51 protein-coding genes and 1 riboswitch are annotated in these 57,671 nt (G+C 33.7%); of the genes, 19 read left to right on the forward strand and 32 right to left on the reverse strand.

What is annotated here, in order from left to right; genetic code table 11:
- Window positions 1–109 precede the first annotated feature (109 nt).
- Window positions 110–1,045: a citrulline utilization hydrolase CtlX gene (gene ctlX / locus AC23MC_RS08950; protein ID WP_487568024.1), complete on the forward strand. Its 936-nt coding sequence runs from the start codon at window positions 110–112 to the stop codon at window positions 1,043–1,045.
- Window positions 1,046–1,111: 66 nt separating this feature from the next.
- Here the strand turns inward: ctlX and AC23MC_RS08955 are convergent, their stop codons facing one another.
- Window positions 1,112–1,288, reverse strand: coding sequence for a hypothetical protein (locus AC23MC_RS08955; RefSeq protein WP_487568025.1), 177 nt, complete (start codon window positions 1,286–1,288; stop codon window positions 1,112–1,114).
- 697 nt (window positions 1,289–1,985) lie between these two features.
- Between AC23MC_RS08955 and AC23MC_RS08960 the strand changes: the two genes are divergently transcribed.
- Window positions 1,986–2,420, forward strand: coding sequence for a DUF1801 domain-containing protein (locus tag AC23MC_RS08960; protein ID WP_487568026.1), 435 nt, complete (start codon window positions 1,986–1,988; stop codon window positions 2,418–2,420).
- Window positions 2,421–2,454: 34 nt separating this feature from the next.
- Here AC23MC_RS08960 and AC23MC_RS08965 read toward each other — a convergent pair whose 3' ends face one another.
- From AC23MC_RS08965 to AC23MC_RS08990, 6 genes are all read right to left on the reverse strand, one after another.
- Entirely contained in the window at window positions 2,455–2,763 is a 309-nt protein-coding gene (locus AC23MC_RS08965; protein ID WP_487568027.1) for a hypothetical protein, read from the reverse strand.
- 128 nt (window positions 2,764–2,891) lie between these two features.
- Entirely contained in the window at window positions 2,892–3,506 is a 615-nt protein-coding gene (locus AC23MC_RS08970; RefSeq protein ID WP_487568028.1) for a chromophore lyase CpcT/CpeT, read from the reverse strand.
- A 17-nt stretch (window positions 3,507–3,523) separates the two neighbouring features.
- The gene (locus tag AC23MC_RS08975) at window positions 3,524–3,757 is read right to left on the reverse strand and encodes a hypothetical protein (protein ID WP_487570642.1); all 234 of its coding nucleotides are present in this window, start codon (window positions 3,755–3,757) and stop codon (window positions 3,524–3,526) included.
- Complete coding sequence (locus tag AC23MC_RS08980) at window positions 3,754–5,175, reverse strand: SDR family oxidoreductase (RefSeq protein ID WP_487568029.1); 1,422 nt, start codon at window positions 5,173–5,175, stop codon at window positions 3,754–3,756. Before AC23MC_RS08980 ends, AC23MC_RS08975 begins: the two co-directional genes overlap by 4 nt.
- 47 nt (window positions 5,176–5,222) lie before the next feature.
- The gene (locus AC23MC_RS08985; protein ID WP_487568030.1) at window positions 5,223–5,846 is read right to left on the reverse strand and encodes a MarC family NAAT transporter; all 624 of its coding nucleotides are present in this window, start codon (window positions 5,844–5,846) and stop codon (window positions 5,223–5,225) included.
- A gap of 65 nt (window positions 5,847–5,911) precedes the next feature.
- Window positions 5,912–6,340, reverse strand: a complete 429-nt coding sequence (locus AC23MC_RS08990) for a hypothetical protein (protein WP_487568031.1) — start codon at window positions 6,338–6,340, stop codon at window positions 5,912–5,914.
- A gap of 174 nt (window positions 6,341–6,514) precedes the next feature.
- On the opposite strand from AC23MC_RS08990, the gene AC23MC_RS08995 reads away from it, so the two are divergent.
- On the forward strand, window positions 6,515–6,874 hold the full coding sequence (locus AC23MC_RS08995) for a CoA-binding protein (protein ID WP_487568032.1): 360 nt from the start codon (window positions 6,515–6,517) through the stop codon (window positions 6,872–6,874).
- Between the two features lie 69 nt (window positions 6,875–6,943).
- Here AC23MC_RS08995 and AC23MC_RS09000 read toward each other — a convergent pair whose 3' ends face one another.
- From AC23MC_RS09000 to AC23MC_RS09025, 6 genes are all read right to left on the reverse strand, one after another.
- Entirely contained in the window at window positions 6,944–8,383 is a 1,440-nt protein-coding gene (locus tag AC23MC_RS09000; protein ID WP_487568033.1) for a sodium:solute symporter, read from the reverse strand.
- Window positions 8,384–8,447: 64 nt separating this feature from the next.
- Window positions 8,448–8,975, reverse strand: a complete 528-nt coding sequence (locus tag AC23MC_RS09005; protein ID WP_487568034.1) for a DUF4252 domain-containing protein — start codon at window positions 8,973–8,975, stop codon at window positions 8,448–8,450.
- Between the two features lie 2 nt (window positions 8,976–8,977).
- Window positions 8,978–10,189 (reverse strand): carboxypeptidase-like regulatory domain-containing protein, encoded by a 1,212-nt coding sequence (locus AC23MC_RS09010; protein ID WP_487568035.1) that lies wholly within the window; start codon window positions 10,187–10,189, stop codon window positions 8,978–8,980.
- A gap of 110 nt (window positions 10,190–10,299) precedes the next feature.
- On the reverse strand, window positions 10,300–10,833 hold the full coding sequence (locus tag AC23MC_RS09015; RefSeq protein WP_487568036.1) for a DUF4252 domain-containing protein: 534 nt from the start codon (window positions 10,831–10,833) through the stop codon (window positions 10,300–10,302).
- Between the two features lie 4 nt (window positions 10,834–10,837).
- The gene (locus AC23MC_RS09020) at window positions 10,838–11,299 is read right to left on the reverse strand and encodes a hypothetical protein (protein ID WP_487568037.1); all 462 of its coding nucleotides are present in this window, start codon (window positions 11,297–11,299) and stop codon (window positions 10,838–10,840) included.
- Window positions 11,286–11,795 (reverse strand): RNA polymerase sigma factor, encoded by a 510-nt coding sequence (locus AC23MC_RS09025; protein WP_487568038.1) that lies wholly within the window; start codon window positions 11,793–11,795, stop codon window positions 11,286–11,288. The genes AC23MC_RS09020 and AC23MC_RS09025 overlap by 14 nt, the downstream gene beginning before the upstream one ends.
- 114 nt (window positions 11,796–11,909) lie before the next feature.
- On the opposite strand from AC23MC_RS09025, the gene AC23MC_RS09030 reads away from it, so the two are divergent.
- Entirely contained in the window at window positions 11,910–13,367 is a 1,458-nt protein-coding gene (locus AC23MC_RS09030; RefSeq protein WP_487568039.1) for a S41 family peptidase, read from the forward strand.
- A 30-nt stretch (window positions 13,368–13,397) separates the two neighbouring features.
- Here the strand turns inward: AC23MC_RS09030 and AC23MC_RS09035 are convergent, their stop codons facing one another.
- On the reverse strand, window positions 13,398–15,326 hold the full coding sequence (locus AC23MC_RS09035) for a TonB-dependent receptor plug domain-containing protein (RefSeq protein ID WP_487568040.1): 1,929 nt from the start codon (window positions 15,324–15,326) through the stop codon (window positions 13,398–13,400).
- A gap of 80 nt (window positions 15,327–15,406) precedes the next feature.
- A riboswitch (cobalamin riboswitch) is annotated at window positions 15,407–15,774 on the reverse strand.
- A gap of 406 nt (window positions 15,775–16,180) precedes the next feature.
- Here AC23MC_RS09035 and AC23MC_RS09040 point away from each other — a divergent pair.
- The 5 genes from AC23MC_RS09040 to AC23MC_RS09060 are packed head-to-tail and all read left to right on the forward strand — an operon-like array spanning window position 16,181 to window position 19,886.
- Window positions 16,181–17,311, forward strand: a complete 1,131-nt coding sequence (locus AC23MC_RS09040; RefSeq protein ID WP_487568041.1) for an ABC transporter substrate-binding protein — start codon at window positions 16,181–16,183, stop codon at window positions 17,309–17,311.
- 41 nt (window positions 17,312–17,352) lie between these two features.
- On the forward strand, window positions 17,353–17,646 hold the full coding sequence (locus AC23MC_RS09045) for a type II toxin-antitoxin system HigB family toxin (protein ID WP_487568042.1): 294 nt from the start codon (window positions 17,353–17,355) through the stop codon (window positions 17,644–17,646).
- A 2-nt stretch (window positions 17,647–17,648) separates the two neighbouring features.
- Window positions 17,649–18,005, forward strand: a complete 357-nt coding sequence (locus tag AC23MC_RS09050; RefSeq protein WP_487568043.1) for a helix-turn-helix domain-containing protein — start codon at window positions 17,649–17,651, stop codon at window positions 18,003–18,005.
- Between the two features lie 49 nt (window positions 18,006–18,054).
- The gene (locus AC23MC_RS09055; RefSeq protein WP_487568044.1) at window positions 18,055–19,068 is read left to right on the forward strand and encodes an iron chelate uptake ABC transporter family permease subunit; all 1,014 of its coding nucleotides are present in this window, start codon (window positions 18,055–18,057) and stop codon (window positions 19,066–19,068) included.
- A 47-nt stretch (window positions 19,069–19,115) separates the two neighbouring features.
- Window positions 19,116–19,886 (forward strand): ABC transporter ATP-binding protein, encoded by a 771-nt coding sequence (locus tag AC23MC_RS09060; RefSeq protein ID WP_487568045.1) that lies wholly within the window; start codon window positions 19,116–19,118, stop codon window positions 19,884–19,886.
- On the opposite strand, the gene AC23MC_RS09065 is transcribed toward AC23MC_RS09060, so the two are convergent.
- Window positions 19,883–21,493 (reverse strand): class I SAM-dependent methyltransferase, encoded by a 1,611-nt coding sequence (locus tag AC23MC_RS09065; protein ID WP_487568046.1) that lies wholly within the window; start codon window positions 21,491–21,493, stop codon window positions 19,883–19,885. The two genes, AC23MC_RS09060 and AC23MC_RS09065, sit on opposite strands and share 4 nt — an antisense overlap.
- A gap of 110 nt (window positions 21,494–21,603) precedes the next feature.
- On the opposite strand from AC23MC_RS09065, the gene AC23MC_RS09070 reads away from it, so the two are divergent.
- The 5 genes from AC23MC_RS09070 (at window position 21,604) to AC23MC_RS09090 (ending at window position 29,083) form a co-directional block, all read left to right on the forward strand.
- A complete protein-coding gene (locus AC23MC_RS09070) occupies window positions 21,604–22,971 on the forward strand; it encodes a DNA recombination protein RmuC (protein WP_487568047.1) in 1,368 nt (455 codons plus the stop codon).
- A gap of 199 nt (window positions 22,972–23,170) precedes the next feature.
- Window positions 23,171–24,589: an Ig-like domain-containing protein gene (locus AC23MC_RS09075; protein WP_487568048.1), complete on the forward strand. Its 1,419-nt coding sequence runs from the start codon at window positions 23,171–23,173 to the stop codon at window positions 24,587–24,589.
- A gap of 8 nt (window positions 24,590–24,597) precedes the next feature.
- Window positions 24,598–25,719 carry a hypothetical protein gene (locus AC23MC_RS09080; RefSeq protein WP_487568049.1) on the forward strand — a complete coding sequence of 374 codons (1,122 nt, stop codon included), beginning with the start codon at window positions 24,598–24,600 and terminating at the stop codon, window positions 25,717–25,719.
- A gap of 45 nt (window positions 25,720–25,764) precedes the next feature.
- Complete coding sequence (locus tag AC23MC_RS09085; protein WP_487568050.1) at window positions 25,765–27,819, forward strand: FG-GAP-like repeat-containing protein; 2,055 nt, start codon at window positions 25,765–25,767, stop codon at window positions 27,817–27,819.
- Window positions 27,820–27,907: 88 nt separating this feature from the next.
- Complete coding sequence (locus AC23MC_RS09090) at window positions 27,908–29,083, forward strand: GlmU family protein (RefSeq protein WP_487568051.1); 1,176 nt, start codon at window positions 27,908–27,910, stop codon at window positions 29,081–29,083.
- Between the two features lie 110 nt (window positions 29,084–29,193).
- On the opposite strand, the gene AC23MC_RS09095 is transcribed toward AC23MC_RS09090, so the two are convergent.
- From AC23MC_RS09095 to AC23MC_RS09105, 3 genes are all read right to left on the reverse strand, one after another.
- Window positions 29,194–29,496 (reverse strand): hypothetical protein, encoded by a 303-nt coding sequence (locus AC23MC_RS09095; protein WP_487568052.1) that lies wholly within the window; start codon window positions 29,494–29,496, stop codon window positions 29,194–29,196.
- Between the two features lies 1 nt (window position 29,497).
- Window positions 29,498–31,096 (reverse strand): ABC transporter substrate-binding protein, encoded by a 1,599-nt coding sequence (locus tag AC23MC_RS09100; protein WP_487568053.1) that lies wholly within the window; start codon window positions 31,094–31,096, stop codon window positions 29,498–29,500.
- Between the two features lie 97 nt (window positions 31,097–31,193).
- On the reverse strand, window positions 31,194–31,703 hold the full coding sequence (locus AC23MC_RS09105; RefSeq protein WP_487568054.1) for a pyridoxamine 5'-phosphate oxidase family protein: 510 nt from the start codon (window positions 31,701–31,703) through the stop codon (window positions 31,194–31,196).
- A gap of 207 nt (window positions 31,704–31,910) precedes the next feature.
- On the opposite strand from AC23MC_RS09105, the gene mtaB reads away from it, so the two are divergent.
- A complete protein-coding gene (mtaB, locus tag AC23MC_RS09110) occupies window positions 31,911–33,245 on the forward strand; it encodes a tRNA (N(6)-L-threonylcarbamoyladenosine(37)-C(2))-methylthiotransferase MtaB (protein ID WP_487568055.1) in 1,335 nt (444 codons plus the stop codon).
- A gap of 171 nt (window positions 33,246–33,416) precedes the next feature.
- Here the strand turns inward: mtaB and AC23MC_RS09115 are convergent, their stop codons facing one another.
- Both AC23MC_RS09115 and AC23MC_RS09120 read right to left on the reverse strand, forming a co-directional pair.
- The gene (locus AC23MC_RS09115) at window positions 33,417–34,043 is read right to left on the reverse strand and encodes a class I SAM-dependent methyltransferase (RefSeq protein ID WP_487568056.1); all 627 of its coding nucleotides are present in this window, start codon (window positions 34,041–34,043) and stop codon (window positions 33,417–33,419) included.
- Between the two features lie 2 nt (window positions 34,044–34,045).
- Window positions 34,046–34,327 carry a GNAT family N-acetyltransferase gene (locus AC23MC_RS09120; protein ID WP_487568057.1) on the reverse strand — a complete coding sequence of 94 codons (282 nt, stop codon included), beginning with the start codon at window positions 34,325–34,327 and terminating at the stop codon, window positions 34,046–34,048.
- Window positions 34,328–34,499: 172 nt separating this feature from the next.
- Between AC23MC_RS09120 and AC23MC_RS09125 the strand changes: the two genes are divergently transcribed.
- Genes AC23MC_RS09125 through AC23MC_RS09135 form a run of 3 tightly spaced genes read left to right on the forward strand, consistent with a single transcriptional unit; the run spans window position 34,500 to window position 36,480 of the window.
- The gene (locus tag AC23MC_RS09125) at window positions 34,500–35,162 is read left to right on the forward strand and encodes an alpha/beta fold hydrolase (protein WP_487568058.1); all 663 of its coding nucleotides are present in this window, start codon (window positions 34,500–34,502) and stop codon (window positions 35,160–35,162) included.
- A gap of 50 nt (window positions 35,163–35,212) precedes the next feature.
- Window positions 35,213–36,100 (forward strand): lytic transglycosylase domain-containing protein, encoded by an 888-nt coding sequence (locus tag AC23MC_RS09130; protein WP_487568059.1) that lies wholly within the window; start codon window positions 35,213–35,215, stop codon window positions 36,098–36,100.
- Window positions 36,101–36,114: 14 nt separating this feature from the next.
- Entirely contained in the window at window positions 36,115–36,480 is a 366-nt protein-coding gene (locus tag AC23MC_RS09135; protein WP_487568060.1) for a sulfite exporter TauE/SafE family protein, read from the forward strand.
- Here the strand turns inward: AC23MC_RS09135 and AC23MC_RS09140 are convergent, their stop codons facing one another.
- The 12 genes from AC23MC_RS09140 to AC23MC_RS09195 all read right to left on the reverse strand — a co-directional run bounded on the left by AC23MC_RS09140 (window position 36,481) and on the right by AC23MC_RS09195 (window position 57,261).
- Window positions 36,481–37,182 carry a TlpA family protein disulfide reductase gene (locus AC23MC_RS09140; RefSeq protein ID WP_487568061.1) on the reverse strand — a complete coding sequence of 234 codons (702 nt, stop codon included), beginning with the start codon at window positions 37,180–37,182 and terminating at the stop codon, window positions 36,481–36,483.
- A gap of 120 nt (window positions 37,183–37,302) precedes the next feature.
- Window positions 37,303–39,000 (reverse strand): family 16 glycosylhydrolase, encoded by a 1,698-nt coding sequence (locus AC23MC_RS09145; protein WP_487568062.1) that lies wholly within the window; start codon window positions 38,998–39,000, stop codon window positions 37,303–37,305.
- A 130-nt stretch (window positions 39,001–39,130) separates the two neighbouring features.
- On the reverse strand, window positions 39,131–40,066 hold the full coding sequence (locus tag AC23MC_RS09150) for a glycoside hydrolase family 17 protein (protein ID WP_487568063.1): 936 nt from the start codon (window positions 40,064–40,066) through the stop codon (window positions 39,131–39,133).
- Window positions 40,056–42,422, reverse strand: a complete 2,367-nt coding sequence (locus AC23MC_RS09155) for an MFS transporter (protein WP_487568064.1) — start codon at window positions 42,420–42,422, stop codon at window positions 40,056–40,058. The genes AC23MC_RS09150 and AC23MC_RS09155 overlap by 11 nt, the downstream gene beginning before the upstream one ends.
- Before the next feature lie 21 nt (window positions 42,423–42,443).
- A complete protein-coding gene (locus AC23MC_RS09160) occupies window positions 42,444–43,952 on the reverse strand; it encodes a glycoside hydrolase family 30 protein (RefSeq protein ID WP_487568065.1) in 1,509 nt (502 codons plus the stop codon).
- Between the two features lie 3 nt (window positions 43,953–43,955).
- Window positions 43,956–45,206 carry a glycoside hydrolase family 17 protein gene (locus AC23MC_RS09165; RefSeq protein WP_487568066.1) on the reverse strand — a complete coding sequence of 417 codons (1,251 nt, stop codon included), beginning with the start codon at window positions 45,204–45,206 and terminating at the stop codon, window positions 43,956–43,958.
- Window positions 45,206–48,679 (reverse strand): hypothetical protein, encoded by a 3,474-nt coding sequence (locus tag AC23MC_RS09170; protein WP_487568067.1) that lies wholly within the window; start codon window positions 48,677–48,679, stop codon window positions 45,206–45,208. The genes AC23MC_RS09165 and AC23MC_RS09170 overlap by 1 nt, the downstream gene beginning before the upstream one ends.
- 34 nt (window positions 48,680–48,713) lie before the next feature.
- Window positions 48,714–49,529 carry a glycoside hydrolase family 16 protein gene (locus AC23MC_RS09175; protein ID WP_487568068.1) on the reverse strand — a complete coding sequence of 272 codons (816 nt, stop codon included), beginning with the start codon at window positions 49,527–49,529 and terminating at the stop codon, window positions 48,714–48,716.
- A gap of 35 nt (window positions 49,530–49,564) precedes the next feature.
- Window positions 49,565–50,980 carry an Ig-like domain-containing protein gene (locus AC23MC_RS09180; protein ID WP_487568069.1) on the reverse strand — a complete coding sequence of 472 codons (1,416 nt, stop codon included), beginning with the start codon at window positions 50,978–50,980 and terminating at the stop codon, window positions 49,565–49,567.
- An 18-nt stretch (window positions 50,981–50,998) separates the two neighbouring features.
- The gene (locus tag AC23MC_RS09185; protein WP_487568070.1) at window positions 50,999–54,124 is read right to left on the reverse strand and encodes a glycoside hydrolase 5 family protein; all 3,126 of its coding nucleotides are present in this window, start codon (window positions 54,122–54,124) and stop codon (window positions 50,999–51,001) included.
- 873 nt (window positions 54,125–54,997) lie between these two features.
- Window positions 54,998–56,326, reverse strand: a complete 1,329-nt coding sequence (locus tag AC23MC_RS09190; protein ID WP_487568071.1) for a T9SS type A sorting domain-containing protein — start codon at window positions 56,324–56,326, stop codon at window positions 54,998–55,000.
- Between the two features lie 419 nt (window positions 56,327–56,745).
- Complete coding sequence (locus AC23MC_RS09195) at window positions 56,746–57,261, reverse strand: DUF2892 domain-containing protein (protein WP_487568072.1); 516 nt, start codon at window positions 57,259–57,261, stop codon at window positions 56,746–56,748.
- A gap of 159 nt (window positions 57,262–57,420) precedes the next feature.
- Here AC23MC_RS09195 and rpmH point away from each other — a divergent pair, with 159 nt between their 5' ends.
- Window positions 57,421–57,582 (forward strand): 50S ribosomal protein L34, encoded by a 162-nt coding sequence (gene rpmH / locus AC23MC_RS09200; protein ID WP_026710894.1) that lies wholly within the window; start codon window positions 57,421–57,423, stop codon window positions 57,580–57,582.
- Window positions 57,583–57,671 lie beyond the last annotated feature (89 nt).

Raw genomic sequence — 57,671 nt, forward strand, 5'->3', positions numbered from 1 at the left:
CAACCGACAACAAACAACAGACAACCGACAACAAACAACAGACAACAGATAACAAACAACAGACAACAGATAACAAACAACAGACAACCGACAACAGACAACAGAAAAAATGAACCAAACAACAAACACCATCCTCATGATCCGTCCCGTTGCCTTCCGAATGAATGAGCAAACGGCCGTAAATAATTATTATCAAAAAGTATTAGATAATACAACTCCCGCCACTGTAAATGCAAAAGCTCAACAAGAGTTTGATGCATTTGTAGAAAAATTGCAAAAAGTGGGCGTGAATGTAATTGTAGTAGATGATACCCTCGATCCCGACACGCCCGATAGTATTTTTCCAAACAACTGGATTTCCTTTCACGAAAACGGCGATGTAACCTTGTACCCAATGTTTGCCGAAAACCGTAGATTGGAGCGAAGAGAAGATATCCTCGACATCATCGAAGACCGCGGATTTGTGGTCAACGAAATTATGGATTATACCTCTGCCGAAGAAGACGGATTTTTCCTTGAAGGCACCGGAAGCATCCTTTTAGACCGTGACAATGCCAAAGCCTATTGTGCACTTTCGCCTCGTGCAGACGAAGAATTATTCATCGAATTTTGCGAAGATTTCGATTTAGCTCCTGTTATTTTTGAAGCGTATCAAACCGTGAATGGCGAGCGAAAACACATTTATCACACCAACGTAATGATGTGTCTGGCCGAAACCTTTGCCGTGATTTGTGCCGATTGCATCGACGATAAAAAAGAACGCAAAATGGTGCTCGATAACCTTCGTGCCGACGGAAAAGACATCATCCTCATCACCGAAGACCAAGTGAACAACTTCGCCGGAAATATGCTGCAAGTCAAAGGAAAAGACAACAAACGTTATTTGGTTATGAGCAATTCCGCTCACCAAAGCTTAACGAAAGCTCAAATCCACAAAATCGAAGAACACTGCGAAATCATCTCTTCCAGTCTCGATACCATCGAAGCCTGCGGCGGCGGAAGTGCTCGCTGCATGATGGCTGAGGTTTTTCTACCACAAGCATAAAAGAAATAGATTTTAATTCCACAAGCTTTGTCAAAACTCCAAACTTTGACAAAGCTTTTTTTTCTCTCAACTCCCATCTTCAATCTCCCATCTCCCATCTTCCATTTTTTTTGCAGAAGCTATTCCCGCTTTCCATTCCAAGCTTGTTTGTCTTGTTGTTTTTTTCTTGGCAAAAAAAGAGCTTCCTTTGGTCGCTTTTTTTTGCCAAGAAAAAATACAACAATCCATCACAAGGCTTTCCATTTCAATCGGGGCTAGGGGAGCAGTAGTCAGTTAGCAGTTTTCTGTCTCAGTCTCAGTCTCAGTCTCAGTTTTCACACAGTCTTGTTATTCTGACGAAGGAAGAATCTCATTCTGTGCTTTCCGTGATTTCTGTGAGAAAAAAGTTTTCAGTCTCAGTTTTCACACAATCTTGTCATTCTGACGAAGGAAGAATCTCATTCTGTGCTTTCCGTGATTTCTGTGAGAAAAAAATTTTCAGTCTCAGTTTTCACACAATCTTGTCATTTTGACAAAGGAAGAATCTCATTCTGTGCTTTCCGTGATTTCTGTGAGAAAAAAGTTTTCTAGTCGCAGTTTCCCTCAATCTTGTCATTCCGTAGGAATCCTTCCAATGTTCTCTATGATAAAAGAATTCCGTCCCAATTTTTACATCATCTTGTTATTCCAACGAAGGAGGAATCTTCACAAAGATTAATCAACATGAGTTCGATATAAAAAGCAAAAATTATCATGCTTAACGTGTTGAAAATAAGTAATAAACTAAACTTTTGTTTATGCCTTCGCAAGATAAAATTCACAAATTTTTTGTTCTATTGAAGAATTTTGTAAAGATTTTTTCCAAAATGGGAAAATAAAATGATTTCTCATTTAGACTTGGAATAATTTGACTATTTAATTTGTATTTTTGATTAATGAAACAGTATTTTTTTTGAATCTTATGGCAAAAAACAAAACAGCAGAAACAGAAGTAAAGGTGACAGATTTTATTCACTCTTTTGTAGATAACGATCAAAAGAAAGCCGATAGTTTTCGACTTATAGAATTGATGAAAAATTGGTCTGGTTTTGAACCCAAAATGTGGGGACCAAGCATTATTGGCTTTGGCAGTTATCATTACAAATATACCAGCGGTCACCAAGGAGATGCTCCAATGATTGCATTTTCGCCACGAAAAGCGGAATTTTCCTTGTATGTTTACTCGCCTAGAGAAGACAACAAACATTTACTGGATAATTTTGGTAAATTCAAAATGGGAAAAGCTTGTATTTATATCAAAAAACTTGCGGATATTGACATTTCTGTTTTAGAAAAAATGTGTTTGGATTCCATTGCTTATTTAGAAGTACATCATGAGTGTGCGTGTAGGAATTGAAAATTTGTGAATTTGACAAAGCGTCAATTTGAATCTAACTTCCTGCAAACGGAGTTCCAAAGATTCCCACTGCTAATTCCGCCCAAACTAAAAATAAAATTATAAGTATTACTCCGCAAAGAAGAATTCTGTTTTGGGTTGAACGAACATTGCGTAAAACTATTTCACATACTAAACCAGTGCCAAGTAAAAGCACAGCAGCAGTTATAAAATCGAAAACATCCCAGTTGACTTCTGTTGTAAACTGCATCGCTAGTAACGGAATAAGAAGCAACGTTGTTACGAATGCTACAATACCCATCAGTCTTTGATTGGGTGTGATTTTGAATGATTTGTTTTCCATAATTTTTGTTTTTTGATTATCTGCCAAAGCAGTGTGATGATTAATGAGAACAAAATTATTAAAAGAACTTTGAAATACAAAGTAAAAATGAAGTTTTTTTATAATATACTTTTTTTTAAAAATTTTAATTAATTGATTTTGTCAAACACATATCCGCCTTTTATGGCTCCCCAAACTTGTTTACCTTCCTTATCAAAACCTTGATCCCAAGAAAGAATTTGGGTAGGAGTAACGGTTACTTTTGAAGAAGCGTAAGAAGCTCCTCTCAATTCACTCGGACAAGTTTTCTCTCCGGTTTGACCAATGAAAGTTCCGTCAGGTTGTTTTTTTAATATCACTTCACAGCCGGGTTTTAGTTCGATATCCGATTCGGATAAACTAGCAAAAGCTTCGGGAGTTTTCCATTTTCCAATCCATTCTTTTTCATTTTTTAGCGTGTAAATTTCACTCACAAATTCATCGTTTCGTTGTGAAACTTTGTAAATACGAACTCGATACGGACTTTCCTGTTTCTCAAACATGGCTTGCTCTACATACAGATAATTTCCTTTTTCTTTCCAAATAGGAATCATCCGTAAAGAAATATTAAAGTATTCTTTATCTGTTATCGATTGTTTTTCAGACGAATAAGTCCCTTGCATTATTGCAACAAGATACTTTAAATCAGTTGTTTTATTTTCTTGTGCTGATTTAAATCCGAAAATAAGAAATAGAGAAAATACGGTGAAAATTTTATAGTTCATATTTTTTGTTTCAAGTTTCAAGTTTCAGGTTGCGTCTTGTTTAGAAGAAAATGTTCGCCGATAAATCCGTCCCGATAGCTATCGGGATCCATTGTAGCAAAGCTATCAAAATCGGTGAAAATCTGACTAATCCGTTCAATCCGTGTTCCATTTAAAATTTTAGATTTCAGGTTGATAGTTCGTTTTATTACTTTACAAATTTCTAAAAATTTTTCAAATCTGTGTTCCCAAAACATTTTATTTATAATCATTTACCAATATTCCTAATCATCCCACCAAAAATAAAATAGTGAAACGGAACTAAACTATACCAATATAATCTTCCCCAAAGTCCTCTTGGTCTAAAGGTTGCAATTTGATGCAAAACATTTTCTTCGTCAATTCTAAATTCTAGCCACGCTTCACCAGGCAAACGCATTTCGGCAAACAAAAGCAATCGTTTTTCTTCTTTGTTTGCTAACAAAACTCGCCAAAAATCTAATGAATCGCCGCTATCTAAATTGAACGGGTGTGTTCTTCCTCGTCGTAAACCAACGCCACCAAAGAGTTTATCCATGAAACCACGAGCTTGCCACATCCAGTTGCCGTAATACCACCCTTTTAATCCTCCAATTGTCCAGATGTTGTCTAATACTTTCTCTGGATTTTCAATTTTCATTTTCTTTTCATCCTTCAAACAGCCAAAAGTGGGAACCTGAATAAATTCCGACAAATTGTGCTGAAATCGTCCGCTCACTAAACTGTCTTTCCAACTTGAAATCACTAAGTTTTGTTCTATTTTAATGAATGCCAATTTGATTGCTTCGGTATAAGAAATCGGTCTGATTCCTAACATTTTTTGTAATCGATTATCGTTGCAAACTACTTCCATTTTCATACTATCTACCAAATTCATCGCCAATTTATACGAAGTTGAGGTTACAAAATACAACCAATACGAAGAAAGTTTCGGTGTCATTATCGGAACTGTAAAAATCCAATTGCGAAAGCCTCTTGTTTTGGCATACAATTGCATCATTTGTTTATATGTCAGCACATTCGGTCCGCCAATATCGAATGAATCGTTATAGCATTCTTCTTTTAATAAAACACCCATCAAATACTTAATTATATCGCGAATGGCAATGGGTTGTGTTTTTGTTAAGACCCATTTTGGCGTAATCATCACAGGTAATTTTTCACATAAATCGCGAATAATTTCAAAAGAAGAACTACCTGAACCCACAATAATTCCGGCACGAAGTACGGTTACATTGAAATTTCCTTTATATAAAATCTCCTCAACATTTTTACGAGATTGCAAGTGTTTGGAAAGTGTGTTGTTGTTCACAATTCCACTAAGATAAATCACTTGTTTCACGCCAATGTGATTCATATAGCGATTGAAATTCTCGGCCGCTTTTGATTCCATTGTATCAAAAACTTGGGTAGAAGATGACATAGAATGAATCAAATAATAAGCCACATCAATGTCTTTTGGTGTGTTTTCGAATGATACTTCTTCCAAAAAATCTACTTCCCAAATTGTTATGGCGTCAAGCGTCGTCTTATCTAAACCTAATCGATTTTTATCGCGAACGCAACAAATTATTTCGTGATTTTGCGATAAAAGTTCGGGTAATAAACGTCGGCCAACATAGCCATTTGCACCTGTTAGAAGGATTTTCATTTCTGCTATTTTTCTTAAAGGTACTAAGAAAAGTAGTTGAACAATCGTTAAATTGTTTTAAAGATATTTACAACAGAACTACTGATATATTGCACACCAATCGCAATAACAATAAAACCAATAATTCTAGAAATAGCCACAATGCCGGATGCTCCTAAAATCCTAGAAAGATAGTGAGCACTTTTTAAGACAAAATAAATTACTAAAGCAACACCTAAAATGGCCAAACAAGCAATTATTTTTTCACTGATTTTGGTGTAATCTTGATAGAAAGCAATCAATAAAGAAATCGAACCCGGACCTGCCAACATAGGTATTGCCAATGGTGTTAACGCAATTTGGTTTCTGGTTTGAGCATCATTTTCAACTTTTTTGTTCACTCCGCGAGTTTTACTAAATTTTCCGGTGAGTAAAGAAAATCCTGAACTCACAATGATTAAACCTCCGGCAATTCGAAGTGCATCAATACTAATTCCGAAAAATTTCAGCACATATTCACCAATAAAAAATGAGATGATTAAAATAATGAAAACATTCAATGCCGTTAATAATGAAACTCGCGAACGTTCTACTTTAGTGTAATCTTGAGTTAATCCCACAAAAATTGGGACAGCTCCCAACGGATTTAATACAGAAAACAAAGCCGCGAAAATGTAGATAAATAATTCCATTGTTTTTTTGCAAAATAACGACAACCTTATTTTTGTTAGGTTATCAAATCAATAAAACAAAGTTACTATAAATCGTCGATATATGTTGGAGAATTATCTGCTTTAAATTGATTTAATTTTTCGATGAAACTATTCACACTTTTGTTTTTTGGTGGTGCATCAATCGAAATAAAATGATGATCTATGTGAAAAGTAAACGAATTGGCAGGTTTAAAAATCACAAGTTTGTAGAACGGAATCACTAAAGAAAAAGTTTCTAACAACGATCGAAAACGTATGATTATTCCTTTCGGACGTAATTCTATATTACAGAAATTACGATTGTTGTCATACGAAAGAAGTGTGGCAATTTCTTCGCTGGTTTTGATGATGTCTAATCGTGGCGAACCAATTCCGTTTAATTTGATATTATCGATTAAACCGAATGGCTTGCCAACCAAATCATTGATTGATTCGTTGACTTTCTTTTCGTTGTAGGAAGTGTTTACGAGCATTTTTAATGGGTCAATTTGTCAATTCGTAAATTTGACAATTATTAGTTTCATTGGTAAAATTAATGAATTGAAAACCTAATTTTGAACTAATTAATATAGGTTTAAGAGTTGTTCTATTTTAAAAGTAGGATGAAGTTTATAAAAAGCATTATCTTTGTAACATAGAACAGTAAGATGAAAAAAACCTTAGTTATTGGTGCTTCCACAAATCCGGAACGCTATTCTTTTTTAGCAATTAATAGTTTAGTTGAAAAGCAACATTCAGTGGTTGCTATTGGGCAGCGTATTGGTGAAGTGGCAGGTGTGAAAATTCAAACTAAACAAATTCCGTTTAAAAATATTCATACCGTAACTTTATATTTGAATCCGAAAGGGCAGCGTGATTATTACAATTATATCGTTGGACTTCAACCTAAAAGAGTCATTTTTAATCCAGGAACAGCAAATCCGGAGTTTTATGCATTGTTGGGGATTAACAATATTAAAGTGGAAGAGGCTTGTACGTTGGTTTTACTTTCTACGAATCAGTATTAAAGGTTTTCGGTTGTTTGTTGTCTGTTTTCTGAAAACTGAGACTGCGACTGCGACTGAAAAACTTCCCACTTATTTTTTCCGTATCAACATTAATCCCACAAAAGTCAACAATCCGTTCACGATTAAGATTTCAAAACCAAAAGCAAATCCGAACCACGATTCGCTATACAAATTCAGAATTATCGACGATAAAACGGCTGTGATTGCTACAATTGGCACCCATTTGTCTTTCACGTTCCATTTTGTGAATAGTCCAAAACTGTAAAGTCCGAGTAAAGGTCCGTAGGTGAAACCGGCAAATTTCAATACTTTATCAATAATACTTACATCTTCCACAAAATATTTGAATCCTAAAATAACCAATACAGAAACTACGACAAACATTTTGTGAATCTGTTTTCGGATTACTACTTGTTTTACGGAATCGTATTTTTTTTCAATTTCTAAAATATCAATGCTAAATGAGGTTGTGAGCGATGTTAAAGCACTATCGGCACTCGAATAAGCTGCAGCAATTAATCCTAAAATAAAGAAAAATGCCACGCCAATTCCCAAGTATTCATTGGCTAAAATAGGGAAGAGCTGATCTTTGTGGGCATCGATGTTGTATTTTAAGGCATATTCTGTAAACAGTAATCCCATCACTAAGAAAAGAAAATTTACAAAAGTGAGCACAATCGTAAACCAAAACATGTTCTTTTGAGCATCTTTTAAACTGCGGCAAGTGAGATTTTTTTGCATCATATCTTGATCAAGTCCCGTCATTACAATAGCAATAAAAGCACCCGATAAAAACTGTTTCCAGAAATATTCAGGTGAACTTACATCTTCAAAAAAGAAGGTTTTAGAAAAATCACTTTCTGCAATAAAGCCAGATAAAGTTGAGATATTTAAGCCTAAATCCTGAGAAACGATTACGATGCAAAACACCACAGAAGCCAACATAAAAAAAGTTTGCAACGTATCAGTCCAAATTATGGTTTTGATACCTGATTTATTGGTATATACCCAAATTAATAAAATAGTGACACTTACGGTTATCCAATATGGCACATTCAATTTGTCAAAAACGAGTGTTTGCAATACATCAGCCACCAACATTAATCGTAAATTGGAGCCAACTGTTCTTGAAAGGATAAAAAACCATGCTCCGGTTTTATATGAATTTCTTCCAAATCGGTCACCTAAATAGGTATAAATTGAAGTAAGATTTAATCGATAATAAAGAGGTAGTAAAACGGTTCCAATAACAAAGTAACCAACAATGTAACCAAGAACCAGCTGAAAATAAACAAATTGAGAAGCCTCAACTTTTCCCGGAACAGAAATAAATGTAACACCGGAAAGCGATGCTCCAATCATTCCGAATGCGACTAAATACCAAGGAGAGTTTTTGTTGGCTTTAAAAAAGGCATCGTTTCCTTCGTCTTTTTTACTTATGAAGTGCGAAATTAAAATCAGTAATCCAAAATATCCCAGAATGAGTAGTAGAATAGAAATCGGTTCCATTTGTAATTTTTAATTGGTTTGCAAATTACAAAAAGGAACCGATTATCTTATTTAGAACTTATTTTTATTTAAAAATTCCTTCCAAAGGTTTGAGTTGCTCCATGTCGATGTCAGATTTTTGAAGAGCACTCAATAACGTCATGAAATCTTCAGGATTCATTTTGTCACCTAAAATTCGAACAACGGCAAAACCATTTTCATCTTTACTACCGTAGAGAACAAATTCTTCGATAGCATCATCTTTTCCAACAAAATAAACGGCTGCACCTTCTTTACCGGAACCAAATTTCATCAATTCTTGGTATTTTTCATCTTTTAAAATTTCTTTCACTTTGGTTCGTTCGCCATCAAATTTAGTTTTATTTTCTTCATTGATTTTGAATGCCAAAATATTCATTTTTTTGAATGTTTTCAAGGCTTCTTGTTGTTCAACAGATAATGCATCCGGTTTAATGTTTAAGATGCTTGGCGACATATCAACAGAAATAAAATCAGTAGATTCTGTTTTTTCCACAAAATATTTTTGCAGGCTGGGTTCTTTTTCACAAGCGATGAAACTCATCAGCAAAAGTGAAAACAGTATTTTTTTCATAATTATTTACTTTTTAAAGTTTGTAAAATTCGCTCTTCATTTTCAGAAAGTGGTAAGGCGTTGTTAGTTTCCCAGAAATTTTCTGTGAAATTCATTCCGTTGGTGTAAAGACTTCTTTCTTTAAAATATTTATCTTTAGAAGGCATAGTAGTTACGTTGTCGTCAAAATTAGTTACAACTAAATCGCTGATGCACATCATTCGATCATTCATTTGCTTACCAAATTTTATATGCAAGTCAATAATCGATTTTCTATAGCCGGGAATGTATTTCCCATTTGTGTATTTATAGGTTTGTTTAATTTGAATATCATGAATCGCAAATTTAAATAACAATGCGTTGATGGTTTCAACATGTTTTTTGTGCTTTTCAGACATTTTAACATCGATATCCAAGACTACTTTTTTGTTTGGGTCGTACGTGATTTTACCCGTTAATAAAGCTTTCTCAACATTTGATTTTGGCTTTATATAAATAACTTCAAGCGTGTTACCGTACTGATCTTTTTTAGAACGAAGTTCAAATTCGTAATTCTCGTTTGCTTTTTCCGATGAAAGTGTTTGAATATATTCATACGTAAAAAATCCATTTGCAGCCTTTTGAATGTCAAAAAATGAATCCATCTCTGATAAATCTGCTTTTCCTTTTTTCTCAATTTCATCAATACCAGCCAATTGAAAAGCACGACTTTGGTTTACAACAAGTTTACTTTCTACTTTTTCTTTCTTTTTGGGTTGAATGTAAAAATCAATTACTCCATATGCGAATTTTGAATATTTGTCATTGATTTTTACAAATTCACGATAGTAGGTTTCCAATTTTATGCTTTTGTCTAACTGATTTTTAGAATTAGAAAGAATTCCAGCCAGAATTTGATTGATGGGTTTGTTGGTCACAATTACTTCTTCCAACGCCATTTCATCTGCCTCTAGGTTAATTGTAATGGGCTCAGTTTTAATTTCCTTAACGGAAAAAATCTGCGTTTTATAACCAATATGACTTACTTCAATGTTTTCAGCATCTTTTGTAACATAAAATTTAAAAACACCATCTTCATTTGAAATGACTCCTTGCGTAGAATTTTGAACAATAATGTTGGCAAACGGAATACTTTCCTGTGTAATTTTATCTAAAATTTTGCCTTCAAAAACAAGAGATTGAGCATTTGACGACAATGCGATTAAAGCCAAAAGAAGCAAGTAAATTTTTTTCATGTGTTGAATTGGTTTTGATTTTTAAAGATGCCAAGGTAAGAATTTCCAACAAAAAAAACTTTGCCAAAATTGGCTTTTGACAAAGTTTTCATAATTTTTATTTGAAAAGATTACTTATTTCCTTTCGAAGCTTTTTTCAAATTATCTCCACCTGGTAGATTCATTTGTTCTGTTAACGCTGAAATTTCGTCTAAATTAAAGTTTCCGGTTAACGAAAATAAAACGGTTTCATTATCTTTTGCGTTTCCTTCAATGAACATAAATAATTCTTTTACAATTGAATCATTTGCTCCTGCACGCATGTAGATTTTTACATTTTTTCCGCCATCTGAAATTCGCATCAGCTCATCCATACCGGCAGTTTTTAAATATTTGTCGGCTGTAGAACGCATTTCTGCTGTTTGTTTTTGATTGGATGTGATGAAAACTTTTAGGTTATCCAACTTTTTAAGCAAATTCACATATTGTTGCGTTTCCTTATCGTTGGCTTTCACTTTGCTCATCATTTCAAACATTTTTTTGTTTACAATGATGGTTTTTACATCTTCGGGACCATCAAATTTGTCAAAGACAGATTGACCAAACATTACTTGAGAAATTAATAATGTTGCAAATACTAATAATGATGTTATAATTCTAGACATTTTTTTATTTTTTAAAGATTAAATTTTTTGAGTTTTCGTATTCGTTAATATAGTTTACACTTTCCATGCCAATATTTACTTTTTCAGACAAAAGAGCCAATGCTTTTTGAGTTTCTTCAAAGGCTTCTTCGGGTGTTTCAAAAGAACCTAATTCTGAATTAGCAACTTGTGGTTGGTGGTTGTTTGGCTGATAGTTTATAAAAGCAATTATACCTACTAAGAATACTACACTTGCGGCAATTGCTATCCTGGTAACGGGAAATCGTTTTTTAGTTTTTAAGGATAACGTTGGCGTAAATTTTTCTTCTTTTTCGGTGGCAAAATAACCAAAAAGCGGTTTGTAGTGCTCCAAATGAGCGGCTACTTGTTCGGTTGAAAAGTACTGTTTCAACTGAATTTCTTCTGCAATGGTGGTTTCTCCTTCGAAGTATTTTTCTAGTAATTGTTCTATTTTAGCTAATTCCATATTGATGGGTTTTAGTCATTTTTTCTCTAATTGTTTTTCGTGCTCGAGATAGATTTACTCGAACTGCCGTTTCATTCATGTCGAGTATTTTGGCAATTTCTTCAAATTCATATTGCTCGATATCACGCATTTGAATGATTAATTTTTGTTGTTCAGGCAATTCATTAATCATTTTTTCTACCCAATTCCAACTATCTTCATCTTCCACTTTTTTATCTAAAGAAGCTTCTTTGGATGTAAAATTGTTATGCACAATTTTCATATTTGATGCTCTTTTCGACTTTAATTGATCCAAACAATAATTTTTGGTCATTGTCATTGCAAATGCTTCTACACTTGCATAATTTTCTAAACCGTTTTTTTTATCCCATAATTTCACCAGAATATCCTGCGTAGCATCCTGAGCTTCTTCATTACTCACCAACAAACGCTTGGCAAGCCTGAAGACTTTATCCTTAAAAGGAGCTATCAGCGTTATAAACTCGTTTTGGTTCATTGGTTAGGTTTAAAACTTGGTTATATAGTCAAGACGAATGACAATCTTTTTTGTTACAAAGAAATTGAAAATAAAACTAAAGTTATTAAATTTACGTTCTTAAAAAGAAAAGCTATGAGATTATTTGTAAAATTATTTTTGTGTTCTGTCTTTACATTGTTGATTTTTCAATCGTGTGAAGATATGGATGATAAACCTGTTCCATCTGAATTAGAAGTTAAAGATTTTATTTGGAAAGGTTTAAATTTATATTATCTCTGGCAAGCTGATCAACCTAATTTAGCCGATGATTTATTTCCGTTGCAACGGGATTTGAATGTTTTTTTAGAAGGATATGAAACACCGGAAGATTTGTTTAATGATTTAAAAGTAGCTCCGTCAGTCGATCGATTTAGTGTCATGTTTAGCGATTATAGAGTGTTAGAAAATGCTTTGCAAGGCGGATTTAAAACGAACGGAATTGAATTTAGCTTGCGATACAAAGATGATACTGATACCGACATTTTTGGTTACGTGCGTTATGTTTTGCCAAATACAAGTGCATCAAATCAAGGTGTTACTCGTGGGATGATATTTTATTCCATTAATAACATTCCATTGTCAGTATCTAACGAATCATTATGGAGAGCTGCATTAGGACAAGATTCCTATTCTCTACAGTTTGCCGATTATGATGGTGGAAATATTACTCCTAACGGAATTTCTTTAAACCTCACCAAAGCTCAATACAACGAAAACCCTGTTTATTTAACCAATGTGATTGAAGTGGAAGATAAACGAATCGGTTATTTAATGTATAACGGATTTTTCTCTAATTATGAAATACAATTAAATCAAGCTTTTGGTCAATTAAAAGCAGCAAATGTTACGCATTTAGTACTTGATTTACGCTATAATTCAGGAGGTTCTGTGGATACAGCTACTCGTTTAGCAAGCATGATAACCGGTCAGTTCAATGGTCAGGTTTTTGCCAGACAAGTTTGGAATCAAAAAGTAATGGATTTTTTTAATCAACAAGATCCTGAACAACTGATTAATCGTTTTACTAATGAAATTGGAAATGGAAACACAATTAATAGTTTAAATTTGAATAAAGTATATGTTCTTACTACTGGTTTAACTGCTTCTGCAAGTGAATTAATTATCAATAGTTTGAAGCCATATATTGATGTTGTTCAAATTGGCACAATCACAGTTGGAAAAAATGACGGATCAATTACATTATATGATTCGCCAACGTTTGGCACAAATAACAGAAATCCAAATCACCGTTATGCCATGCAACCGTTAGTTTTAAAAATTGCTGATAAAAACGGTAATGGAGAATATCAAAATGGTTTAAATCCAACTATCGAACAATTTGAAAATGCTGAAAACCTTGGAATTTTAGGTGATCAAAGCGAACCCTACTTAAACACAGCCATAAATGATATTTTAGCCAATGGACGAGTTGGTAACCGATACATCGAGTCAAAAGATTTACATGTGGAAGACAGCAAATCAATGCGAAAACTAAGCAACGAAATGTATATCGAAAAAGTTCCGGAAGGATTATTTCAATTATTACAATAAAAAAAAGGCTCTTAATTGAGCCTTTTTTCATTAAAATAAAAATGTGAATCCGAGTTGTGCATTTCGACCACGCGTATTATATCCAACGGTTTCTACAAATTCTTCATTCAAAATATTATTCACAGAACCAAAAACGGTTACTCTGTTTTTCAATACATCATATTTTACTAATCCATTTACTAATTGGTAAGAACCTAAAGTGACATCCGTAGTAGCAAAAGTTCCACCATCAAAAAACGCATCTCTTCTTCCGTCAACATATTGATAGTTTATGCTTAATAATGTTCTATCATTAGCTCTATAATCTAAAGCCAAATTTCCTTTGTGCTTCGGAATCAATCGATTCAATTCTTGCGGAATATCCGTAAACGAATAATTTCCATTTAATCTAAATTTAGATGTAATGTTGTAACTCAACGTAGTTTCAACACCACGAACATTATTTTCTCCTTCCACATTTACATAATACGAATCAAACGTTTCCGGATCAAAAAAGAAACCAATGGAATTGGACTCTTCTCTATAAAAACCAACAGCACTAAACGTGATTTTTTTGTTGTATAAAGTGGTTTCAAAACCAACTTCAGCTGTTGCATTTTCTTCTGGTGTCAGTTCTAAATTCCCATAAGGTGAATACAATTGATACAAACTCGGAGTGATGTAAGCTGTACTATACGACGTAATAATTTTTAAAGGATAATTTTTAAAATGATACGACGGATTAACATTATAAACCAATTGATTATCATAAACCGAATGCATATTCATTCGTGCTCCTGCATTAATATTTAACCCAAAGCTAGAGTTGTAAACAGCCGTTACATAAGGATCGATTAAATTTAATTTGGCACTTTCACGATCAATCACATCAAAAGGCGTTTGCGTTTTCATATCGTGAAACTGAAATTGCGTCCCCACAATCAAAAAGAAATTTTTACTAAAGTTGTATTTATTCATCGCATCAACACTCACGCTTCTTGAAGTATAAACATATTGGTCAATCGTTCCCGAAAAAGAACTAAATTCATCATAACTTCTTTCCAATAAAGTAAAACCGGAATTAACAATAAATTCTCCTTTTCTATATTTATATTTCGGATTAAATCCAAATCTAAATTGCTCCGAAAGCGATACATTTTCCGCCACATCCGGACTACTGAAATTATCAAACGGACCATCATAATCCGTTTTCATTCTATCATAATTACTAAAGAAATCCAACTTTAATTTTGAGGTTGTCTGAAAACCAATTTTAGCCAATGCATTCACTCTCGAAAAACGATCTTCTTCAAAATTTTCACCTGCAGCCTGCGAAATCCCTTTGGTTTCGGTACTGTTCAACGAAGCATAATAATCAATTTTGTCAACCGTTCCGTTCAATCCAAAACCTTGATTAAAATCTTGCGGATTCGCTTTAAAACTTTCCGTCGTGTTTTGCGTACCAAAATTCATATACGCATTTCCCGAAATAGCTTTTTTGGCCGATTTTTTCAACGTAATGTTAATCACACCCGAAGCAGCACCGGTTCCGTACAACGTGCTCGCTGCACCTTTCATAATCTCAATACTTTCCACTTGTTCCGCCGGAAGCAATCGTAAATCATACTCAAAATTAATCCCCGAAGCATCCGTCATCGGAATACCGTCAATCACAATCAAAACCTGACGATTTCTCCCGCCACGAATAAAATAACTCAAGTTTTTTCCGTTCGCACTTTGGTTTCCATTCACTTCCAAACCAACAGCTTGACTCAAAATTGTAGCGACTGATTGTCCGGTATTTCGCTCCAAATCTTTCGCTGAAATTTTTTCAATAATTTTACCTGATTTTTCTTTGGACTGCTCAAATTTTGTGTCCGAAATAACGACTTCGCTCAACGAAATCGTGTCTTGTTGTGCAAAAGCACACGTTCCCCATAACGCCAAAATAGCGGTACAGCACCTGAATTTTTGATTCATTTTAATTAAAAAATAATTTTACTAAAAATGGGAGAAAAGTATAGAATTTACCCATACCCAAACCTTTTTTCCCGAAAGTTTGTTACTCGATGTATAAGGCAGGTCTCCTGGCTTGCGTCTTGTTGTTGGCCTTCCCGTTTTGAAGTTAGAATTTAGAGTTTAGAAATTAGAATTTAGAGTTTAGAATTTAGAAATTTTCTAAATTCTGATTTCTAATTTCTACCTTCTAATTTCTGCCTTCTACCTTTTCCACAGTGGCATGAAAGTGAACAACAAGCTAAATAGCTTACAGTTGCGGGTACAGCTCAGGATTTAAACAGCTCAAATTTATAAAGTTACAAACTCCAACTCGGAACTCGAAACCAATAAACTCGAAACCAATTTCACCTGATTCCCTTTTAATGCTTGGCCTAAAAACGGCTTTGCAACCAAAATACTTGGCAAAAGTAAACATTTTTAATTAAACAATTCATAAAATTTTCTAGAAGCTACTCCGGCTTTTCACTGCAAGTTTTTTTTCAAAACAAAAGTTTTGTAAGTCTTAGCAAGAGCTCCCAAGGTCGCTTTGCCAAGCCAACAAAACTAATTTGTTTTTTCAAAAAAAGCTTTTCGTTGCAATCCGGGCTAGAGGATAGTGCAACAATGAAAACTCATTTGTTAATTGTCTTTTTTCTTATTCATTTTAACCCACAACCAAATAAAACCAACTATAAAATGAAGTAGAATAATACCACCAACGATAAACATGAACGTATTTGAATCTCGCATTTTATTTTTTATGTAAAAGTAAAAAGACATTTTTTTTCAGAACATAACATTTGTTACAAACAGTTACCTTTGCAAAAAAGCACTTAATGAAAAACTACATTTTACTTTCCATATTTTCTTTTATTTTGATTTCATGTCAGCAAAAAGAGAAAAAAAACACAGAAACCCATTCTCCCGAAAATTATATTCGCTACGCCAGCGGACTTTCCATTCAAAAATATGCTGATTTTTCAATCGTAACCGTTTCCAATCCTTGGCCAACAGCCGATAAAAATTACACCTATATTTTACACAAACAATCAGCCAAAATTCCCGATAGTTTACATAAATATTCCGCCATTCAAGTTCCATTAAAATCAATTGTAGTCACATCAACCACACACATTCCTGCCTTAGAATTACTAGAAGTTGAAGACAAATTAGTCGGATTTCCAAACACCGATTACATTTCCTCAGAAAAAACCAGAACCTTAATCGAAACCGGAAAAGTCCGTGAAATAGGAACCAACCAAAGTTTAAACACTGAAGTTTTACTAGATATGCAACCCGACTTAATCATCGGATTTGGCGTAGATGGTGAAAAGAAAACCTATGATAATTTGCAACAAAACGGACTAAAAATTCTTTACAACGGCGATTGGACAGAACAACATCCGCTCGGTCGAGCCGAATGGATTCAACTGTTTGGCGTTTTATTCGGCTTGGAAGAAAAGGCAGATCAAGTTTTCAAAACCATCGAAAAAGACTATTTGGAAGCCATTGAATTAGCCAAAAAAGCCACTTCAAAGCCAACAATTTTGAGCGGAGCCATTTACCAAGATCAATGGTATTTGCCACAAGGAAAAAGTTGGGCTGCTCAGTTTCTGGATAATGCAAACGGCAATTATCTTTGGAATGATTCTGAAGGAACCGGTAGTTTATCCTTATCGTTTGAAACCGTTCTTGAAAAAGCCCAAGATGCCGATTTTTGGATTGGTCCCGGACAATTTACGTCCTTCGAAGAACTTGAAAAAGCTAATCCAAACTACAAGCATTTTAAAGCAGTTCAAAACAAAAATGTTTATTCATTCAGTTCCAAAAAAGGTAAAACCGGAGGCGTAATTTATTATGAATTAGCGTCCAATCGTCCTGATTTAGTGCTAAAAGATTTAATCAAAATTCTTCATCCTGAATTATTACCTGAGTATGAATTGTATTTTTTTGAGAAATTGAAGTAAAAAGTTACCAATTTGGGAAATAATCGTTAATTTTGTACGCCATGCGAATTATATCTAGAAAAACATTACGTGAATTTTGGGAAATTCATGCCGATTCAGAACAAGCCTTAAAAACATGGTTTCAGGAGGTAGAAAATGCAAACTGGGAAAATTTGAATGAGTTAAAAAAGGATTATCCAAATGCCAGCATTTTATTAGACAATCGAATAGTCTTCAATATTAAAGGTAATAAATATAGATTGATTGTGAAGTTTAATCTTCATTATCAAATGGCTTGGATTCGATTTGTAGGAACACATGCCGATTATGATAAAATTGACGCAACAAAAATATAACGATGAACATAAAACCAATAAAAACAGAACAGGATTATCAAATGGCTTTACAGCGATTAGAAGAAATTTTTGATGCAAAACCAAATTCAAAAGAAGGAGATGAACTGGAAATTCTATCAATCTTAATAGAAAAATATGAGTCAAAAAATTTCCCAATTGATATGCCGGATCCAATTGAAGCCATTAAATTTAGAATGGATCAACTCGGTATGAAGCAAAAAGATTTGGCTGAAGCTGTTGGTTTCAATAGTCGAGTGAGTGAGATTTTGAATAAAAAAAGAAAATTAACGATTGAAATGGTTAGAAATCTGAGTGAAAAATTGCGAATTCCAACCGAGGTTTTAATTCAAAAATATTGATTTATACAGTTCTTGATTTCTGCACTTAATCCATAAATGTTTTAAAAAATTGCCAACTCAAAAACATAAAATACTTTTCATTTTTTTAAGTTTCGCTTTAATCGGAACATTTCTACTTAACCTCAGTTTAGGTTCAGTTTCCATTCCAACAACCGAAATTTTTAATTCGATTATCGGAAACGAAATCAAAACTTCTTGGGAAATCATTTTATGGAATTTTCGCCTTCCAAAAGCCATCACAGCCATTTTAGTCGGAATGGGCTTATCGATTTCCGGATTGTTAATGCAAACATTATTTAGAAATCCGCTTGCCGGACCATATGTGTTGGGATTGAGTTCCGGTTCGAGTCTCGGTGTTGCCTTTGTCATAATGGGAGCGGGTTTTTTACCTTCTTTTTTAGTTTCCGATTACGGAATTGTTTTGGCTTCATCCATCGGAAGTTTTCTGGTTTTATTAGCCGTTTTAGTGGTTTCGCAAAAATTGCGTGACACAATGGCGATTTTAATTGTAGGTTTAATGTTTGGAAGTTTCACCAGTGCCATTGTAAGTGTGTTGAGTTATTTTAGCACCGCTCAAGAATTACAAAAATTCACCTTTTGGTCGATGGGAAGTTTGGCTAATTTACCTTGGAATTCCATCCTAATTTTAGCCATTTGCTGCGGTTTGGGATTAGTGTTGAGTATTTTCAGCATCAAACCATTGAACGCATTATTATTAGGAGAAAATTATGCCAAAAGTTTAGGTTTGAATTTCAAAAAAACACGTTTAATAATCATTTTTGCCACTAGTATTTTAGCCGGAAGTATCACTGCTTTTGCCGGACCAATCGCCTTTGTGGGATTGGCTGTTCCGCATTTAGCTAAATTACTTTTTCAAACGAGTAATCATTTCATTCTTTTTTGGAGTACTTTATTAATCGGAGCCATTTTGATGTTAGTTTGCGATAGTATCGCCCAACTTCCCGGTAGCGATTATACATTACCAATTAATGCCATAACTTCTATGGTTGGAGCACCTGTGGTGGTCTGGCTATTAGTTAGAAAACGAAAAATAATGATTTAATAAAACCCAGCAACTCAGTATCTCAGCAACTCACCAACTCAAAAAAAATGATTCTCCAAACCAAAAATCTCTCCATCGGCTACACTTCCAAAGCAACTACCAAAACGTTAGCTTCAGACGTTGCAATTAGTTTGGAGCCAGGAAAATTAATCGGTTTAGTAGGAGCAAACGGAATTGGAAAATCAACGTTGTTGCGAACGTTAACCGGCATTCAAAAACCACTTTCAGGAACCGTTTTATTAAACGAAAAATCAATCGAATCGTTTGAACCTTTAGCTTTAGCCCAACAAATCAGTGTTGTGTTAACCGAAAAATTACCACCAAGCAATTTAACGGTTTACGAATTAATTGCGTTGGGAAGACAACCTTATACCAATTGGCTCGGAAAATTAACTGATGATGATAAAAGTAAAATTGAAAAAGCAATCGATTTGACAGAAATCAATCATCTAATTCATCAAAAGCATTTCGAAATCAGTGATGGTCAATTACAAAAGGTTTTAATAGCCAGAGCATTAGCACAAGACACACCTTTGATTGTTTTGGATGAACCTGCAACGCATTTGGATTTACTTCACAAAGTTTCACTCTTTAAACTTCTGAAAAAATTAACCGCTGAAACACAAAAATGTATTTTATTTTCCACCCACGATATTGATTTAGCAATTCAATTGAGTGATCAAATGATTGTGATGACCAATCAAAACGTGGTGCAAGATGATCCGTGTAATTTAATTTCAAAAGGTGTTTTTTCTTCTCTTTTCCAAAATGAACACATTCAATTTGATGTTTTAAAAGGAAAATTTGTAATCATTTAGTTCTTTCCTTTCAACAAATTAATACTCACCGTTGCATAATCCGTGTTTGGAAATTTATGAAATAATTTTTCATCAGGTTGTAATCCGGCTTCGGCAGCAATTTTATGTAAAACATCAATTTCAACAATGTACTGATCTGAAAATCCGTGCGTAGCATCATAAGCTGTAGCAGCTGTTTTGCCTAAATTTTGTGCTGTAAGTTCAGGAGAAATAGTATGTAATTCAATTAAAAGTAAACCGTATTTAGCCACATAAGGAGACCATTTTTTCAAATGTTCCAATAAATTATCTTCTACATCATTATTGGTAATTCGTTCACCTCTAAATGCAAAAGCTCCGGTAGATTTACTCAATCGATTTGGTGTTTTAGTTTTCGGATTTTCCCATATTCGGTTGTGGTCTAAAAACGTTCTAACATTCAATAAATCATTTAATTGAATACCGTAATTTTCGTTTAAATCATTCGCTAATACATCGGGCTGACCAATATCTCCCCAAATCACTTTTGCCCAAATATCGGCATTAATCAAATTGGCTCGTGTGACTTTCAACGCCGCTTGATTATAATCGGCTCCGACCAAAAATAGGGGATAATCATCCAACATTCTTCCACGTAACGTTTGCCTGTCGATGACTTCAAAAATATGCTGAATAAAGGCTCCATTTCCGCATCCCATATCCAAAATTCCTTTTGGTTGTTCTTCAATCGGGCGGTTAAAAAGTTCAATGATAATTTCATCAATTACCTTAAAATAAGTAGCGTGAGCACCGCCACTTCCCCAAACGTTCATTTCGCGGTCCACGTGCAATTCGTCTTCGCCTAAACCTACATTTCGCAAGATATTTGGATTGCCAAAAATCAATTCATCTACTTTTCGAAACATTGGTAAATAGGAAACCGTAACGCCATAAGCCGCTACTTTCTTTGCAAAAAATAATCCGTTTTCTGTGAATTGATAGAATCCGTTTTTTTCGGTGAACCATCCTAAATGAACAAAAAAGTTAAGAATTTGCGTAAAATGTTCCGGTTGTTTGTGAAATTCTTCGGGTTTAAAACTCGTTTCCATAAAATACTTATGAAACATGCCATTCATTCCCAATCGTACTAAGGTTGAACCCACCAAATTCCCTTCAATATGTCGTAAAACTTGTTTTTGAATGGAAAGTGTTGTTTCATCATCCGAAAAAGTGATTCCAAAATTGTTTTTATATTTTTCAAACAACGGTTTTAAACGTAAAAAAGGTTCTTCCTGAAAAACCCGATTATGAAAATTTCCGGCAAATTTGGATAATTCCACTACATCTTTATACAACGGAAATAAATCAAAAGCAATTTTACTTTTATCATTAATTGAATAAGTCACTTCATTGGTATGATTATCCACATTAAATTCAATAAAACCTTGTGAAGCCAAAACCCGCATCGCCACATTGAGATACCCTTCGTTGGATTTGAATTTAATTACCAACTCTTTTAATGAAACTGATTTTTCGGATAGTAAAAAATCTAACACGCCTTTTTCCCATAATACATAAGCCACGGGAGCGGTTACTAATCCGTCTAAATGTTGAAAAAGCTGACTTCGGAGTAAAGATTTGTCTTGCATAGTGAACCTATTTTCGTTAAAGATAAAAATTTTTTCATTTAAATTGAAAGAGTTCTTTGGATATGCATTTTTCTTTTGCGTATTTTTACTTTTCAAAAAATCATCGCCAAATGTCAGACGTTATTCTTTTTACCATTGTATTTATTCTTGCTTTAGTCATCGGAATTTATATTGGAAAACTCCTTTTTACAGCTCAATCCAAATCAGAAAAATCAAGTTTGGAAGAACGAGTGAATGGTCTTTTGGCTCAAATTAATCAATTAAAAATTTCTTTTTTAGAGGAAAAAAATCAATTTGAAAAAAATTTAGAATTAGAAAGAAAAGATAAAGAAGAAATTCGTCGAGAAAAAGATTCCTTATCGATGCAATTGACTAAAAAAGAAGCCGATTTTGAAAATCTTTGGCAACGCAATAAAGAACAAAAGCAAGAAGTGGAAGAATTGCAGGAAAAATTCACCAAAGAATTTGAAAATTTAGCTAATAAAATTCTCGAAGAAAAAACAGTAAAATTTACAGAACAAAACAAAGAGAATCTAAAAAATATTTTGTCGCCATTACAGGAAAAAATTCAGCATTTTGAAAAGAAAGTCGAAGATACGCACAAAGAAAGCATCGATTATCACGCCGCTCTTCGTCAGCAAATTGTTGGTTTGAAAGAAATGAATGAGCAAATGAGTAAAGAAACGCTTAATTTGACCAAAGCACTAAAAGGAGACAGTAAAATGCAAGGAAATTGGGGCGAATTAATATTGGAACGCGTTCTCGAAAAATCCGGTTTAGAAAAAGGTCGTGAGTACCACGTGCAACAAAGTTTTCAGACAGAAGAAGGTAGCCGTGTTTTTCCGGATGTAGTGATTAGTTTGCCTGATGGAAAGAAAATGATTGTTGATTCAAAAGTTTCGTTGACAGCTTATGAACGTTATGCAAATGAAGAAGACGACATGCAAAAAGCAGTGTTTCTAAAAGAACATATCAATTCCATCAAACGCCATGTGGAACAATTGAGTGATAAAAATTACCACGATTTATATCAAATGGAAAGTCCTGATTTTGTGTTGCTTTTTATACCGATTGAATCCGCTTTTGCAATTGCTTTAAATGATGATAATTCATTGTATAACAAAGCGTTTGAGCGAAATATCATCATCGTTACACCAACGACTTTATTAGCCACATTGCGTACCATCGACAGTATGTGGACCAATCAAAAGCAACAAGAAAATGCACTTGAAATTGCTCGTCAAGCCGGAGCTTTATATGATAAATTTGAAGGTTTTGTTTCCGATTTAATCAAAATTGGTAAAAAAATGGACGAGGCCAAAATTGAATATGGAAATGCGATGGGCAAATTGGTAGAAGGCAAAGGAAATCTTGTGGGTAGTGTTGAACGTTTACGAAAAATGGGAGCTAAGGCTAAAAAAGCATTACCTGAAGCCATTTTAAAAAGAGCAGGAGAAGAAGAAGGCGGAGAATTGTAAGAACCGAGTAGTCAGGTTTATATGTCTATTTTGCGATAAAGTCTCTTCAAATAGGCTTTTTTTCTTAATTTTAAAAATTTAAATTGATATAACTTTATTGATTTTCCTTTTTTCCTTGTATATTATTAAAAGTATTTCAGTTTATTTATCAATCTTATTGATTTTTTATTATTTTTGGATGCAAATTCCAAAAACAAAAATGAAAAAGAATTACGCATACTTTTTATTATTACTATTTACTTCAAGCTTTACTTTTTTAATCATATCTTGTTCAGATGATGATGATTATACACCCCTTGAAGATGTTTTACCTATTGCCACAGATGATTTTGCAACCTATCCTTTGGCAGAATCAGTTGAAGTTCCAGTTTTACAGAACGATACAACCGGAGATGAAGTTATTCCAACCACAGTAAGTATTATTGGTGGAGTTGATACAGATTCAAACGGAACATTAGATAAATTAGACGTTACCAACGAAGGAATTTGGACTGTGAATGCTCTAAATGGCAACATTACATTTACTCCATCTACTACTTTTATTGGAAATCCAACAGTTATTAAATATACTGTTGAAGATGCAGAAGGAAATGTTTCCAATCAAGCTAATGTAACAATTACGGCTGTATCAATTGCAGTTGTTGATTTAACACAAGTTCCATATCCAAAATTATCTGATTACAAATTTTTTGTTGGCGATATAAAAAATCAAAATCCATCTTATGGAGTTTTACCATATAAACCGGCAAGTTCACTTTTTACAGACTATGCAAAAAAAGCAAGATTTGTTTGGATGCCCGATGGAACAACAGCAACCTACAATGGTGATGAAAATAATTTAGAATTGCCTGTTGGAGCTGTTTTAATAAAGAATTTTTACTATAATAATGTACAACCATCTAACACTACCCGAATTATTGAAACTCGTTTAATGATTAAAAAAAGTGGAGGTTGGATATTTGCCGAATATGTATGGAATGATGAGCAAACAGAAGCTTTTTTGCAAATGGGAGGAGATACAACTAGTGTAACTTGGTTGAATGAAAATGGAGTTTCTCAAACCGTTTCAAATTATAGAATTCCTTCGGAAGTTGAGTGTTTAACTTGTCATAAACAAGAATCAACTCCTATTCCAATCGGAATAAAACCTCAGAATTTGAATACGATTTATAATTATCAAACCGGAATGCAAAATCAATTGGCTAAATGGGTTGATATGGGTTATCTTTCGGGTAATTTGCCAAATACAATTGCATCTGTTGTAGATTATAATGACACATCTCAATCATTGGATTTGAGAGTTCGTTCTTACTTAGATGTAAACTGTGCTCACTGTCACAGCGATTTGGGTCAATGTAATTACAGAGATCTTCGTTTGAGTTTTGTAGATACTACAGTTCCGGATAATTTGGGAATTTGTTTACCAACTATTCAACCTATTGATGGTGTAACCGGAATTGTAGTTCCCGGAAATCATGAAAGATCGGCAATGTATTCGATGCTTAATAACACAGATGGAGGCACTCTAACGATGCCTTTATTAGGTAGAACGATTATTCATCAGGAAGGAATAGCGTTAATTCAGCAATGGATTAATTCGCTTGAACCTTGTGATTAAACTTTAATATGAAAAAAAATATACTTTTAGTTGTTATTTTATCAGTTGCTTTTGCATTAACTTTCTCTTGTTCCCAAGATGATAAAATAACAGACTACGAGCCTATTTCGCCTGTTGTGGTAGATTTAACAACTGTACCTTATCCAAAGTTATCCGATTATAAATTCTTTGATGGAGAAATGAAAAATCAGACTCCAGCTTTGGATGTCATTCCTTATGAACCAATTTCATCATTGTTTTCAGATTATGCACATAAAAAAAGATTTGTTTGGGTTCCTAAAGGCCAAAATGCAAGTTATGATGGTGATAACAAAATTGTTCTATTACCTACAGGTTCTGTAATTATCAAAACGTTTTATTATGATAATGTTATCCCAACAAACGAAACAAAGATAATTGAAACCCGACTTATGATTCGTAAAGAAGGTGAATGGATTTTTGCTAATTATGTATGGAATGAAGAGCAAACAGAAGCTTTTTTAGATATGAATGGAAGCACAAAAGATATTTCGTGGACCGATGAAAATAATGTTGTGCAAAATGTAGAATATAGAATTCCAAATCAAGCACAATGTATTGTTTGCCATAAATCTAAAGGCTATGTGGATGGAGTTTATAGACAAGTAAATATTCCGATTGGTTTGAAACCTCAAAACCTTAATAAATCTTATAATTACGGATCTGAAACTAAAAATCAACTCACAAAGTGGATTGAATTAGGAATTTTGGAAAACTTTTCATTGCCAACAGAGGAAAATACGACAGTAAATTATAATGACGAAAGTAAAACGTTAGATCAACGTGTTCGTTCCTATTTTGATGTTAATTGTGCTCATTGTCATAGTACTACAGGACATTGTGATTATAGACCTATGCGTTTCCCTTTTTCTGAAACTAATAATAATTTAGTTAATATGGGAGTTTGTGTTGAAACACAAGATATGCAAGATTTTGAGCCAAGACTCTCAAAACTTGTAACTCCAGGCAACATAGAACGGTCTATGCTTTATTTTAGGTTAAATACTAATGATGAAACCTATCGAATGCCTCTTCACGGAAGAGCGATGATTCATCAAGAAGGTGTAGAACTTGTAGAAGAATGGATCAATTCATTAACAACATGTGATTAAAAAAATATAAAACAATTAATATAAAATGACTAATAACCAAATAATATGAAAAAAACTACTTTATTAATTTTATGTTCTTTAATTTTTGCTGTAACAGCAAATGCTCAAGAAACATGTGCAACAGCGACTGTTCTTTCCACGTTTGGACTTTATAATGTTGAAGCTGTAAATGGAACTGAAGTGCCAAATCCGGTTTGTACTTCAAATGGTCCTGTAACAAATCCAAATCCAGCAGGAATTTGGTATGTGTATACACCAACTGAAAATTATACTGTCACTATATCTACAGATATACCTGAAAATACTCCGCGAAAAGATACGCGTGTACATGTTTATGTTGGAAACTGTGATTCATTAACTTGTCATGCCGGTAATGATGATCTTGATGCACCAAGTGGAGTTTATTCTTCTGTAGTTACTTTTAATGTAACAGCAGGAACAACTTACTATATTGCTTGGGATAATAGATGGAGTAGTTCAGGTTTTAACTTTGATTTTAGTGAAGGTGAAGTGGTTACTCCAGAGTCGCCAATCACATACACAAATCAATCCATCTCAACAATCAATAGTCAATACAATATTTGTGTTGTAGATATGAATGGGGATTTTTTAGATGATATTGTTGGAATTGGTTCTACCAATATGAGAGTACATTATCAAACTGAAACACAAGGAGTTTTCACAATAGCAGATTTTCCATTGGCAGGAACTGTTAGGTTACCTAATTGGAGTTTAGCCGCAGGAGATTATAATAGAGACGGTTTAAATGATATCGTTTTAGGTAATGGAAATGGAGCAACTATCTTAACTTCAGAAGACAATGGAGCCGGCTATTCGGTTTATACACCAGGAGAATATATTTTTTCACAAAGAACAAACTTTTCAGATTTAAATAACGATGGAAATTTAGACATTTTTCTTTGTCACGATATTGCTCCAAGTTGTTATTATTTGAACGACGGAGAAGGTAATCTAACGTTTTATCAAGCAACAGTAACTTCTGGTTCTATGCACATTGCAACAACAACAGGAAACTATGCCACTTTATTTACCGATTTTGATAATGATGGTGATTCAGATGTATTTGTTTCAAAATGTTCAGGTCCGCCATGCGAATTATATCGTAATGATGGAGACGGAATCTATACAAACATATCTGCATTAGCTGGTATTAACGTTACACCAATTCAAACATGGTCTTCTGCAATTGCCGATTTTGATAATGATGGCGATATGGATGTTATTATTACTGCAAGCTCTGGCAGTCATCGGTTTTTTAGAAACAATTTAGACGGATCTACAGAAATTGATGAAGCTTTTACTAACATAACCGCAGGTTCTGGATGGGACACAAATTCTTCTACTAACCGCGACAATATAGCTTATGATTTTGATAACGATGGAAAAGTGGATGTGTTAGGAGGAGCAGGGAAAATTATGTTCAATCAGGGAGATAATGTTTTTATTCCAGTATCTATTCCTGGTTTAAGCGTTTCTGCTGTTGGTGATTTAAATAATGACGGATTCTTAGATTTTCAATCAGGTCAAACAATTAAATTTGCTATCCCAAATGATAACAATTGGGTAAAAGTTAATTTAACAGGAATACAAAGTAATAGCAACGGAATTGGTGCAAGAGTTGAGATTTATGGTGCTTGGGGAAAACAAATTAGAGATATTAGAAGTGGAGAAGGTTTCGAATTTATGAGTACATTAAATGCTCATTTTGGAATCGGTCAAGCTGCAGAAATAGATCAAATTATCATTAGATGGCCATCTGGTTTAGTTGATACTATTGATAATCCATCCATCAATGAAACATTACAGGTTGTAGAAGGTGAAACATTAAGTGTAAACAACAACAGTTTTACAAACTTTAAAGTGTTTCCAAATCCTTCAAAAGATATCGTAACATTACAATCTTCAAATAATTCCGAAGTCGTTTCAGCTGAAATTTTTGACCTTAACGGAAGAAAAGTTTTTGAAACTCCTGTTGTAAACGAAACAATTTCAATTCAATCTTTGGCGGTAGGAACGTATATTCTTTTAGCAAAAGACAGCGAAGGAACACTTTCAACACACAAGTTGATTAAACAATAAAAATACCTAACCAAACTAAATTTTGAAAAAGCCCTCCTTTGTGAGGGCTTTTTTATAACTTTGAATTTCAAAAAATAATACAAACAAAATGAACTACATACTTTTTGACGGACCGGTTCGAAATGCACTTTTACCCTTTACATTCACCCGTCCGGTAGCAGACATACGTATCGGAATTTTAACCATTCGTGAAAAATGGGAGAAATATTTAGGCTACACAACCACCACCATCACCGAAGAATATTTATCAGAAAAATATCCAATGGTGGAAATGGAAGAGAATATTTTGATTAATGCCTCTTTTCTTCCAAATGAAGTTTTGGTGGAAATGATTAAAAGTTTAGAAAAAAATCAAGCCATTTTTAAGGGTGAAGAAGTGGTCGCTTTTTATACGAACGATACGCAAGAAGAAGTAGATTTTGATACGTATGAAATCATCGATTATAACGAAGAAGGTTTACGCATTGAACATACATGGGATATTTTTGCCAAAAATGATACTGCCATCCGTGAAGATTTTGAACTCTTAACCGAAGGAAGAACATCACAACCTATTCCAAAAAGCGTGAACGTCATTAATCCTGAAAATATTTTTATTGAAAAAGGAGCAAAGCTAGAATTTGTAACGTTAAACGCATCAACAGGCCCAATCTATATCGGCTACAATTCCGAAATCATGGAAGGTTCTGTCATTCGCGGACCATTTGCATTATGCGAAGAAGCACAAGTGAAATTAGCTACCAAAGTTTACGGAGCAACCACTGTTGGACCCCATTGCCGAATTGGTGGAGAAGTCAATAACTCGGTTCTTTTTGGGTATTCCAACAAAGGACACGATGGCTTTTTAGGGAATGCCGTTTTAGGCGAATGGTGCAATATTGGTGCCGATTCAAACAATTCCAACTTAAAAAACAACTACGAAGAAGTAAAATTGTGGAGCTACGAAACCGAAGGTTTTGAAAAAACCGGCTTACAGTTTTGCGGACTCATGATGGGCGATCACAGTAAATGCGGCATCAACACTATGTTTAACACCGGAACTGTCGTAGGAGTTTCAACCAACATTTTCGGTAGCGGATTTCCAAGAAATTTTGTGCCGAGTTTCAGTTGGGGTGGAGCAGCAGGGTTTTCTACTTACATCACTAAAAAAGCCTTTGAAACAGCTCGAATCGTCATGTCTCGCCGTCATGTGGAATTCACCGAACAAGATGCGAGGATTTTAGAACATGTGTTTGAGGAAACGAAGAAGTGGAGGAAGGAATAAATTTTAAACTTAACCGCAAAGTTCGCTAAGGTTACGCAAAGTTCGCAAAGGATTTATCAAACTTTTTTAGCGTTCTTAGCGTAACCTTAGCGAACTTTGCGGTTAAATCATCATTTTACCTTATAAAAAAATCCCTCAATCCATTTCCAATTATAATTGAAAATATAAAGTATACTAAAAAGCAAAATCAAAAAAATAATGGTTTTAATAATTAATTTTGTTCGTTCAACTTTTCGTTCCGCTTGCATTTTTACTCGAATGGATTCCAATAATTCTGGTGTCGCCTGAATTGGATCAATAAATTCAGAAGTTTTGTTGGACGTGTTTTCCAAACGTTTTAGTTTGTCAATTCGATTACGTTTATTATTCCTCGAACTGATTAAAGCATGTAACATTGAACCTTCTCCTGGCATTCTATTTCTTTTTTACTTTCTTTAAAGATAACAAATTCAACGGATTAATCCCTAAACCTTCCACATTTTTCCTCGTAAACCGAGCCACTTTATCATAAAAAAGCGAAATAACCGGAGCTTCTTCAATGATGATTTTATCCATTTGCTGATACAATTCAAATCGCTTAGCATCATCGGTTTCTAAAAAGGCTTTTTCATATAACGAATCAAATTTGGCATTTGAGAAATGCGTGTAATTTGGTCCGTTTGGAGCAAAGTTTTTACTGTAAAAAAGTGATAAATAATTCTCCGCATCGGGATAATCAGCAATCCAACTCGCTCTAAAAAATGTCACTTTTCCGGTCGCAATCGCTTGGCGTAATGTCGATGGCGGATTCACATCAATTTCAACATCTAAACCGATTTTTTGCCATTCGCGTTGCAAAAATTCACCAATATCAATGTAAGTTGCATTCGTACTTAAAACAATTTTTGGTTTTTTAATGCCTGTTTCTTTGATATAATCAGCTACCAACGATTTGGCTTTTTCAGGTTCGAAGTTATACCCTTTTTGATTGTTAAAACTTGGCATTCCGCTGGGAATTATTCCACTTGTAGCCGGAATTCCCATATTGTTTCGAAGATACGTAATCATTTTAGCTCTATCAAAACCATAATTCAATGCTTGACGTATGCGTTTGTCCAAAATCGTTTTATCAGAACCATCCATTCGGAAACCTAAATATTCGGTGTTGAGGTACGAACCGCTAATCAAATTAACATCATTTGAATATTTTGGTTGTAATTCTCCTTTTTGCGTCAGAATTTCATCTTTATACGATGGATCCAAACCGGAAACAAAATCAATTTTTCCTTGAATAAATTCTAAAAAACCGCTTTGTTTGTCGGGTAAAAAAGTAATGGCAACGGCTTCTAAATAAGGTAATTGCTTTCCGTTTTCATCTTTTTCAAAATAAATCGGATTTCTTCGTAACACTAATTTTACGTTTTCTTCCCAAAATTTAAATTGAAAAGGGCCGGTTCCAATGGGTTTTGTTCTGAAATCGTAATTCGGACTTTCAATTATTTCCTTCGGAACAACAGAAGCATATTTCATCGATAATAATCCTAAAAAAGCTGGGAAAGATTTGGCTAATTTTATTTCAAAAATGGTATCGTTTATCGCTTGAAAATTTTCCACATTTTGCAAAATCCATCCGCCGGGCGAAGCGATTTTTTCATCTTTTAAACGTTTCAAACTGTATTCAAAATCACTAGCTTTAACTGTTCGGGTGGAATCTTTCCCAAACAAATGATTCTTGTGAAAATACACATCGTTACGAAGTACAAACTGATATGTTTTTCCATCTTCCGAAATCGTCCAATTCTTAGCAATGTCAGGTTGAATTTTTAAACTATCATCCAACTGAACCAAGCCGTTAAATAGCTGATTACAAGCCCAAATGATGTTTTGTGATTTCGAAAATGCAGGATCTAAAGTGGCAATGTTCGCACTTTCATTATACCTAAAAACATCTTTTACATTTTTATTCTTCTCGGAATCTGTGCATCCAAAAGTTAATAGTAGTAACAAAAAAAGGATAAATCTTGTAATCTTCATCTTGTGATTATAATCTCGATTACAAATATAAAGATTAGAAAGTCGATTACTTTAGGAATGACAAACAAAAATAAAAACTTACAGGATTTCTTTTTCGTTACACAGTTATTTTTCCTTCTACTCCATCTGAGTTATCAGATTTTTTACCGCTAACAATCGCTCCAAAAAAGTGTAGCATTGAAATAAATTTTCCGGATTTTGTATCCCAATAATAGACTTCAGAAGGTTGTACTCTGATTATGCTAACGTTTGGATCCTCTTTTCCATCAAACCACGCATTTGCAAAAACTGACCATTTTTCGTCAATCATCGCTTTATTGTCATAAATATGTGCATTTCCTAAAATAGATAAGTACTCATAATCCCCATTGTTCATAAAATAGAGTTGAACCTGATTATCTTGTAGAATTTCCATATTTTTATTACTTTCCTTACTACTAATAAACCATAAATTTCCTTCTTCATCACATTCTTGCAAACTCATTGGTCTTGCGTTAAATGGTAAACTGGTTTTCAAATTGGTAATAAACATACAATTTCGGGCTTTTTCAGCTATTTCTTTAAGCTTAGCAATTCCTTCTTCATTAAATAAATTTTCTTTAGACATAATATAGATTTTTAAACGATTTTGTAATTTTTGTTACTTTCAAAATTCCATCATTTTTGTACATTTTGCATTACATTATTTTGAGAAATTGTTATATAATTAATAATTGCGACTAAATCGGTTTTGAAAAAACGAATGTATTTTAAAATTGTTTGTAAATTTGCCACGTTCATTCTCTGACAACGATTTCATTAATGGACGCTAGCTATGAAAAATAATAAAAAAGTCGCTTTTTACACGCTTGGCTGTAAACTGAATTTTTCAGAAACATCTACTATTGCTCGAAATTTTCAACAAGAAGGTTTTGAACGAGTTGATTTTGAAGAAGTTGCTGATATTTATGTGATTAACACTTGTTCGGTAACAGAAAATGCTGATAAACAATTCAAACAAATTGTAAAAAAAGCATTGAAAAATAATGATAAAGCTTTTATTGCTGCAGTAGGATGTTATGCTCAGTTAAAACCCGAAGAATTGGCTGCTGTTGATGGTGTAGATTTGGTTTTGGGTGCGACAGAAAAATTCAAAATCACTGATTATCTCAATGACTTGAGTAAAAATGACATGGGCGAAATTCATTCGTGTGAGATTGAAGAAGCCAATTTTTATGTGGGAAGTTACTCCATTGGAGATAGAACGCGTGCGTTTTTGAAAGTTCAAGACGGTTGCGATTACAAATGTACGTATTGCACCATTCCGCTTGCTCGTGGAATTTCACGAAGTGATGAATTGCAAAATGTGTTGAATAATGCAAAGGAAATTTCACAACAAGGCATCAAAGAAATTGTGTTAACCGGTGTAAATATTGGTGATTACGGTAAAGGCGAATTTGGTAATAAAAAACACGAACATACTTTTTTAGAATTGGTTCAGGCTTTGGATCAAGTAGATGGCATTGAGCGATTGCGAATTTCTTCCATCGAACCGAATTTATTGAAAAATGAAACGATTAATTTTGTTTCAAAAAGCCGAACGTTTGTGCCACATTTTCACATTCCGTTGCAATCGGGAAGTAATGACATTTTAAAGAAAATGAAACGTCGTTATTTACGTGAGTTGTATGTGGATCGAGTGAATAAAATTCGCGAAGTAATGCCTGATGCTTGCATTGGTGTAGATGTCATTGTAGGTTTTCCAGGTGAAACCGACGAACATTTTTTAGAAACCTATCATTTTTTGAATGATTTAAATATTTCCTATTTGCACGTTTTTACGTATTCTGAACGAGATAATACTGAAGCAGCTGAAATGGAAAATGTGATTCCGGCAAATGTTCGCTCCAAAAGAAGTAAAATGCTTCGCGGATTATCCGTTAAGAAAAGAAGAGCATTCTACGAAAGTCAACTCGGAACTACCCGTACAGTTTTGTTTGAAGCCGAAAATAAAGAAGGTTATATTCACGGTTTTACTGAAAATTACGTAAAAGTAAAAACACCTTGGAATCCGGAATTGGTGAATACATTACACGAAATTAAATTGACAAAAATTGATGAAGATGGTTCGGTTAGGATGGAGTTTGTGAGGAATGTTGTTTCGGTTTAAAAAAAATAGAATTTTCTCATTTGTGTCATTTCGACCAGCGGGAGAAATCACATAAAGTTTTTAAATTATTATCATTCTAGTGTAATGAGATTCCTCCTGCGTCGGAATGACACAACTGGGCGGGAAAACTGCTTCTGTGGTCGGGCTGAAAACTGGGAGTGTGACTGAAAACTACCTCTCAAAAACCGTCATTCTCCCATCAATATAAAATTTAGAAAACCCCATGTTTTTACTAATCCATTCCATTGTTTTTGGGTGATAAAAGAAAACATGTGTAGGATCATTTTTATAATACCACGAATCAAAATTCTTGGTTTCCGAAAAGAAATCGGTTTTGCAATATAATTTTCCGCCGGGTAAAAGCAAATCATATAACTTTTTGAATTCTTTGTACGGATGATGAAAGTGCTCAATCACTTCGCAACAAGCAATAAAATCATATTTTTCGGTTAAAACTTGCGGATTATTTGCAAAAAATGGGTCATATTCCACAATAGAAAAACCTTCATCGCGAAGCATTTTTGTAATAACCGGACCGGTTCCTGAGCCAAAATCTAATCCTTTATGTTTTGGAGAAAAGTCTTTTTTGATAGCATCAACAATAGGAGAAACAAATTGCTGATAACCAGGATCGTTTACATCATTATTGTGAAGTTCATAATGTTTTTGTTCTTCAGTTTTAGAGATGTAATTTCTATCATCCAAAAAGACAGAAAAACAAGTGGTACAGAAATAAAATTCTCTCGAATTATGACTGTAAAAATGGTTGGATGGCGAAGAACAAAGCGGACATTTCATAGTTACAATTTTATTCCGGGTGGTAATAATTCTTTGTAAACCGGGTTTTTTCTGAAGAAATGAGTCACTTTTGGGTGCGTAGGAACAACTTTAAACTTTCTTTCCTCAGCAATTGCAAGTACTGCTTTTATGAAATCATTGATGTAATCCAATTCTAACTCTTCGGAATGATGAAGTTTTGTTAAAAATAGCTTTCGTTCTTGTATGGCATATTCCATTACCAATAAACCGGAGTCGGTTTGGGTTTCAAATTGTCTTAATAATTGATTGTCTTTGATTTCCATACTTTTGTTGGGTTAGGAAAAATGAAATTTGTTTACACAAAGGTACGGCTTTTTAAAAATTTTATTTCAAAAAGAATGTTAATGTCTGCTATTACTAAAATTATCAGTAAATTAACTACCAATTCAATTCAATTTCATCGTAAAGCTTTAATTTTGAATTTAAATAATTGTTATGGAAAAAATTCCAGTTTATTTGATGCCTGGTTTAGCCGCAAGTACGTCGATTTTTGAACGTATCGAATTGCCAAAGGATCAATTTGAAGTATTTTTGTTAGAATGGATACTTCCAAATCCAAAAGAATCAGTAGCCGATTATTGCATCCGACTTTCAAAAAATATAAAACACAAAAACCCGGTTTTAATTGGCGTTTCGTTTGGTGGTGTAATTGTGCAGGAAATGGCGAAAGTGATTCCGGTAAAAAAGACAATTATTATTTCAAGTGTAAAATCGAATAAGGAATATCCCAGACGATTAAAAATTGCAAAATCAACCAAAGTTTACAAATTATTGCCAACAGGCTTGGTTCAAAATGTGGAAACATTGTCAAAATTTGCCTACGGTGATACGGTCAAGCAACGATTAAAATTATATGATCGCTATCTTTGTGTACGAGATAAATGCTATTTAGATTGGGCGATTGAAACAATTATCCTTTGGGATAGAACCGATCCGGATCAATCAGTAATTCATATTCACGGAGATGCAGATGATGTTTTTCCAATAAAATATATAAAGGATTGTACCGTTGTAAAAGGTGGAACCCACATCATGATTTTAAATAAATTCAAATGGTTGAATGAAAATTTGCCAAAAATTATTTTAAATAATAGCTGAGTTGGACTGATTTTTGTAGTTTTACAATTAACAAATAAATATTGATAGGTATGAAAAGGATAAGAAATGTAGCAATAGCAGCAGTTTTAATTGGTTTAAGCGGACTATTTGTTTACTCAACATCAAAGAAAATTGTTGTAGCAGAAAAAAGAGAAGTAGTAGCACTTCCTTTGGAAATTGATTTTGCAGGTGAAAAAACGCCTTTACACATTGCCGATGTTCGTGAGCGATTGGATAGAGAAATGGTTATTAACACCAATTTGCATTCTACCACAACATTAATTCTTAAAAGAGCAAATCGTGCGTTTCCGGTAATTGAACCGATATTGAAAAAACATGGAATTCCGGATGATTTTAAATATTTAGCTGTTATTGAAAGTGGTTTAGCCAACGTGGTTTCTCCCGCAGGAGCTCGTGGTGTTTGGCAATTTATGCCTGAAACTGCTAAAGAGCACGGAATGGAAGTGAATGATTTTGTAGACGAACGTTATCATCTTGAAAAATCAACTGAGGCAGCATGTCGTTATCTTTTAGCTGCAAAAAATAAGTTCGGAAATTGGACTTTAGCTGCAGCTGCTTACAATGGTGGTTCGGGCGGTGTGAATAAACAAATTACCAATCAACAAGTAACGGATTATTATGATTTGTTGCTAACGGAAGAAACTTCACGTTATGTTTTTAGAATTTTAGCTTTGAAAGAAATCATGAAAAATTCTGCCAAATACGGTTTTGAAATTCCGAGCGAGCAATTGTATCATCCAATCGAAGTGAAGAAAATTGAAATTGATTCTACAATTACTGACTTGGCTGTTTTTGCTAAAAATCAAGGAATTAACTATAAGATTTTAAAAATTCATAATCCGTGGTTACGTGATAAGAAATTAGAAAATAAAACTAAGAAGACATATACAATTGAAATTCCAACAGAAGGATATTAAATAAACCAATGAGAATGACTATTTCAACTTTAATCGTTTTATTGTTTATCGGACTGATGGCCGGAATTTTGAGTGGATTAATTGGCATTGGAGGAGGAATTATTATGGTGCCTTTACTTTTGCTTTTGGGGATGACACAGCACCAATCACAAGGAACGAGTTTGGCGGTTCTATCTGTTCCTGTAACAGCTTTGGCGGCATTTAACTACTACAAAGAAGGCTATGTGGATTGGAAATATGCGGCCGTTATTGCTGTGTTTTTTGTTATAGGTGGCTACATCGGAAGTAAATTTGCTGTTCAAATTGATGAAAAAATACTCAAAAAAATCTTTGGGGTTATTTTATTGCTTGTAGCAGGAAAACTTATTTTAGGGAAATAATTAATTGGTAACCAGCAATTCTTTTTTGTCTTCTTTGAATTTTATTAGCTCCGAAATGCGATCTTTAAAAACCGTATAATTCATTTCTACCGCTTTTTTTGTTGGTGTTTTAAATGGAGTAGGAGCAGAACCTCTTTTGATATTTACAACTTGCAAATGTTCATCAATCATATAACAGGTAGGAAAGCCTAATGTTTCACGCATGCTTTCTACGATTTCATTGTCGTTTTTATAATTTTTGTGAGCGTAACAGATTTCGATATTACTGCTGAATTTTTTTGCAAATTTTTTAACCTCTTGTTTTTTGCCCCAAACAATTACAATAAATTCAATGTCTTTATTTTCTTTTGCCAATTTGTTTAGTGCGGGAATTTCTCCTTTTCCGGGAATGCACCAAGCGGCATAAGTTATCAGAAAAATTGGTTTTTTAATTTTACTCATTTTGAGTTTTCGGTTAGAAACTCTTTTTAAAGAATAATCATTAAACTTGGAACCAATGAGTTGATTTTGAACTAAACTATCAAATAAAAATTGACCTCGTTCAAAATCGCCAACACGATATGCTTCGTTGCTTTGCGATCTATATTTGAGAAAGTTTGTTCGAACAGCCTCCGTGAATAGTTTTGGAGAATCCTGAACGGTTTGACCTAGTAAGTCTAAGTTTGTGGCAACAAATACTAATATGAGAATAATTTTTTTCATATTTAGAGTAATTTGATTCAAACAAAGCTATTTAATTTTATTAACAAAACCAAAAAATATTGGTTAATAACCTGTTAATAAGATAAATAGTAAAAAATAAGCCACAAAAACAAATCAGGTTTATTTTACAATCATTTTTTTGACACTTTTTTTATTTTCTTGATAAACACTTACTAAATACATTCCTTTTGATAAATTTTTGATGTTTATTGAATCATTTGGTGTAGATGAAACTAAAACCAACTTACCCTGTAAATTGTGAATTTCTACTTTATCAATTGAAACATTCGGATTTAAATACATATAATCCGATACAGGATTAACAAAAGTAAATAAATCGAGGTCTTGTGAAGAATCAACTGTCAGTGAACAATCATCTCCCACAACATATGAAAAATAGCGGGTAACAGATAACCCTCCTGCATAAGCAAATTTAACAGCATAACTTATTGTTGAACCAATGGTTTGTCCGGTAATTGTGTATGTGTAAACATTTCCTGAAACATTTGTCATTTGATATTCTGTAAATGGAGTTTGTCGCCATAAGAAAGCAACGACACCCACTTTATCGGTATCTAATAATTCAAACGTAATTTTCACATCGTTTCCAATTGTTTCAAAAGCATAATTATATCCAATGGAGAAATTACCTTGTTGTGCTTCTGTATCGGTTCCTGAACAACCAGTTACTGCAGTTGTTGTTGCACTTAAAAGAATTGGGTTGTTGATATATTCATTTCCGGTAACATCACTTGCTGAAACAGAAAAATTGTATGTTGTAGAAGGCATCAAATTTGGAATGATAACTGATTTTTCTTCTCCGGAAGGGTTTGCCGTAGTTATATTTTGACCATCATAATCGATTGAATAAACTACATTCTCCGAATTGTCCTCTGCATTTAATAGCAATTCAATCGTAGAGCTCGTTACTTCTCCAACAGAAGCCGTAAAATTAGTAGGAGCTTCCGAATCAACTAAAGTATTTTGGTAAACTCTAACGTAATCAATTTCCATTGTTGCTTGTGTGAAATTAGAAGGAATATTTCCGGCAACTCCACCCATAGCGATGTTTAACAAAAGGTATTGTTCTGCATCAAACGGCCATGTATTCGCATTTTTAACTGCCGGATTATAGGTGTAAAATGCTACTCCATCCAAAAGAAAAGTAATTTGAAACGGAGACCAATTCATTGAATAAACATGAAAGTCATTTCCTAAATTTGAAGCAATTGTACCTCCATGATTAACGGTATTTCCAAATGATGAAGGCGTATGAATGGCACTTTGTACGTAACCTGCAGGTTGCGATTGCGTGATTCCGTGTTCCATGATATCAATTTCGCCACAAGCAGGCCAACCCGTATTTCCAAACTGATTATCAAAAAAACCACCATCTTCGTTTACGTTTTTACCTAACATCCATAAAGCAGGCCACGTACCTTGATTGGTTGGTATTTTTGCTCGAATATCAACACGACCATATAGAAATGCAAATTTTGAATTTAATCGGGCAGAAGTATATTGTTTCGTTACGCCTTGATTGGTATAGTTTTCTTTTTTTGCCACAATGTTCAAAACACCATTGTTTATAAATGAATTTGAAATGAGGTTAGTATAATGTTGTACTTCACCGTTAAACCAACTTCCACCATTTGGCAATTGCGTTTGATGATGCCATTTGGTTGAATTTACGGCACCATTAGAATCAAATTCGTCAGACCATACAAGATCGTTGTATACTACATCAACTTGAGCATTACTAGATTGTGAGGTCATAAATAAGGATAAAAAGAGAGCAAAAAAGATTGATTTTTTCATAATAATAGGGCAGATTAACATAGCGTTTTTAAGTTAAAAGGATAACCTTTAACTGTATTTTTCCTTTTTTTAACCAGCATATAAGTTTAGATAACTGATATGTTTGATATTTTTAAGAAGGTTTATTTTTTTATTTATCAGTTTGGTATTTTAATTTTTCATTTTTATCCCATAATCCCCAATACGCACCAACTTCACCTTCGGGGCCAACTTTCCAACCTTCATCAAAAGAGGAAAAGTAGAATATTTCAATATCATTTTGTTTGGACCAATTTTGGGTATCGATAAAATATTTCATGGCATTTTCATGAGATGCAACTGCACCTTTGAGCGACCCACCTTGACTTGGCCAACCGGTTTCGGTGATGATTACACGTTTTCCGTTTCCGGCATGCTTAGCCGATTCGAACATACTTTTCATATGATTAAAGGCGTGTTCAATTGGGCAACCTTCCCAATAGGGATAACAATTGGTTAAAATAACATCGCAAATTTCTGTAATTCTCGGACGATGTGAAAACTCGTAATATGCATCAACATAGCCAACAGGAATATTTGGAAGAGCTTCTTTTACACGACCAATGTATTCTAGTAATTGCTCTTCGGTTAAATCGTTTCGGTACATAACTTCATTTCCAACAGCGGCAATATCTACGCAACCTTCTTTGGCTAAAGTAATAAGACCTTCGATTTCTTTTTCATTAAGTTCTAAATCATCACTCAACCAAGCACCAACTAAGGTTTTCATTCCGTTTTCATGAGCAATTCTTGGAATGTGTTCATTGCCTTCGATACATGAAAATGACCGAACCCATTTGGCATAAGGTTTAAGAATTTGAATACGTCTGTTTACTTGTTCACCATAAATGATATCACCAGGTTTCTGATCGTTTTCATACATGCTAAAACAAATGCCATGCATACCATTTTTTAGCGTTTTTAGCCATAATTTGGATAATTCTTCTGAGGTATATTCAGCGATTTGAATTTCCTGAGGAACATTTTTGCTATCCGTATAACTTTTATTTTCATCGAATGAAAAATAATGACCTTCTCTAAATGACATACGTATCTGTTTTTAATTCAAATTTTAATTTTTCGTTTTTATCCCAAATTCCCCAAGCAGTTCCAACAGTTCCTTCTTGTTTCACTTTCCAGGATTCATCAAAAGAGGAGAAGTGAAATAACTCAATGTTGTTAATTTTTGCCCATTCTTGAGATACAACAAAATATTTCATGGCATTAACTTCTGATGGAACTGCTTCGTCAACACTTTCTCCTTTACTTGGCCAACCAGTTTCTGAGATAATTATTTTCTTTCCTTTTGCTACTGATTGTGTAACTTCCAACATGTTTTGCAGATAGGAAATAGCATAATCATTATGAGCTCCTTCCCAAAATGGATAAAAGTTTACCAAAAGCACGTCACAATTTGAAATTAGATTTGGTTTATCTAAAAATTGATAATACGCATCTACATAAGATACAGGAATAGTTGGTAATGCTTCTTTGACTCTTTTGATGTAGTCAATAAGTTCTTCTTCTGAAATTTCGTTACGATGTAAAACTTCATTTCCAACGGCGGCAATATCAACTAAACCGGCTTTGGCTAATCTTATAAGTGTTTGAATTTCTTTTTCATTTCTCACCTTATCATTACTTATCCATGCTCCAACAACTGTTTTTAATCCTTTTTGATGAGCAATTTCAGGTATTAATTCATTTCCTTCGGTACATGAAAACGAACGAATCCATTTGGTGTGTGGAGCAATTATATCTAATCGTCTTTTTATTTGATTAGAAGATAAAATATCTCCAGCTTGTTGACCTTCAACATAGGGACTAAAACAAAGACCGTGAATGCCATTATTTAATATTTCTGAATAAATCGATTTTATTTCAGATGTATTTTTGATATTGAAGGAGGAACCATTACTAGTGTTTATGTTGTTGTTTTTTATCAATGATTTTAATTTTCCTGGTAAATAGGAAGAAGATTGAGTGTTTTTAAGTGCTTTTCTTTTAGCTAATTCTGCACTTATTTCTAACGTACGTTCTTCTGTTACATCATAATCTCGCATGACCCAAATTGCAATCAAAGTACCCAGAATTGGTAAACCTGAGAAAAATATTCGCAACCCAAACATTGATTCATAGGTTTGTGTTGGTGCTCCTGATTTAAAATCTACAAGAGTTAAAATTAAACCGCTTAATAAACCAGCAATTGCTAATCCAAATTTTACCATCCACCAGTAAATGGCTCCAAAAATTCCTTCTCTGCGTTTGCCTGTATTTAGTTCATCAATATCAATTACATCAGACGTCATAGACATCATTAATGTAAATAAACTTCCAATTCCGAATGAGAAAAAGGGTAGGGCAAAAAGAAATAAATAGGGTTTTCCTGGTACAAAAAGAAACCACAATAGAATGTAACCAATGATTGAAATACTTTGCGACCAAATAAATGCCTTCTTTTTACCAACTATTTTAGACATTTTGGATACAATTGGAATAACTACTAAGGTTGTTACAATTGCCCCAACACTACCAAATAGAGTAGGCCAAAAACCAATTTGATCCGGATTTTCACTAAATAGATAATATTTTATAATGAAGTAAGAAAAGCCTGCTATGGTATTGAAAGCATTAAATATTAGAAAAGTTGCGATACATAACTTTTTAAATGGAACGATTTTTAAAGCGTCTTTAAAACCCTCAATGATTAGATCAAAACTGCTTCCAATACTTTTTATGGTTAAAGGCTCATATTTCTCATTTAAGGATGACTTACTACTGATAAAGATTGCTGGTATTGCAGCTAAAATAGTACAACCAATGGCTACATAAATGGCTAATGTTCTTGTTGCAATTTCACCGGATTCAAACATTGACTTATCTGCCATAATTACCCAAAACCAAGGAGCAATTACCCACGCTAATTGACCAATAAATTGAGCTATAGCCATTATGTCTGTGCGTTCATGAAAATCATCACTCATTTCATAACCCATCGCTACGTAGGGAACACTAAAAATAGTTAAACCAAGATAAAAGGCTAATGACCATATTAAAAAATAGGTGAAATTATAATTCACACTATCGCCGGAATACAATTGCCACATGAAGGCAAATGATAATCCCATAACGATTGCTCCAATAAATACATATTGTCTTCTTCGTCCCCATTTTGATTTTGTATTATCGGTGATAAACCCCATAATTGGATCAGTAACAGCGTCAAAAAGTTTAGGTACAAAATAGATTACGCCCAACATCCAACCCGGAAAGCCCAGATTTTCAACCAGAACAACAATAAAAATACCCAGTGCCGCAGGGAACATTTGATTTGCTAACATTCCTAGGCCAAATGCTATTTTTTGACCCATTGGGACTTTAGCTTTTAAAGTATTATTTGACATAACTAAGGTATTTTTAGATTATTATTTAATTACAACCGTTTGCAGAGCATTTGCATCGATTGAAATATTTTTGATTTTATTATTGAGTTGAATTTTCAGTGTTTGCACTTTATTTGTTGGATTAAAAACTGCAAGGGCAATCGAGTTATCAGGATTTTTAACTGCAGTAGCCATTAATTCATTATTGCTTATTGTACAACCAATTTTAACAGCTCCCGGACGCATGAATTTGCTGAAATGTGCCATTACATAATATAAAGGTGTAAAATAAACTTCATCTTTTTCAGGGTCAACAATTACCGGAGCCACACACCAGTTTTTAAACCAATTTGGCCCACCTTGACGGTCAAGAACCATGTTCCAATCAATCCAACCATCTACCCAATTGTTCAAACAACCAATAATATCGGTTGCATAACGATTTACCGGAGCATATTTTGGATGTAAATGTTTGTCTTTTTCACTTGCCCAATCCCAACCCCAATCGGTTGCTTCTTTTTTCCAATACCAAGCATCATCTTGCCAATGTGGAATTTCAGAATCTACGCAACCTTCGGTTTCGATTAAATATTTATTGGGTGCTTTTTTGTGAGCATATTGCAACGCATCCGGAAAAAAATCATAGGTGCTTTCATACCAATGAATGGCAGTTCCGGCAAAATATTTGGAAGTTTCTTCGTTTTTATACATCGCATCTACCCATTCCGGTAAACCGGCTCTGTTTTGGTCGTAGCCGAAGATTTTTACATCCTTCCAACCATCTTTTTCTAATTTTGGTCCGAGATGATTTTGTACAAACAAAGTCATTTCTTCGGGTGAAAAATGTGTGCTTTCCCAGTTGTTTCCGTTTCCATGCGGTTCGTTGATAACTGTAACTCCCCAAATATCTATGCCTTCTTTTTTATAGGCCTCTAAATATTTTGAAAAGTAGAGTGCAAAGGCATCGTTATATTCGGGTAATAATTTTCCGCCAACGTAATTTTTATTGTCTTTCATCCAAGGCGGGCAGGACCAAGGTGAAGAGATTATTTTAAACCCATCTTTAGAAATCGCTTTCGCTTCTAAAATCATCGGAATCAAATCGTTTTTATCATCTTCGATAGTGAAATGTTCCAACTTCATGTCGTTTTCTACTTTGGCATAGGTGTAATTACTCAATGAAAAATCACAAGAGGCAATATGTGTTCTGGTTAATGAATACTTTGCACCTTCATCACTAAAATAAGCATCGAGAATTTTTTTTCTATTTTCTTTACTTAATCGATTGAGCAAATAAGCTGAAGATTCAGTGAAAGATCCTCCAATTCCTGTGATAGTTTGAAATTTTTCTTGAGGATTTATACTAATAGTAATTGGATTTTCGCTTGCTGAAAATTTTGTCATTTTTGTTAATGAATTTCCAGCTTCTGAAGTTTCAAACACTTCCACGTCTAATTCTTTTGTAACGGAACAACTTGTCATAAAAAATGCGATTATTAACGGTGTTGTTAAAAATTTTAAATTGAAATTTATGTGGAAACATTCTTTCATTTCTTAGTTTTTTAAAATAGAAGTAGGTGTTTTAACATCCATCCACATGGCTATTTCATCTCCATTGTAGGTTTTTGTAATTGGTTTTCCGTTTCGGGTTAATCCTTTAAGAGTTCCGTTATCCACTTGATTCCAAAGTACATATTTGGCTTGGTTTTGTAAATTAATTAATCCAAAATGATTTTCAGAACCTGATGGATTACCACTATCTTTCCAATTTTCGTCAAAGGCTTCAAAATAGAAACAGGAAATTTTTTCTTTGTTACTCCATTCACGCATCAACATATAAAATTGTGCTGATTTATATTCGTCAGTGGCTTTTGCACCATTATTTCCGTAATGTTCGTTGGATTGCGTTGCCCAACCTGTTTCTCCGATATGAACCGGTTTGTTTACACCAATTGATTTCATATACTTAACAACACTATTGTATTGATTAATGGCATAATCTCTTGATCTGAGCATTGCAGCATCAATTTTTTCTTTATCAGATAACTGTTGTTCATTTTCTTTAATTCCCCAAAAAACGGGATTGTAATGGGTGTCATGCATCGGGTAGGTGTGCATCGAAATATAATCAACGGATTTGATTAATTGATTTAATTCTTCTACATGATATTCGCTATCGCCACCTCCCCAAGAAGCAAAATTGTCTGAACTAGTTATTAAAACGTCTTTTGGCAATTTATTTTCCTTCTTCAAATTCTGAAGATGATTCACCCATTTTAAAATGATATTTGGGGTAACATAATAGCTTGTTGCCCATTTTACCATAGCTTCATTTCCTACAGCAATAATTTTAACAATATCAGGATATTGATTGGTTAATCGAACGGCTTCTGCAATTTCAATTGCATTGCGATCGCTTTCTTCATGATGAATTGGGGGCATATTTGTCCACGCATTTTTACAGTCGATCCAAGCACCCAACATTACATACATTTCAAAATTTTCATCATCTTTTTTTAGTTCGGTGATGGCTTTTAACAAATTTGAAACTTCTTCGTAATGCACATTATAGGTTCGTAAAACTTTAATGTTTATGGCAGAAAGTAGCTTTAAATCGTCTTTTATTTCAGCAATTGTGGGTTGAATTTCGCGAGAATTTGTGCGATATCCTCCGTAACAAATAGCTTGATAGTTTGCGTTTCCTAAAATCATTTTGGCCGTAATTTCTTTTGAGACTAAATTGTTATTGTCTTTTTGATTACATGATAGAACCATGAGGAATATGATGTAAATCAACTTTTTCATTATCGTAAGTTATTCTCGGTTAATGATACGAATACAGATTCAACTTCTCCAGTTCTCTGGAATATTTTTTCACTTGTTTTTTTATCTAATTCCAAGGTTTGAAACACTTCTTTTGTTCCGTTTTTATAATAAACTGTAAGAGCATTTGATGAGTCAATTTTATAAATTATCGGCACTTGACAAACGGTAAATGCCAACGAATTTTCATCAAGTTTCATTACTTTTTTACTGCTATCTTCCAAAATAAAATTCACTTCTTTAGCTTGGGATAAAAACTCCTTTTTTTGTAATAGAGAAGGGTGAAATTGTAGTTTTCCGCCTTTCATTTTTACGCCTAATTCACTAATTCTGGCAAGGATGTCTTCTTTTACTTGACCAGTCATTCCCGGTTGTTGTGCTCCTTTATTGAATGGTGTGTGTGAATATGGATCGGTTGGAAAAGCTCCGTAGACCTCGGGCGATTTATGAACGCCGATTCCTTCACCAATTTCATAATGATGAGCAATTAAGGCATCAATAATTTCTTGACTTTCTTTATTGTTAACTGCTGCTTCGCAAACTTCTGATACGGCAACGTGCAGTTTTGAAACCATGTGCCAGTAAATTGAACCCAAACCTTCATATCCATAAAATGTTCCGGACCGACCGGTAAATGCTTTGTGGTTGAATACATCTTCAAAAATTTGCAACACTTTTTCAGCATCTTTGGTAACTAAATCTTTCAACTGTTCTTGCTTTCCAAGTTCTTCCAAAGCAGTTTTTACATCATTAGCGTTATGGAAATTTCCATTAAAATGATAGCCTCCTTTGATGTCTTTGTTTATCAATTGAAAATTGTGTTGATGAAGTAATGTTTGCATTAATTCAGACGATTCAACTTTTTCTTTTGGAATTGTATTTTTTTCTAAAAACTTAGGTAATTCTTTATTTGGATATAAAATATAACTTTCTTGATCTTTGCGATACAACGAACTATTTCTCAACGCATTTAGCACTTCAAGCGATTCTTTACCGTTTAAAAATCCTGAACTTAAAACGGCCACTTGACCTTCTAACATTTCAGCTAAATAGGAAATAGTAACGCCATTGTTTTCAATCGACATTAAATTATATGCGTGAAACAATTTGTCCGGACGTTGATTGGCTTTAATGGCATGATCAATAAAATCTAAACTTACTTTCGTAAATGTTTTTAAACCGGCCATGGAATGCGTTCTTTTTTTACCCCAAAATCCACTGTTGTAAATTTGATGACGGTAATCGGAAGCAGCATTTCCTAAAGCATCTACTATTTTTTTTCTATTTTCATTATTAATCGAAGAAGATAAATGCGGTTGAAATGCCAAAAGATTTTCTCTGATAGCATGATAAAATTCAACCATTTCATTCGAAATTTTGATAGTTTCTTGGTTTGAATTCTCCAGTAATTGGTCAAAGAATTTTAAAAATCTTCTTAAATAATATAGAGTAACCATTGAAACACCATTTCCAACCAATGCATTATTAGCATCGTTCCATTCCGGGCGTTGGGTGTTCATCCAAATACCGGCTTCGGGAATAAAATTTGACATTTTTGCCAAAACAGTTGCCAGAATTTTTTCAATCAAATTAACGTGATAAATTTCATCGTTATTGTCTCGCAACAAAGCTCCGTCTGCTCCAATTGTTTTTCTTCTGGTGTTTATTTTTGCTTCCCATTCATGGCTGTAACCAATTGTGTCTTTTGGGTTTTGAACAATTTCCTCATACGATTTGATGATATAAGGAACGGCTGCATATACAAAACAATCTTTATCAAAATACGAATTTAATTTACCAGGTTGGTATTTTTCTATAAACTCTAAAAATTTCAATAAATAGATAATTTGATGATCGCCCCAATAACCAATGTACGACCACGGATTGTCGGGTTCAATGGCTTCCCAGTCGAAACCGCTTTTGGTCACTCGATAAGGATTATATCCATCAAAAGTAGAAGCATTTAAAAATTTGTGAATCATTCCGTCAATAAATTCCGGAAATGCATAAGCTAAAGCTTCCCAGTTTTGAAAAATGTCACGCCAGTTTCCTTCGTAATCTAAAATTTTTGAACCGTCTATTTCACTTCTGGTATTGATGGAAAACTTATTCCAAGGTCGACTTGGGTCACCGTGTCTTCTGCTAAATTTCAGCGGAAGGTATTCTATGCACAATCGAATTAAGTCTGCATCATGCAACTTTTCAATACGTTTTTGCAAATCAGAATACTCGAAAGTGGTTGGCAATTCGTTTAAAAAGGATTTGTTTTTTTCAAAAACAAGTTTGTTTGCTTTTGAAATGTAAGTAGTGAAATCGGTTTTTTCAATTTGGTAATTGTTATCAAAAATTCCACCACGCATGATGTTGAACAAAACATTCGAAAAATGGCGGGTATCTTTTCGGGCATCAGCTGTGAATTGTAATCCATCCGCCGTAGCGTTCAAAGCGATGAGGTTTTGCGTGCCAAGATTGACATCATCAGCCACTTTTTGTTCCAACGTTTTATCGGTAGAAATTGCTTCTGCCAATTCAATTATTTGAGCCTGATTTTGATTTACATTGGCAATAATTTTCCAACTTTTGGTTGAATTACTTTCTAAAATCAAATCGGTGGAAACAAAATAAGCTCCTTTTTCACCTTTAATATCTGTTTCCTTTGTTAGTTTTTTATTTTTTCGGAAAGCAGCAACTTGTCTGGATGAAAGTAAATAAATTGGATTTTCTAATCCCAATGACCAAGCGATATTGGCTTTGAGAGCTTCGCTCGGCTCAGCTTTATCAACAATAATGGCACTAAGTGCAAAAATCCCTAATCCGCTGTTTTCTTCTAATTCGCTGCGTTTGTAAGCATCTACCAAATTACTGGTAGTTGCTTGCAAACCGCTTTCTACACCTTGAGGAAGAATGTTTTGAATTCCATCTAATAGGGTGATTTTATAATTTTTATTCGAATCGTTTATGATTTCTGAAGTTCGCACAAAGCCAAATGCATTGCTCGAATTCCAATGATATCGAAACGTAAGCTGTAAATCGTGAAAAATTTCTTCAAATATGATTTTATTGCCGTAGGTATTCTTGTATAAATTTCTGCTGATTTTATACTTTTCGTTGAAACGTTCTGAAAAAGGTTCCCAGATAAGAGTTTCTTCGTTGGAATGGATTTGAAATATCGATTTACTTCCTGTAATATCTGCAAATTCTGTGATTTTATCATCGGTGTAATAGGGGAAGAGGGCGAATTCTGCATTTTTTCTTCCGGCTGTTAATCCTCCGTTACTGGAAATAAACAACCAATGATTGGAATCACTAACAATGCTCATAAAAAATGGTCTCATTGCATCTGAGTTAACTATTTTATAATAGCTTTCTCCTTTGATGGAAACCATTTCCATGGAAATTGATTTAGTATCTATATTTAATTCTTCAACATTCATTTTATACAAACTTTGGCTCATAATTATTTGAAATTCAGACTTTTTAAATTTTTTGTTATTCGTAAACTCTTATGTAATCAACTAACATTGTTTGTGGGAATGAGGTGTCACCATTTGGTGAACCGGGTAAATTTCCTCCAACGGCCATGTTTAAGATGATATAAAAAGGTTGATTAAATACCCATTCACCCTCAACATCGGCTGGTGTAATTTGATTGTAAAGAACATCATCAACATAATAATTGATATAATTTTCACCCCATTCGATACCAAAAATGTGAAAATCAGTATCAAATCGACTGTTTGGTAATGTATAGGTTTTAGAAACAGATTCACCTGCAGAATAACCTGGTCCATGAACAGTACCTAACACCTTAGTTGGTTGGTTGCCAAGGTATTCCATGATGTCGATTTCACCACATTGCGGCCAGCCTACTTCATCAATATTAGCACCAAGCATCCAAAAGGCAGGCCATAAACCTTTTCCCCAAGGCAATTTTATTCGAGCTTCGATTCGACCGTATTTTTGTTCAAATTTACCTTTGGTTAAAATTCTGGCAGAAGTGTATGAAGAACCTAAATACAATTCTTGTCGAGCAGTAATTTTTAACATACCATCTTCTACAACAATGTTCTCAGGTCTATCTGTGTAATATTGAAGTTCGTTATTTCCCCAGCCGTTATTACCTGTTCCGATATTATAACTCCACAAAGCTGGATTAGGAGCACCATTTGTATCGAATTCTTCTTGCATTACAAGATTAGTTTTTGTAATTACTTGTTGTTTTTCGTCTTCAGAACAAGCCAAAAGCAATAGAAAAGAACTAGCAAATAGGAAACCCTTTTTATTTGATATATATTTTAATTTCATTTTTTATTTTTTTATGAAGTAAGTTAGAAATTAGATTAATTATAGAAATAGATGTTATCAGCATAAAGAACTGAACCGTCACCACCTTCTAAAATAATTTGTGCTAAATGAGATCTACTAGCTAAATTTGGCATGTTTGCAAAAGGAATATCAATAGAAATCCAATTTTGCGAAACTAATGTTGGAGCTGTAAAAGTTGTAGAATGTCTAGTATCATCACCGCCACCAAAAACTCCGCCTGCACCAAAATCTACAACAATTACTCTAAGTTCTCTTCCGGGAGCAACAGGCCCTGGGATAAAAACATCTAAATGAAAATGCGTCATAGCTGTTGCATCAATAGTTGGGTTACTAAATTCGATACCTACGAAATTGAAAATGGTGTAATTTAAGATATCGTCATTATTTACGGTAAAATCATTTGAAACTGTAGTTTGCCATGGTTGCCAGTAACCGTTATAATAATTTACAGGCACATTTGTAAACTTATTAGAAAAAATCGAAATAACATTTGCTTGATTTTGAGGAGGTGTAGGAGCGTGAACAAATGTGCCTACACAATTAATCGTTAAGCTTCCGGTTGCTGCTACACCACCAATTGTAGCTGTAATTACAGCTGTTCCTGGACTCACAGATGTTATAAGCCCATTAGCATCAACTGTTGCTACGTTAGGGTTAGAGGATGAAAAATCTAAATAGGCGGTGCTTAAATTTACAACTTGGTTAACCCCGTTAGGTAAATTGAAAGTTGAAATTACACCTTCTACATTTGAATTAACGCCAACAAAAGTAGTTTCAGACACATTATTTCCATTCATGATAGAAGCTTGGCCATGAGCGATTGTTCCTAATTTTTCAAATTTAATTTCATCTATCCACAATGTGTAGCCAAAACCATTTGTGCCATTTGTTCCGGCTGCATACCTAAACATTCCTCTTTCTTGCAATAATTTTGAAGCATCCGGAATTGGGATTATAATTTTTGTCCAATTTGTTCCAACACTAACATTTGTAATTGTTGCCATGTATTTGTTTTGGTCAAAATCTTCACCAAAACCAAATTCACCAACTGCAACCCCTTGCGAGGCTTTAGCATAAAATGTTAATGCATCGTATTCTGTTAAATTACGACCAGCACCGTCTATTCTAAAAATACCGCCGGCATAAGCTCCTTCGGGATCAGTATTGTTTGGCACATCAATTCGTATAGAGGAATTGCTTTCAAAACCTTGTTCAACATCAACAGAAAAAGCTGTGAATTTTGAATCACCATAAGGGAAATAAAAATTGCTTCCCATTCCAACGAAATCATCGGTATAAACTTCTGCTGTCTTAGCAAAAGTAGCATCGGTAGCCTCATCGGACAAATCTCTCTCACAATTAAGACTGGTAACTAGAACCAATCCTAAAAGTAGAGTCTTTACTAAATAATTAATTTTTCTATTTTTCATTTTTTCAATTTTTTAAAATTATTTTCCAATATTTATATGAATGTAGGTTCTAATTTCCCATTCGTTACCTTTTCCAAATCCAACAGGACTTATTTCCGGTACAGCAGGGAAAGTATTTGGTGGAACAGCAGTAGGAGAGTATCTTGGTGAATATTGATCTAATGAACGCCAAATTCCCATGATTCCGATTCTGGTATCCGGTAAAATAAACCAATTAGGCTTTCCAACAGAAGTTGAAATATCTAAAGCACTTTGTAAAGGATAAGTTAAGTTAAAATCTCTGTGGTAATCGAATGGTCCCCAGTCGTTTAATTTTAATGAAGTAACAACTTTTACTTTTCTGTAAATCGCTCTTAAATCGTATCCCATTCTGTTGATGGTTCTGTCTGAATCACCATTTGCTTGTCCGTTTCCGAAGTAGATGTTTGCAATAAGTCCAAAGTCAGGAGTTAATTTTGAAACAATTCTAGTATTTGATTCCCATAAATCTTCTGCGGGAGCAGATCTTTCAAAAGCAAAAGAAGAACGATTAGATAAGAAACCAATGGCCGCATCTTGTGTAGTTGGTAAATGACGATAAACAAAACCTGTGCTGAATGCAAATTTTGCATCTTCCACCATGTCATTGTTCCATTCGTACATCCAAGTTCCGGGAGTTGGGTCATAAGAAAGCAATAGTTCACCACCAATAGTTTCTCTGTTTCCTCTAACAATAAATGGGTCGTCTAAAATGTTTCTCAATCTTCCTGGTGCATCAACACCGTTTGGCATTGCTTCTACTAATGGTTTTTGCCATAAAAAGTTTGGTGCAATTTGAAAATTGGTATTTACGTTGTATGTGAAACCAGCTAAGAAATTCATTTGGTTTCCACTACCGGTATCTTTTAATCTCCAACCAGTGAAGGTTTGCGTAGCATCAGCACCTCCGTTGGCTACTAAACCTTGGATAGCTCCTTGTGTATAAGCATTAAATTTTCCTTTGGAGAAAGTAAGTTTAGCTTTTCCTCCCCAATTATCTTTCGAGTTAATTTTATCAACTTTTACTACGTCTCCATCCATCATTTGGAATTCTCTTCCATTTAATGGTTGTCCTCCCCAAATACCACCTAATTCGATGCCTAAGCTACCTATTTTTCGCTGTACATAAATTGTAGCTCTTCTAGTTTTTGGTACAGGAAATGCAATAGATGAAACTGATTGAGAAACTTCGGCTTGATTGATATCTTCGTGATAAACAGCCGCTAGATTAAATTTTCCTACTTGTTTGGCATATTTCAATAAATAAGCAGGGTTAGCCCCCCACCATAATTGTGGACCGAAAGCCGCTTTTAATCCTTTTAGGCTTCTTTTTCCATCAACTTCAAAACCAAGAGTTTCACCGTTGTAGATGTCTAAATTTGGCCCGTAATTTGCTTCAGGATAAAGACCAAAGAAATCGCCTTCATAACCCCAATGATAATGACCAACTCTGTAGAAACCTCTTAAATCGAAGTCTTTAGCGTTCCAGTTATAAGAAGCATTATATATTTGAACACGGTTGATATCAGTAGATAATACTCTTCCATCTGCTGTTTCAACGTTTTGTGCACGACCTCTGTTTTCGTAGAAAATTTCATTGATAGGGTTTTCCGCTACGCGACCTAAAATATTCACATTTACGTTAGCTGTCATATTCGCAGAAGGTTTTCCTTCAACGCCAATAAAGTAAGACTGCATGTGATCAAATCCTAATTGATTAGGGTATTCGTTCGTATCCGGATTATCTGATTCAGGAGTTGTAATTAAGCTTCCACCAGTGTTAAATGTAGTAAACTCCGCTCTAAGATTACTTATTCTTAGAACCTGTGAATCATTTCCTCCCATGGCTGCTTTATCGCCTCTTGCTCTCAATGCTGCATCCATGATTTGTGCATCTCCAAAATGTAAATTAATACTTTCCAGATTAGCTCCAGGAGCATACGGATTGAATTTGTGCAAATCTTTCAATAAGTAGTAAGCTGCACGAGGATATAATTGATATAATCCTTTTTCATTTGTTGGGCCTTTGGCACAAATTCCGAACCATTCTTCGTTCATATTGTTTTCACCTTCGGAGAAATCTTTTTGATAACCACCGTTTGACCATGAAGCGTTAGAGTCATGAACATCTAAACCTGTAGTTTGACCGAATTTCCACCAACCATCACTAAATTGAAAAGTATAACCACCTAATGAGTTACCTGCTTTGCCTAAACCTGCTGCATTCTCATAGATTTCTTTCCAATTGCCTTTTAAATAATAGGCTTGTGATTTTTGATCTTCTTGGTTTGTAATTACATTAAATGCATCTGAACCAAATTCAGTAAATAGAACTGGTTTACCGTATTCTTTTTTAACGCGATCAAACAAATCTCCAAAAGAAACGCCTCTATAAACGTTTGTTCCAAAAATGTCAACATCTTTACATTCTTCTGCAATTAAGTCTAAGAAAAGTAAATCACCATTACACAAAGCAACCGGATGGTTAGGGTCAATAGCTTTCATAGCCAGAGCAGCTTCATTAAACAATTTATACATTGATCTTGCTCTTACAGTAGATTTTCTGTCTTCCATTGGAATGTTTTCTGTCTCTGCACCATCCCAAAACAAACCGTAATTGTTTTCGTTACCTAATAAGAAAAGCAAAAGCCCTTTTGTATCCTTATATTCGGCTGCAATTTGTTTTACTTCTTCTAAAAGTAATTTTCTAGTTTTTTCGTTACTATATTCAGTATTTGGAGTCCAAACACCATCTAATGTTAAGCCATATCTTCCAAAAGAATGGTTTAACATCGTATAGATACCATAATTAGTATGAATATATTCAATCCATTTTTTTGGAATTCCAGTGTAAACACGAATAGAATTTACTCCCATGTTTTTAAGCAAAGACATTTCCTCGTCTAATGCTTCTTGGATTAATCCATCGGGTTGTGTCCACAGACTATAAGAATAGTTTGTGCCAACCGGGTAATAATCCCAATTCATTCCGTTAACTATAAAATCCTTTCCATTGACTTTAAGTTTCATTTGAGAATTATTCGTGTCTACATATACTTTTTCAGTTTGAGAAAAAATAGATTGTGAATAAGACCAAAATAGTAGCAATAAAATTATTTTTTTCATTTGGTTTGTTAGTTTAAAAAAGATTAATGAAATATACAAAAAGTTGTTAGTTTATTTTTTGATTCTATAAAAATAGTAATGAAAGATTACATTATTAATAAATTAACCTCAACAAAAAATATACACAGCAATTAAAAATTAAAAAAAGAGAACTTTTTTGCTCAAAAATTATATTTACATAGGTGAATTTAAAAATGCTTCTTTTAAAAGGAGATTACATATCAAACACATTCCTTTGTTTAGTGAAATTTAATGAATACTTCTAAACGGTTAATCATTAAGGCGTAAGCATAGTTTTTTTGAAATAGATATAAGTTTTTTTTCAATTTAAAAAAGCTTCTTTTATAATTAAGACGTACATTTTAATTGGATTTTTATAAAGGAAACAGAATCACTGTTTTTTTTAGCATTCTACGGGTTCAAACGATAATGTTGAGGTGGCGTATAGTTTCTTTTTGTTGTTTGTTGTGTTTGAGAAGTCTGCTTTATCGTCTGTTTTTAAAAGATTTGTTGATTTATTGCTTGTTTTCGGAAACGTTTCAATAATTGGCTTAACAACATTTTTAAGTTCTTATAAAATATGATTTATAAGTTTATAAGCTTCTTTTATTCGATTTGTTATTAATTGAGAATATTTGTATTTTAATTTGATTATTAACAGGACTAAGGTATTATCTATTGTATAGTTTATATCAATTTGTATAGTACTAGAAATTATTTGTTTTACGTTTACTTAATTAGTGTTTTCCCTCAAAAAAGACAATTGAAATCAATTTCTAAGGCCTAACAAATCCGGAGCATGCTTTAAACCCCACATTTTATAAAAAAAAAAGCTGCCCAGTTGAGGCAGCTTTTGATGTACTTTTCAAATAGTTATTCTTTAATAATTCTAGAAGTTGAAACGGTTCCGTTAACAGTTGCTTTTACAACATATGCACCAACTTGAAGAGATGAAATATCTACTGTAATTTGTTGGCTATTTGCATTGTTAGAAATAACTTCTTGCCCTAACAAATTAAATATAGATACTTTTTCAATAGCTTCTTTTGCTTCAATTGTGAAGTTAGTAGTAGCCGGATTTGGATACATTTTAATTTTAGCTGCGTCAAAACTTGAAACACTCAATGTGTTTTTGTGTAAATAGATATTATCATACCAAACATTATCTACCATAGCTGTTGTGATACCAATTTGAGCTACATCATTACGAGCTAAATTATTTGCTACTACACCACCAAGAGCAGTAATTGGAACATCAACAGAAACCCATTGATTTGCTACTAATTGAGGATTAGAGCCTCCGTTAATGTTGATTTCTAAAGCTGAACTCTCTGCTGCTCCGCCGTTAAAATTAACAAGTTTTAAATTAAATACATCTCCTGTTAAATCTGTATCAGTAATGTAAAAATCAAAATGGATATGAGTAAACTCTGTTAAATTTTGTCTATTTGTTTGAAAATCAATTCCGTGACATACAACGCCTGGATTTTTTTGTAATGTATTATTTCCTTCTATTGTTACAAGAGTCGTTGCTGCTCCTCCGCACCATCCGGCATCAAAATTGTCAAATCCAATGTTAGTGTAAGCATCACTAAAGATAGACACAACATCAGCAGCTGGTCTGTTTGGAGGTGTTGGTGCTGCAGTTGGAGGTAAAACTAAACAAGGAGCACAGCTTCCGCCACAATCTACACCTGTTTCGTCTCCATCTTGAACACCATTGTTACATGTTGTTGTTGTGATTTCTAATGACACATCATCAATGCCTACAAAGCCGGTATCAGCTCCCATGTCAAAAATTATGCGACTGTTAGCATTTGCAAAATTTGTAATTAAAGTTAATTCAAATGTTTGTGAAGTACTTGTTAAATCAATTGTTTCAGTAACTGCTGTCCAAGGACCTTCATTTAATCCAACACCAACTACAATTGTTCTGTCTCCATCAGAAAAACCTGTAAAAGTTAATTTGTAGGCAGTCCCCATTGTGGTCATTGGAGTTACATAACTTAAGTTAACGTCAAAAGCATTTCCAGCTACTGTGACATTTGCTGAGTTATAACTATTGTCACCTTCTGTTACTACGTTAAGTGCATTGCCGGACCAACCTGCGGTACCGCTTTCGAAATCACCGTTCGTAATTAGATTTTGTGAGAATCCAATTGAAGCAGTTAAAATGAAAATTAAAAGAGTAATTTTTTTCATAATATTTATTTTTTTGAGTTAATATTTGATAATTCCAAATTTAACTAATAATTAATTATGAATGTCGTACTTCTATATATTTTAACTATACATTTTTTTATATTTTTTTAAAGTCGCGAAAAGGCTTTAATTGTTTGTGTTTACCCTATAAATAGTGGTGTTTGTTAGATTGTAATTTAATCAATTTCTTTGCTTTTGTATAGGTAATGTATAGTTGTTTTTTTGAATTTTTTACAACTATAACGTTTTCTTTTTTACAAAATAACTTATTGTAAAGGATGGATTCATTTGTTGAGGAGTAGATTGAATTTATTTTTTACGCGGTTACTCAATTTACAATCGATTATATTTTATAAAAAAAACCGATTTGCAGTTTAGTACAAATCGATTTTTGAGTAGTTAGTAATTCTATGTTTTTGTTAGATTTTCTTTAATTGCTGTTTCATCATCGTGATTTGTTCTTTCAGCATATTTTGTTTGTCGAGCTTGTTGGCTTCGTTCAACAAATTGGTTGCTTCAATTTTTCTTCTTCTTGACATTGCAATTCCGGCTAAATTTAATTTGGCAACAGCTAAATCCATATCCATAGAAAGACCTAGTTCAATTGCTTTTTTGAAAAACTTCTCGGCTTGATTCAAATTTGTTTGCGAAACCATTAAACCATGAAGATAATTATAGTAACCTTGTTGTTTCTTTACTAAAGCAGTTTCAGGGTTTTTTATCTTATCTAACCAATTTTTAGCACCTGGAAAATCTTGTTTTCTCAATTTTAAGAAAGCCAAAAGAATAAATTCATTTTTAAAGTACAGAAAAATTGGAAATACAGTTAATAGAATGAGAAAGATTCCATTGCCTATATTATTTTCGGTAAACTGCCAAATTCCAAGGGCTATAAGAACTGCCGCAAGAACTAATTTGATATTTTTGTGATACATAACTATAACTTTATTTTTTGTGATTGCAAAGGTAATAAAACGAATTGAAAATATTTTTATAAAACTGCTTGTGAGAAAAAAAAGTCTTTGTATATTTGCACTCGGTTTTTAGGAATCCCAACACAAGAAAATTATACACGATTTTAAAGATACAAAACAATGAGTAAGAGAACGTTTCAACCATCGAAAAGAAAAAGAAGAAATAAACACGGGTTTATGGATAGAATGGCTACTGCAAATGGTAGAAAAGTCCTTGCTCGTAGAAGAGCCAAAGGAAGACACAAATTAACTGTTTCCTGCGAACCAAGACACAAAAAATAATGATTAGCAATGATCATAATAAAGGCGTTACTTTTTTTAGTAACGCCTTTTTTTTATAACTTGTCATCTCAAACAACAACTAAACTACT

The organism is Flavobacterium sp. T50_26, assembly GCF_057652995.1.

Bases quoted from the DNA above. Each gene is read 5' to 3' on its own strand.
- ctlX (WP_487568024.1), top strand. From the start codon at position 110: ATGAACCAAACAACAAACACCATCCTCATGATCCGTCCCGTTGCCTTC.
- AC23MC_RS08955 (WP_487568025.1), bottom strand. From the start codon at position 1,288: ATGGAAAGCCTTGTGATGGATTGTTGTATTTTTTCTTGGCAAAAAAAA.
- AC23MC_RS08960 (WP_487568026.1), top strand. From the start codon at position 1,986: ATGGCAAAAAACAAAACAGCAGAAACAGAAGTAAAGGTGACAGATTTT.
- AC23MC_RS08965 (WP_487568027.1), bottom strand. From the start codon at position 2,763: ATGGAAAACAAATCATTCAAAATCACACCCAATCAAAGACTGATGGGT.
- AC23MC_RS08970 (WP_487568028.1), bottom strand. From the start codon at position 3,506: ATGAACTATAAAATTTTCACCGTATTTTCTCTATTTCTTATTTTCGGA.
- AC23MC_RS08975 (WP_487570642.1), bottom strand. From the start codon at position 3,757: ATGATTATAAATAAAATGTTTTGGGAACACAGATTTGAAAAATTTTTA.
- AC23MC_RS08980 (WP_487568029.1), bottom strand. From the start codon at position 5,175: ATGAAAATCCTTCTAACAGGTGCAAATGGCTATGTTGGCCGACGTTTA.
- AC23MC_RS08985 (WP_487568030.1), bottom strand. From the start codon at position 5,846: ATGGAATTATTTATCTACATTTTCGCGGCTTTGTTTTCTGTATTAAAT.
- AC23MC_RS08990 (WP_487568031.1), bottom strand. From the start codon at position 6,340: ATGCTCGTAAACACTTCCTACAACGAAAAGAAAGTCAACGAATCAATC.
- AC23MC_RS08995 (WP_487568032.1), top strand. From the start codon at position 6,515: ATGAAAAAAACCTTAGTTATTGGTGCTTCCACAAATCCGGAACGCTAT.
- AC23MC_RS09000 (WP_487568033.1), bottom strand. From the start codon at position 8,383: ATGGAACCGATTTCTATTCTACTACTCATTCTGGGATATTTTGGATTA.
- AC23MC_RS09005 (WP_487568034.1), bottom strand. From the start codon at position 8,975: ATGAAAAAAATACTGTTTTCACTTTTGCTGATGAGTTTCATCGCTTGT.
- AC23MC_RS09010 (WP_487568035.1), bottom strand. From the start codon at position 10,189: ATGAAAAAAATTTACTTGCTTCTTTTGGCTTTAATCGCATTGTCGTCA.
- AC23MC_RS09015 (WP_487568036.1), bottom strand. From the start codon at position 10,833: ATGTCTAGAATTATAACATCATTATTAGTATTTGCAACATTATTAATT.
- AC23MC_RS09020 (WP_487568037.1), bottom strand. From the start codon at position 11,299: ATGGAATTAGCTAAAATAGAACAATTACTAGAAAAATACTTCGAAGGA.
- AC23MC_RS09025 (WP_487568038.1), bottom strand. From the start codon at position 11,795: ATGAACCAAAACGAGTTTATAACGCTGATAGCTCCTTTTAAGGATAAA.
- AC23MC_RS09030 (WP_487568039.1), top strand. From the start codon at position 11,910: ATGAGATTATTTGTAAAATTATTTTTGTGTTCTGTCTTTACATTGTTG.
- AC23MC_RS09035 (WP_487568040.1), bottom strand. From the start codon at position 15,326: ATGAATCAAAAATTCAGGTGCTGTACCGCTATTTTGGCGTTATGGGGA.
- AC23MC_RS09040 (WP_487568041.1), top strand. From the start codon at position 16,181: ATGAAAAACTACATTTTACTTTCCATATTTTCTTTTATTTTGATTTCA.
- AC23MC_RS09045 (WP_487568042.1), top strand. From the start codon at position 17,353: ATGCGAATTATATCTAGAAAAACATTACGTGAATTTTGGGAAATTCAT.
- AC23MC_RS09050 (WP_487568043.1), top strand. From the start codon at position 17,649: ATGAACATAAAACCAATAAAAACAGAACAGGATTATCAAATGGCTTTA.
- AC23MC_RS09060 (WP_487568045.1), top strand. From the start codon at position 19,116: ATGATTCTCCAAACCAAAAATCTCTCCATCGGCTACACTTCCAAAGCA.
- AC23MC_RS09065 (WP_487568046.1), bottom strand. From the start codon at position 21,493: ATGCAAGACAAATCTTTACTCCGAAGTCAGCTTTTTCAACATTTAGAC.
- AC23MC_RS09070 (WP_487568047.1), top strand. From the start codon at position 21,604: ATGTCAGACGTTATTCTTTTTACCATTGTATTTATTCTTGCTTTAGTC.
- AC23MC_RS09075 (WP_487568048.1), top strand. From the start codon at position 23,171: ATGAAAAAGAATTACGCATACTTTTTATTATTACTATTTACTTCAAGC.
- AC23MC_RS09080 (WP_487568049.1), top strand. From the start codon at position 24,598: ATGAAAAAAAATATACTTTTAGTTGTTATTTTATCAGTTGCTTTTGCA.
- AC23MC_RS09085 (WP_487568050.1), top strand. From the start codon at position 25,765: ATGAAAAAAACTACTTTATTAATTTTATGTTCTTTAATTTTTGCTGTA.
- AC23MC_RS09090 (WP_487568051.1), top strand. From the start codon at position 27,908: ATGAACTACATACTTTTTGACGGACCGGTTCGAAATGCACTTTTACCC.
- AC23MC_RS09095 (WP_487568052.1), bottom strand. From the start codon at position 29,496: ATGCCAGGAGAAGGTTCAATGTTACATGCTTTAATCAGTTCGAGGAAT.
- AC23MC_RS09100 (WP_487568053.1), bottom strand. From the start codon at position 31,096: ATGAAGATTACAAGATTTATCCTTTTTTTGTTACTACTATTAACTTTT.
- AC23MC_RS09105 (WP_487568054.1), bottom strand. From the start codon at position 31,703: ATGTCTAAAGAAAATTTATTTAATGAAGAAGGAATTGCTAAGCTTAAA.
- mtaB (WP_487568055.1), top strand. From the start codon at position 31,911: ATGAAAAATAATAAAAAAGTCGCTTTTTACACGCTTGGCTGTAAACTG.
- AC23MC_RS09115 (WP_487568056.1), bottom strand. From the start codon at position 34,043: ATGAAATGTCCGCTTTGTTCTTCGCCATCCAACCATTTTTACAGTCAT.
- AC23MC_RS09120 (WP_487568057.1), bottom strand. From the start codon at position 34,327: ATGGAAATCAAAGACAATCAATTATTAAGACAATTTGAAACCCAAACC.
- AC23MC_RS09125 (WP_487568058.1), top strand. From the start codon at position 34,500: ATGGAAAAAATTCCAGTTTATTTGATGCCTGGTTTAGCCGCAAGTACG.
- AC23MC_RS09130 (WP_487568059.1), top strand. From the start codon at position 35,213: ATGAAAAGGATAAGAAATGTAGCAATAGCAGCAGTTTTAATTGGTTTA.
- AC23MC_RS09135 (WP_487568060.1), top strand. From the start codon at position 36,115: ATGACTATTTCAACTTTAATCGTTTTATTGTTTATCGGACTGATGGCC.
- AC23MC_RS09140 (WP_487568061.1), bottom strand. From the start codon at position 37,182: ATGAAAAAAATTATTCTCATATTAGTATTTGTTGCCACAAACTTAGAC.
- AC23MC_RS09145 (WP_487568062.1), bottom strand. From the start codon at position 39,000: ATGAAAAAATCAATCTTTTTTGCTCTCTTTTTATCCTTATTTATGACC.
- AC23MC_RS09150 (WP_487568063.1), bottom strand. From the start codon at position 40,066: ATGTCATTTAGAGAAGGTCATTATTTTTCATTCGATGAAAATAAAAGT.
- AC23MC_RS09155 (WP_487568064.1), bottom strand. From the start codon at position 42,422: ATGTCAAATAATACTTTAAAAGCTAAAGTCCCAATGGGTCAAAAAATA.
- AC23MC_RS09160 (WP_487568065.1), bottom strand. From the start codon at position 43,952: ATGAAAGAATGTTTCCACATAAATTTCAATTTAAAATTTTTAACAACA.
- AC23MC_RS09165 (WP_487568066.1), bottom strand. From the start codon at position 45,206: ATGAAAAAGTTGATTTACATCATATTCCTCATGGTTCTATCATGTAAT.
- AC23MC_RS09170 (WP_487568067.1), bottom strand. From the start codon at position 48,679: ATGAGCCAAAGTTTGTATAAAATGAATGTTGAAGAATTAAATATAGAT.
- AC23MC_RS09175 (WP_487568068.1), bottom strand. From the start codon at position 49,529: ATGAAATTAAAATATATATCAAATAAAAAGGGTTTCCTATTTGCTAGT.
- AC23MC_RS09180 (WP_487568069.1), bottom strand. From the start codon at position 50,980: ATGAAAAATAGAAAAATTAATTATTTAGTAAAGACTCTACTTTTAGGA.
- AC23MC_RS09185 (WP_487568070.1), bottom strand. From the start codon at position 54,124: ATGAAAAAAATAATTTTATTGCTACTATTTTGGTCTTATTCACAATCT.
- AC23MC_RS09190 (WP_487568071.1), bottom strand. From the start codon at position 56,326: ATGAAAAAAATTACTCTTTTAATTTTCATTTTAACTGCTTCAATTGGA.
- AC23MC_RS09195 (WP_487568072.1), bottom strand. From the start codon at position 57,261: ATGTATCACAAAAATATCAAATTAGTTCTTGCGGCAGTTCTTATAGCC.
- rpmH (WP_026710894.1), top strand. From the start codon at position 57,421: ATGAGTAAGAGAACGTTTCAACCATCGAAAAGAAAAAGAAGAAATAAA.